Here is a 57,671-nt window from a genome sequence, read left to right on the forward strand (position 1 = left end):
AGAGACACGGCTGCGCAATATCGTCACGGTGGTGGTGATCCACGATATCAACATTGCCCTGCGTCACGCCGAATATGCCGTGATGCTGAAAAATGGTGCGCTGGTAGCAAGCGGCGTACCGGATGAGGTAGTGATTCCACAAAATCTGGCGACCGTTTATGGCGTGCGTGGCCGGGTCGAACATTGTTCACAAGGGCTACCGCACGTGGTGGTCGATGGATTAACGACATAACAATAATCGTAAGACGGGGAAATCATGACGATGAAGAAGGCACTATTAGGCGCAGCGCTGCTGCTTTCACCGCTGCTGGCGATGGCGGGTAACTGGCCGGTAACGGTCAAGGATATGGACAACCGGACGGTCACGGTCACGCAGGAGCCGCAGCGCATTATTCTGCAGGACGGCCGCGATATTCTGACGCTGGCGGTGCTGGAGCGCGACAATCCGTTCGCCAAAGTGGTGGCGTGGAACAACCTGCCGAAAAAACAGGATACCGAAACCTGGAACGTGCTAAAGCGTAAATGGCCCGAGGCGGATAAAATCCTCGATATGAAATTCTCCGACCAGGGCAACGTTGACCTGGAGACGGTAATCTCTCGCCACCCGGATCTGATGATTGCCCAGCTGCGCGCTAAGCCATCGCTGGTGCAAAGCGGCGTGCTGGCGAAGCTCGAGGCGCTCCACGTGCCGGTCGTTTTCGTTGACTACGAACTGCATCCGGTTGAGAACACCATGCCAAGCATCGCAATGCTCGGCAAAGTACTCGGTCAGAGCGACCGCGCACAGGCCTATATCAACTTCTATCAGCAGCGCCTGGACACCATTCATCAGCGTCTGGCTAAGGTTGAGAAGAAGCCATTAGTGTTTATCGAGCCGATTGCCGGGGTTGCCGGGCTGGATAACGGCTGCTGCTTCACCCATGCGCGCAACGGCTGGGGCGGTCTGGTCGAAGCCGCAGGCGGCGTGAACATTGGTTCGCAGCTGCTGCCGGGCGCCACCGGCAATATCTCGGTGGAGAAAATCATCTCCATGAATCCGGACTACTACCTGATGACCGGCTCTAAACGCCCGGGCAAAGGCACGGCGATTATTCCGTTCGGCTACAACGTGCCGGAAAGCGATGTGGTCAGCGCCTTTAACGCGCTGCTGGCGCGTCAGGGTGTGAGCAGCATTCCGGCGGTTGTCGCAGGGCATACCGGGGCGCTGTATCACCACTTCTATAACAACCCGTACAACATTATCGCCATCGAGACGCTGAGTAAGATTTTCTATCCAACGCAGTTTAAAGATGTCGATCCCCTGGCGGATTACCATCAGCTGATTACCCAATTCACCCATATTCCGGATGATAAGGTGATTCTGAGCTATACGCCTGAGAAGTAAAAAAACGTGTGGCGTCAGTGGAATTTTTCACTGGCGCCTTTTTTATTCTATTTTACCGATCAACGATCGCTATTCTGAAATCGCTATTAACGTTGGTTATATTCAGCTAAAATAATAATAAAGGCAGTGACTATCATTCGATAAACAGTAGTACTAAACCCTATACCAAATAGGTAACAAAATTAAAATGCCGTTAAAAATAAAACACTAGCCCTCCTCACTTTATCTTTATATATCATAGTGATTTGCGGGTTTTAATATTTTCAAAACAAACGCAAATTCACAAAATATCGTGTAAATTGATATATATCAGTTTCAAATTAATTCCCTGTAGAAACCATCAATCTTGATTTTAGTCAACGCCCGGTCAGGTTATAAAATGCATTTTATAGCGCTCTTATATTGACTGGGTGAATGATTAATTGGTTTTAAGACTTGAACAGATGTTTAGCAGGCCATCAAGCCTGTGGGGTTGGTTGATGTGTAATGCCCTGAACGGCATTGCTATCGTTATCTGCTTTGCCTCCATTAGCGCCGTTATCGGCATCAGAGAAGGTGTCTGGCATATTGTCATCACCGTCGCCATTATTATTTCAGCATTTTATAGCGCTAACTATTTCGCCGCCCTGGAATCACGTAATGATTCCCGCCGTTATTATTTACTGGTGTGGGTGATTATCACTATCGCAACTAACTTTATTCGCGTCTGGGGTTAATCCCTACGCGGCATAAAATACACAACGCACAACAATAAGGATTCACGCCTTGACACTGGCAATGATTTTTATCCTCATCAATAACCATAAAGGGCTGTCGGCACTGCTGCTGCTGATAATTCTGGCGCTGTTCTGGATACTTGGCCCACGGGTAAGAAAGCTGCTGGACGGCATTAAAGACCCGTCCTGATGGCTTGATGGGTTACCGATGCGCCCGCATCGGTAACCCATCACGATAATTAGCCCATCTCACTGCACTGGCAGCCAATCTTAACGCTCGCAAACTTATATGCCGCCACGAGATAAAATAGCGCAATCGCAAAACCGACAATCGGATAGAACAGCAGGCTAAATACCGCCACCACCAGAATATGCCCCACGCCCGCCATTAAAAAACCACGACGCTTTAAGCGCAGCCGGCCATAAGAAAAGACAAACGCCAGATAGGCGATGATAAACAGCACAATCACCAGCTTGAACGATAAAAACTGCACCGAGAAATTCATCCCAGCGACGCCCAGATGCGGCAGCGCAAGAAGCACAAACAGGGTGAAAAAAAGCAGCGAGGCGAGCTTGACCCACGCCATTACGCCCTTCCAGAAAGAGATACGCGTCATCATGAAATCCTTAATTCGAAGATAAACGGCGTTGAGGCATGTCGAATAACCTCAACGCCGGGAAAGTATTGCTACACCGGAATATTGCCCGGCGAGTAGCCCGGCAGTCGGCGAGCCGGGAGAATCGCCAGTGCGGAGATCAGCGCCATGATCAGGATCCCGAGCTTCAGCGCCTTCAGCCTGGACGTCTCGTTGATGTCCATCGCTTCCTGCACCTGCGCAGGCGTCGCCGAGGTATTTTCCAGCACCGTCGCCAGACGCTCGTTGCTGACAAAGTTAATGTTATCCAGATTCACCTCCGCCTGAAGTTCGGCGGTCACCACCGGCGAGGCCACCACGCTTTTCATCACGCTGGCGCTGAGCAGGCCAACCAGCAGCGCGCCCGCAACCGCCGTACCAATGGCGTTTGCCAGATTACTGGTGGTGCCGCGAAGCGCGCCTACGTCGCTTGCCAGCGATTTAGGTGAGGAGCTGACCAGCACGTTGAACACCAGCGTGACCAGCGCACCCTGCCCCATGCCGAAGACAATCAGCCCCACCATCACCGGCCATTCACTCCAGTTATTGGTGACAACCCAGGAGAGCCAGACCAGCGCCGCGCAGCAGACGATGAACCCCGAGGTGGCAATCTGTTTCGGCGTGAATTTGTCGTACAGCTTAATCACCAACAGCGCGGAGAAGAACACCGACAGGTTGAACGGCAGCATCGCCACGGTGGTCGCCATCGGCGTACGTCCTTGCACAATCTGGATATACAGCGGCACGGTGAAGTTCAGCATCGCCTCCAGCGCCACCACGGCGAACATCACGGTGACGGCGGCTTTCTCAGACGGCGAGTCCATCACTTCCAGCGCAATCAACGGCGTGCGGCCGCGCTGTTTGATATGACGGTTCCACATCACAAACCCTTGCAGCAGGATAAAGCCCACCACAATCATCACCGGCGCGGGTGACAGGCCGTTCAGAGTGAACGGCGCGGCGGGTTTCGCCATCAGGCCCCCCCAGCCGTTCAGGTTATTGAATCCCAGCGAGAGCAGCACAATGGCGCTGGCAGCCAGCAACAGGCCAATCACGTCTATCTGCACGCTCGGGTCACCCTCGTCTTTACGTAGACGGAAGCTCAGGGCAAAGGTGATAAGCGCCAGGACAATCATCACGGCAAACACCGGGCGCCAGCCGATCCAGGTACCAAAGACGCCGCCAATCAGAAATGCCGCTACGCCCGCACCCGCACGGGCGGATCCAAGTGAGCCGAGTGCCGTCGCCTGCTGTTTACCCTTGTAGTTTTCCGCAATCAGCGCCACCAGCGATGGCACCAGCGCGGCGGCAGTAAGCCCGCAAAGCGCCTGCGCGGCAATCATGGTTTGCACGTTCTGGCTGATAACCATGAAAATCTGCGCGCCGCCAAAGACCAGCACCGACACGCGAAAGACGATGACCGGGCCAAAGCGCTGGCTGAGTTTCGAACCCGCCATCACAAACGCGGCGACGGAGAGCGAGTACATAATAATACCGGTGGCAATATCGGTTGGCGGCACGTTAAAGCTGTTGACCATGCCACTAAGCGCGACCGGCAGCGAAGCGACGTTAAATGACATCAGCACCTGGGCCAGCGCGATGGCGATCATTGGTGCCCAGGAGCGCTGCTGTTGTTCTGCGGTTATTGTGCTCATTGGTTACTCCTGCGCCGTTAGGCTACGGTTATCGGTATAGGGTTTAGCAACCAGCAGATCCATCCCCAGACAGCGCGATAATGATCGAATGGCTTTCTGCGCTTTAACGCTATTTCCGGCCCCGTCGAGCAGCGGAGAGAAAGCGCTTAACGCACATTTTCCCGGTGAGACGGCAACAATGCCGCCACCGATACCGCTTTTGGCAGGCAGCCCGGTTTCATATAGCCATTCACCGGAGGTTTCATACATTCCCGACGTCAGCATCACGGCGAGGGTATAATGACAGATGGCATTATTAATAATTTTATCTCCGGTTACCGGGTTAATTCCGCCGTCGGCAAGGGTTGCTCCCATTACAGCTAAATCACGGGAATTAATATTCAGGCAGCATTGACGGGTATAGAGTTCGGTGGCCATTTCCGGGTCACATCCGAGGCGTCCGTAGCTATAAAGCAGATGGGCAATTCCGCGATTGCGATAATTACTCTGGCAGGCGGATTGATATATTTCTTCGTTTAATGTCAGCTTACGCCCGGCAAATCCACAGAGGCCGTTGTAGATATAGTGCCATTTCTCTTCTTTGGTTTTTCCTGGCGTAAAACTGGTGGTGGCAATGGCACCGGAGTTAACCATCGGGTTCGTCAGTTTTGTGGTCGACTGCTCAATGGCCGATACCGAGTTAAACGGCATCCCGGTACCGTTGACGCCAAGCCGTTCGCGCGCCGCCTGCGGCCCAATGGCCTGGCACACCAGCGCAAAGATAAAGGGCTTGGAGATGCTCATGATGGTGAACTCGGTCTCCACGTCACCGATGGAGAACTCGTAGCCGTCCACGCCTTTGAGGTAGATGCCAAACAGGTTCGGGTCGACGCGGGTTAACGCCGGATAGACCGTCGAAACGGCACCCTCTTGCTCGGAGCACAGGGCCGAATAAACGTCCGTAATCAGGCGTTCAATGTGTTCGCCGCTGGGCAGCGATATATTTTGGTTATGGTGGTCCCTGGAATGATATTCCATAAAGACGTTCCTTTATTTTGGCGCACAGCAGAATAACAAAATTTATGATTTAAATTTTGCTGTACGAATAAGCGTATTGAAAGACGCAGCGTGACCTATACGCTAGACAGGGAAAATAACCGTCGAGCGGTAAGGAGAAAAAATAGTAGATGCTGTGAGAAACAGCGGGGGCAATTATGGCGTAGAAGGGGGTTTGGTCTGCAGATAGCGTTGACTTCGGGTGATGATATACATTTGCTTATCCATAGCATATGACTCATTGGTAATGAATGATTGATGTTTTTCCTTAGAGCGGCGGCATTATAGCGTTATTCCTGTTAAAGATTCGCCAGCTGAATGTAAATAAGTGTCATTTGAGATACCAGTTAAACAATATAACCACAAAGTAGTATATCTGAAATAATTAAATAATCTGACAGGGGTAATTTTGGTAAATTACCTGCTTTTATTAGCGCTTAATTGTAGCTATTTTTCCCTGTTCCCTGGTTCTGCGCATTACCCTCACCCCGGCCCTCTCCCTGGAAGGGAGAGGGTTAGGGTGAGGGGGCTACGCGTCATATCAGGGTTTCGGGCCAAACATCGCCTCAAGCTGTTTCTCATCAGGCATCCCCACCACCTGCTGCAGCTCGTTCTTGTCGTTCATATAGTAAATCGCCGGCGTGGCGTTCGCGCCTAAGTCATCCATCATCTTCTGATGCTGTTGCAGCAGATTGAAGGTTTCGCGCGGCGTGACGCCGTCAAAACGCGGCAATTTCTTACCGTTAGACAATTCGTAGTCTCGCCAGGCCGCTACCGGATCCGCCGCGTTAAGAATGGCCGTCGCGTTGCGCCCGCTTTTCGGGTTCAGGAAGGCCACCAGCAGCGTATTGAGCTGGACGTGACCCGCCTCAACCCACGGCTGCGCCGCCGCCCAGAAAGTTTTGCAGTAAGGGCAGAAAGGATCGGCAAACACAAACACCTTTCTCGGCGCGGTATCGGCCCCCTCCTTCAGCGCGTGGGCGCTATTGAGCGTTTTCCACATCTCCTGGCCCATCGGTACGTAAATCGCTTCGGTAAAGTAGCCTTCACTCAGGTTTTTACCTTTGTCGTCATAAAGGTACCCCGATACCACGTGCTTGCCGTCAGGGGTCAGGAACAGGTTCACCCCCATATCCTGATACTTCCCGACCCAGCTTTTCAGCCCGCCGGGGGCCTCCACCTCTTTAATGATGGTGATGTTCTGCTGTTCGCTAAAGCGCTTCACGATATCGGGAAGCGGCGCGCTGGCGTAGGCGAACGCCGGGAGCAGCGCCAGTGACGTTAGAATAATCGATTTCATCATCGTCTCTCTCTGAACGGGGGATCGCTCCCCCGAAAGTGAATTTACTGTTTTTTCAGCGCGTCGCTGACCATAGCATCAAACTGCTCATAAGGAACCCAGCCGGAGAGCATTTCATCGCCAATTAGCGTGGCGGGCGTGCCCTGAATACCCAACTGCTGCGCCAGCGCGAGGCTTTTCTTCACCGTTTCAAAGCTCTCGCTGTCCGGTTCATTCACCACCACGCCCGCTTTCTGCTTGGCCTGGGCGATGCTGGCATCGTCGTGATAACCCTTTTTCGCCATCAGCAGGTCGTTAAACTTCATAAATTGCTCCGGGTGAGCGCGCCAGACGGTGAGCGCATCCCGGGCCGACGTCACCGAGCTTTCCGAGCGGTAAGGCAGGAATTTGAACACCACGGCAACGTCCGGGTATTTCGCCACGATCTTCTCCAGATAAGGATCAAATTTCTTGCAGTATGGGCAGTTATAGTCGGTAAAGACCACCAGCGTCAGACGCGGTTTCGCCGCCCCGATACGCGGGGAGTTGGGGTCGCGGTAGAGAAAATCGCTGTTCTGCGCGATGACCGATTTCATCTGCTGCTGGCTGGCCTCGGCGCTTTGCTGATCCAGCTTTTCTGCCGCAGCGGCCAGAATTTCCGGGTGTTTAAGCAGCGTCTCCTGCACTAATTCCTGGACGCGAGCCTCCTGGGCTGGCGTAAGCGCTGGCGCGGCAACGGCTTGCAGTGAAGCGGTCATTAAAAGCGTAAACAGAAGCGTGTATTTCATGATTCATTAACCTTTGGCATGTTTCAGGGCGGCGAGCAGCGTTTGTTGGTCCAGCAGCGGCGAGAGGATCTCGCCCTCGGGCTGGCCCGGCCCGTAGATTTCATTGAAGGGGATGGCGTAGCGGTTGCGCTTTTGCAGGAAGGCGGCGATCGATGCGGAAGGCTTGCTCCAGTCACCGCGCAGCGCCACCACATCAGGGGCATTCAGCGCCGCGACGATCTCCGGCTGGTTCAGCACGCGCATTTCATTCACCTTGCAGGTCACGCACCAGTCGGCGGAGATATCCACGAAAACGCGTTTCCCCTGTGCCAGCGCCTGATCAATCGCCGCTTCGCTGAGCGGCTGCCAGCGAATGTCCGCGCTGGCCTCGGTGGACGAGGCTGACGGCGACTGAATCAGCCCACGCAGCTGATAGCCGCCAAGGCCGGTGAGCAAAATCACCGCCAGATAGAACGACGCACCGCTGCGCGGGCCGGTGAACAGAACGGCCACCAGCGCCACGATGGCCAGCAGCAGAATCACCATATCGCTGACCCGGTCACCCAAATGCAGGCTCAGCAGCGACGCCAGCCACAGGCTTGAAGCCAGCATCATCAGCGCCAGAATGGTTTTCAGCATCGCCATCCAGCGCCCTGGACGTGGTAATAGCGCAGCGGTTTTTGGCAGCAGCGCCACCAACAGCCAGGGAATCGCCATCCCGATACCAAGCGCGATAAAAATAAGCCAGAGATCCTGAAGCGGAGCCCCCAGCGCAAAGGCCACGGCGGTGCCGAGGAACGGCGCCGAACACGGTGTGGCCAGCAGCGTGGCAAACATCCCCTCGAAGAAACTGCCCAGCATTCCGTTGCCACCGGCGGTGGCCATCCTGCCGACCATGGATGACGGCAGCAGCACGGCAAAGGTGCCGAACAGGTTCAGCGCGAAGATAAAGGTGACGGCGACCATCAGGCCAATAAACCACGGGTTCTGGAACTGAATCCCCCAGCCCAGCGCCGCGCCGGTCAGCTTCAGCGCCGTGACCATCGTCGCCAGCAGCGCAAAGGAGACAAGGATCCCGGCGCTGGTCGCGAGGAATCGCAGACGGATACTGCGCGTATCCGACCCGGCGTGGAGCACCGCGCTCAGCTTCATCCCCATTACCGGCAGGACGCAGGGCATCAGGTTGAGGATAAACCCGCCGAGCAGCGCGAACAGCAACATCTGCATGATACTGACGCTGGCTGCATCGGGCGCATTGGCGGTTTGATCGGCCCCTACTGTCAGGGTGGTTTGCTGGGCTTTTCCGTCGCTGGTGAGGACAAAGGAGAGCGTTTTCCCCGCGAGCGTTGCCGGTTTTTCGCCCCACTCGTCCGTCACCGGCGCACTCACAACCAGCTCCGCACCGTGCATTTTGATACTCGGGTCGCCGGGAATAATGCCGCCGTCCATCGGGTCAAAATAGATTTCCGGGGAACGCCACGTTCCCGCAGTGGTGCCGGTGATCACCAGACGATCGCCCTCAAGGTGCGCCGCAAGATCCTCCGAAATACCCTTTTCCGCCGGGATGGTGCGCATTGCCTGCTCGAACGCGTCCTGGAACTGGCCGTCGACCGGCTGGTTAAAATCAAGATGCAGCGGGTAGTCCGTTAATAGACAGACGTTGCTGCAGGTTGAGAGCGTCAGCGTGCCGTCCAGCACATCCCCCGGATTCCCGGTGATGATCATCGGAATCACCACCCGGTTATGGTAGCCCTGGGTGGTCAGCCCCGAAATATCAAAGCGGGACGGCACCGGCCAGTACCACTGCGCCTTTTCACCGTTTTTCCAGTGTATTTCGGGCGCCACGCCCCCTTCTCCCGGCGATCGCCAGTAGGTTTTCCAGCCGGACTGTAGCTCAACGGTCAGCAAGCCATACAGGCGGTCCTGCCCTCTTTCCGCCTGGAAACGAATCTTAGCGTGGTCATTTTGCGGGGACGTAAGCCACCCGGTATCGGCTGCGTGAGCGGTACCCACGCAGGCCAGCAACAGGAGGAGTAATCCCCTGAAGATATTCAACATGTTTTTTCTCCGTGAATTAAATAATCAATCGTCGTCAGGACGATGATTTATTCACGGAACACGCAGTTTTTGAGGTGTATGCGAAGCGTGGGCGGCCGTCTGGGCACGTCGCGGAAGACAAACGTACGCACTTCAGCGAATAGCTGAATCAGGGCCAGGAAGATGATAACGGCAGGCAGCGCGCCGTCGAAGAAAATGGGCTGCGCGCACAACAGCGAGTTGGCGCTAAGCTGGCACGGCGAAGGCCCAACCTGGGATTCGTCCGTTGCCGGCGTGGAGAGAGTCTGAACCGGGTTGCCGACCTGCTCAAGAAAATGGTGCAGATAGACCGCCCGCTGCACCAGGCAAAGCGCCATAGCGAGGCAGGTCACTATCAAGAACCCTTTAGCAAGAAGCCGACGATTACGCATAAATTACCAGACGTTTCAGAACAGCCGAATCATAAACAATCCTCAACAATGCGCAAGGCCGCGAGTGTAAGGTTTTGTCTTACTGCGGCAAGATCCTGCTCTATAGTTAATCCATCATCACCCGATTGAGGCTTCACCGACCATGATCGCGGCATTTCCCAGCATGTTCATGCTTCTGCTGACTTCGCTGACCTTCAGCACCGCGCTGCAAGCGGCGGACGGTCAGCGCATTAAGCAGCGGGCCGATGCGGTGCTGACGCTGATGAGCTACATGATTGTGCCGGATATTACCGCCAGCGACCTCAATATCGGCTCGGGCTCCGACGATAAAACCGAGCTGTCGATCACCCAGTTTGGCGGCGGCGCAACGATGGGCGACACGTTTCCGCTTTATCTCGAAGGGGCGATGGGCTACAGCCGCTACGACCCGCAGTTCGTCATCAGCGATGGCGACCAAAGTCGACGTATTCCGACCAAATGGAACAGCCTGACGGCCACCGGCGGTATCGGCTGGGATTTCAGCCTGCACCGCGACCGCTGGGGCGGCAATCTGGTGCTGCGTCCGATTGCCAACGTGATGCTCGGCACGATGGCGAGCGATCTGCGGGTCGGAAAATGGGCGCTGGAACGGCATCGCAACGCCGAGTATGACTTTCTCGACGGCGGCCGGCTCAACGCCTATGGCCTGGGCGGTTCGTTAATGCTCGACTATGAGCTGGTCTCCCCGGCGCAGGATATTGACGTTGAGTTGCGCTACACGGGCATGAATCTGCAAACCTTCGGCAACACCTCCAGCGCCGTTGAGGGCAGTGCCACGGCACAAAACCTCGGGCTTTATCTACGCCGCCGCGCCCCGCTTTTCGACTGGACGCTGCTGAAGAGCCCGGTGCGCTATGTGCTGGAAGGGGCGCATACCGAGTACCTCGGCGAACAGCGCGGCACGTTAGGGTTTGATAGTTTGAGCTCGGTGGGGATTGGGATTGAGATGGACAGCAGTAAGTACCCGGTCTTTATTACCCGCACGCGTCTGGTGGCGCGCTATATGTTTGGCAACGGCACCAGCGGCTATGGCGTGGGGTTAGCCATGAGCTTTTAGCTGCCAGGAAAAAGGCCTGACAACGTCAGGCCTTATCGTAGATTACGGTGCGGTGCTGTGAATTTCCGCTACACGCTTACGAACCCCGAACCATCCGGCCACCAGCAGAATAGCAATCAGCGGCAGCGAGGCGATGGTGTAGGTGCCGTTCGGATAATCGAACGCCATCAGTACCAGCACGCTCAGCAGGAACAGCAGCGTCAACCAGGAGGTAAACGGCGCGCCCGGCAGCTTGAAGTTCACGTCCGCGGCCTTGCCTTCTTTGATGGCCTTACGCAGGCGCAGCTGGCACACCATGATAAACGCCCACGAAGCGATAATGCCCAGCGAAGCGAAGTTCAGCACGATTTCAAAGACCTGAGACGGCACCAGATAGTTCAGGAACACGCCCACCACGTAGACTACCAGCGTCGCCATAATGCCTGCGTACGGCACGTGCTGGCGGCTCATTTTGCTCATAAACTTCGGTGCGGAACCGCCCATCGCCATCGAGCGTAAGATACGCCCGGTGCAGTAGAGGCCCGAGTTAAGGCTTGAGAGCGCCGCCGTCAGTACCACGATGTTCATGATGCTACCGATGTAAGGCACGCCGAGCTTAGAGAAGAAGGTCACAAACGGACTCTGCCCCGCCTGATAAGCCGTCCACGGCAGCAGCAACACCAGCAGCACCACCGAACCCACGTAGAACAGGCCGATACGCCAGATAACGCTGTTGATGGCGCGCGGCACCATGGTCTGCGGGTCTTTACACTCGCCCGCTGCGGTACCGACCAGTTCAATGGAGGCAAAGGCAAATACCACGCCCTGCACCAGCACCAGCGCAGGCAGCAGGCCATGCGGGAAGAAGCCGCCGTTGTCGGTTATCAGATGGAAGCCGGTGGCATTGCCGTCCAGCGGTTTGCCGCTGCCCAGATACACGGTCCCGACGACGAGGAACACCACAATCGCCAGCACTTTCACCAGCGCAAACCAGAACTCCATCTCGGCGAACCACTTCACGCCAATCATGTTCATGGTGCCGACAATCGCCAGCGCGCCCAGCGCAAACACCCACTGCGGCACGTCACCAAACGCGCCCCAGTAGTGCATATAGAGCGCCACTGCGGTGATATCAACAATGCCGGTCATCGCCCAGTTGACGAAGTACATCCAGCCCGCCACATAGGCGGCCTTTTCGCCGAGAAACTCACGGGCATAGGAGACGAAGCTGCCGCTCGACGGGCGGTGTAATACCAGTTCACCCAGCGCGCGAAGAATAAAGAACGAGAAGATGCCGCAAACCAGGTAAACCAGCGCCAGCGCCGGACCTGCCATTTGCAAACGCGCACCTGCGCCGAGGAACAAACCGGTACCGATAGCGCCGCCGATGGCGATCATCTGTACCTGTCGGTTGCCCATCGCCTTGTGATAACCCTCTTCGTGGGCGTTCAGCCAGCGTCGTTTTGCCGCGCGTTGCTCCGCGGCCTGTGAGTGTTGTGTTTCCATTATTACCCTGTACCTGTCTGATGTATGGAATGCATAAGGTTATCGAATGAATACGGAACGCCTATCCACGACAACCCGCGCGGTTTTTCCCGTCATTCTGCGTAGGGATAAAACTGCCGCGAAGCATCCTACCTGCAATTATTAAGCGGCGCAAAACATACGCTTACTCTTCAGACCTCTTTCGCGCATAAAACGGTGCCCTCTGCGAAAACGCCGGTCACTTGCTCTGGGGTCGTGCTTTCGCCCGGCGACGGGTACGAAAAAGGCCTCCCATAGGAGGCCCGTAAACGCGATGATTTATTGGGTGGAAAATTTAACGGTGGCCTGCTTTCTGCCGACGAAATATTTCTACCGAAGCCGCCAGGCAGAGAATATAGCCAAAGAGTTCCGTCCCCTCTTCCACCATATTTTTCACCTCCCGAACGTAGCCATCCTGCAGCAGGGAGTGCCAGAGCAACGACATACCAAACAGGCGAGAAAACACCAGGGTGGCTAATAATCCCGCGAGCATCATCCCGAAGGCGGGTTTTGCTGTATACAGAGTGAGTTGATGTAATACCCGCTGAGGCTGTCGAAACGCGTAGATAAGCGCCGTAATACTGACCGCCAGTGCAAACCTTACCCAACTGCCGTGGTGGATCAGGTCAAAAATGCCGTCGAGTTCGCGGATCAGCATGGCCATAAAGAAGCCAGCAATCAGGGTATTACATTGACGCATATCGGGTTGCTTACGTGCCGCCACGAGGTGGATCAGGACGATAAGCAAGAGGATAGTCTCCTGAACAATCTCGGTGAGCGAGACCTCAGACAGGGTATTTTTGAGAATATTGACATCGATATGCAGGCATAAAATAGCCGCGCCGGTCGCCAGCGATAAAAAGAAGCAGCGTAAAAACAAATTAACTAAAATCATAATAGTCACGGTCTTTTAATAAACAAACAGTTTACATTACTGACCGTAACAGAACTTATCCTTATGTGCCTCAGCGACCATGAAATTTAACAATTGTTGCGTTATTCCAGATCAGTAATTAATACCACTTTAGCGCAGTGAATATATTTTAGTATGAGAAACGCCTGACAAACATATTAATATCGATATAAAAATATCGGTGTCAGGGCATATTTTTCGCACATTCAGCGCGGCCCGCCTCGGCGACAGCCGCGCATCAACGCTCCAGCCTCAGGCTGCTAGCCAGCGCTGCCCTTCTGCTTTCATTTTCGCTTCCAGCTCGCTGCCGCGTGTGGCGAATACTCGACCAAGCGGGAACCCGCTTTTCTCCAGCAGATAGGCCAACGGGGCAGAGACGGGACGAGTGCGGGTGGGCTTTGCCGGCAACGCGATTTTTAGCGGCAAGATGACGACCGACCTGCGCGAGTTTCATCATGCTTACCCGGACGTTGAACTGGTGATTGAAGAGATGGCCCCTCAGTTGCAGGTAGATGCCATTCTGGCAGGAGAGCTTGATGTTGGTTACGCCCCCGATAACAGCAAAACCGCATCGCCGGGCATTATCGCACAGCCCATTGGGCGCTGGGCGTTTCTGGTGGCCTTTGCCGACGCTCACCCATTGGCCGCTCACGCGAGCATTTTCCCTGAACAGCTCGCCGGGGAAGCGCTTATTCTTTATGAAGCGCACGATATTCATGAACGGCTTTGCCTGCTGCTGCAAGAAAGGCTGGGCGACCAGTTACATATTGCACAGCGCTCCAGCAGTACGCTAAGCGTACTTGCCATCGCTGCGGCCGGGCTGGGGGTAGCGTTAATTCCGGCCCCACTACAGCAGGTGCACATTCCTGGCCTGACCTATCGTCCCCTGGATGATATTGAACTGAACGCCAATTTGATGCTGGTGTCTCGCGCGCAGGAGTCGAGTGCTGCGGTAAAGGCGTTTATTCGAGGGGTCACGGGCTAGCGAGAAGCGGAGCCTCAAATGTCATGGGGAGTCCCCTCCCCAGGCTCGTTAGCTTACATACTCTTCGCTGTACCGGTCGAACTGAGTGCAGCGATAAGCTTCGTTTTTTCTGCCGGTGAGTTAATTGTCTTGAAACACTCCGCGATGATTTTTTTAGCGACGGTTTGCGTTAACTCATAATTATTTTTTTCCCAGTCGCTGATAGGTCTTGTGCGCTCAGCAGAGAGTAGATCGCTGCTCGAACACGTATGATAATAATCACCGCTCTTTATTGTCGCTGAATAGAAGAAAGTATAATCACTGGTATCTAAGCCTTCGTACAAGAGCTTATATTTATACGGCTGGATGATAATTTCTTTATTTACATTAGAAGGGATATCCGCACTTGTCAGAAGCTTGTCCAGCTCTGGATTAACGTACTCCATCGTTCTGTTTTGAACGCTACCAACATAGGTGCCTTTGAGTTGGTCTTTACTAAATGTATTAACCTGAGAGCTCCCCCCGCCCAACAGCACCGCTGCAAACTGCAGCGTTTTCAACGCGACAACCTTTGCATTATCAGATTTAGCGACAAGATTAAGCGAATTATTCGTGTCTTCGATGACATCGCCATTGATCGCATTTTGCGTCAGAACGTCAATTTTCGAACCATTGCTGAGTTTAACTACTCTGGTATCCACAATCTTTGTTTTCGGCGGTTGGGTAGTTGAACAGGCACTCAGCGCAAGGCCCCCAAAGGCCAACAAGGTCATTTTATATTTATTATCCATCGACAGCACATCCCATAAAAGTCGTTAGCATGATATTAAGATCAGATTATTCTTATCACATTTTGAAATTGCCAGCGGCTTAAACACTTATATTTGGTAGGGGTACAACCAACATTTTTTAATAAAATCAGAACGTCACAAGGAATGAGCCTGAATTAAACTCAAATACGGTTAATAAATTTTAGTTAAGGATGATTTAATAATTCGCGGGGAGTTGCGATGAGGCGAAGTGGGGTACACAAGGTGATAAAACTGTGTTTAAGTAGACGACACATAGCAAAAAGGGCTTGTCTTTCGACAAGCCCTTTTCTAATTTGGCGGAAGCGTAGAGATTCGAACTCTAGAACCCTTTCGGGTCGCCGGTTTTCAAGACCGGTGCCTTCAACCACTCGGCCACGCTTCCAATGAGGCGCACTATAAACATCCCGAACGGACCTGTAAAGCACCAAAACGTTCGTTTGCCTGAAAAACAGCCAAAATGTTGTTATTCGTCTGAAAAAACAACAAAATGGCTATTTTTACGACGCTTTATTCCTCGAATTTCCGCTTAATGCTTTTTGATGTAGATATCTTTGGTGGAGAAATTCCCCAGGCGATCCGGCGCAAAACCGCCAACCCACGGTTTCACCAGGTGCGTACGCACATAGTGATAAACCGGAATGGCTGGTACATCGCGCGCCAGCAAATCTTCGGCTTTCTGGTAGTCACGTGCGCGCTGAGCGACATCTTGCGTTCTGGCCGCATCGCGCAGTGCCTCGTCGTAGTCCGGGTTGCTGTACTTTGCCGTATTCTCGCTGTCGCCGGTACGGAAGGTATTGAGGAACGTCGACGCATCATCGTAGTCCGCAATCCAGGCGTAGCGTACGACGTCAAAATTACCGGTATGCATCGCATCCAGCATGGTTTTCCATTCCTGATTTTGCAGCTTGGCTTCAACGCCGAGATTTTTCTTCCACATCGAGGCGGCGGCAATGGCTATACGCTGATGCGATTCCGAGGTGTTGTACAGCAGATTGAATGACAGCGGGTGCGCTTCATTAAACCCGGCTTCCGCCAGCAGCTTTTTCGCCTCGGCCAGACGCTTATCGCGCGGCCAGGAGGCGTATTCAGGCCCGTGCAGCTTCACGCCGCCAATATCTGGCTGGCTAATCACCCACGCCGGGCTCTGCCCCTGCCCCAATACCTTGTCGGCGATAATGTCTTTATCCAGCGCCATATTCAGCGCACGACGCACGCGGGCATCGTTAAACGGCGGTTTCGTGGTGTTGAACTCATAGTAATAGGTGGCCAGCTGCGGTTTAACGTCCACCTGATCGCCGAGCGTCTTTTTCAACTGGCTGAACTGGTTAATCGGTAAGGTATAAACGATATCGACTTCACCCGCCTTGTAGCGGTTTACATCAGAAGCTTCAGAGCGGATAGGCAGATAGGTCACCTTATTGACCACCGTCTTCGTATTATCCCAGTAACGAGGATTGCGCTCGGCCACAATGCGCTCATTAACGACCCACTGTGAGAGCGTATAGGCTCCGCTGCCCACAAAGTGCTCTGGCTTCACCCATTTATCACCAAAGCGGCCGATCAGGACTTTATCCAGCGGGACCATCGACGGGTGCGCGAGCATGGCGAGAAAAGCCGAGTTAGGCTGCGTCAGGGTCACTTCGATTGTGGTGTCGTTAAGCGCCTGCACACCGAGGGTATCCGGGGCTTTCTTGCCTAAGGCAATATCCGCCGCGTTCACAATATGCATATTGCCAGGATAGCTGGCGTAAGGGGATGCGGTGGCCGGGGTAACCAGACGTTGCCAACTCCAGACGACATCCTGCGCGGTAATTGCAGAGCCGTCGGACCAGGTAATCCCGGGGCGCAGGTGGAACGTCCAGACGGTGTTGTCTTTATTGTCCCAGGACTCCGCCAGCCTTGGCTCAATGCTGCCATCGGGTTTCACCGCCACCAGCCCGTCAAACAGATCGTTGAGGATGTTAAACTCAACGTCGCTTTCCACTTTATGTGGGTCAAGCGAAGCTGGCTCATTGCCGTTGCCACGCACCAACTCCTGTTTGTCCGCCAATGCAGTACCTTCCGGTACGTTTGCAGCCTGTGCAGCACCGCTTAAACCTAGCGCCAGTAGCGCGATCGTGATGTTGTTATTGTGTTTTAATTTCATTTCCATTGCCTTGTCGTTATAACCCTCTTCACTCTTGGCATGAAGCGGTGATAACGCAAGGGCTTTCAACAACCTATAAGAGATTGATCTCGCTCTTTCTGGCTTTATTGATAGAATCTGTGACCGACCAGTAATACCCTGATTCGGCAGAGTAAAGATGGGTAAAATCATTTGGGAATAAAAGAGAGATTTCTTATTCTATGCCACTAATAACATCTGTCATAAGAGAGTGACTCATGGATCGCATAATTACTTCATCGCGTGACCGCTCATCGCTGCTGAGCACACACAAAGTCCTGCGTAATACTTATTTCCTGCTGAGCCTGACGCTGGCGTTTTCCGCCATTACCGCCACGGCCAGCACCGTGCTGATGCTGCCATCTCCGGGCCTGATCCTGACGCTGGTTGGCATGTACGGGTTAATGTTCCTGACCTATAAAACGGCCGATAAGCCGGTAGGCATTCTGTCCGCTTTCGCCTTCACCGGTTTCCTGGGCTATATTCTGGGGCCGATTCTGAACGCCTACCTGTCTGCGGGCATGGGTGACGTTATCGGGATGGCGCTGGGCGGTACGGCGCTGGTGTTCTTTAGCTGCTCGGCCTACGTGCTGACCACCCGTAAGGACATGTCCTTCCTCGGCGGTATGCTGATGGCCGGTATCGTGGTGGTGCTGATTGGTATGGTGGCGAACATCTTCCTGCAGCTGCCTGCCCTGCACCTGGCGATTAGCGCGGTGTTTATCCTGATCTCTTCCGGTGCCATCCTGTATGAGACCAGCAACATCATCCGCGGCGGTGAGACCAACTACATCCGTGCTACCGTTAGCCTGTACGTCTCGCTGTACAACATCTTCGTCAGCCTGCTGAGCATTCTGGGCTTCGCAAGCCGCGATTAACCCCGACTCAACGGACTCAAGGCCTCGCTTATGCGGGGCCTTTTTATTTGCTACACTTCCCGCCATCTGTTTGTTGCGTGAAATATTATGCTTATCTACGAAAACACCGAAATTGAGACCGATAGCGAAGGCTATCTTAAAGACACTACGCTGTGGAGCGAAGGGCTGGCGGCGGCGATTGCCGCCAACGAAGGTATTGAACTGAGCCCTGAGCACTGGGAAGTGGTGCGTTTTGTGCGTGCGTTTTACCTGGAATTCAACACTTCCCCGGCCATTCGTATGCTGGTCAAAGCGATGGCGAACACCTTCGGCGAAGAGAAAGGCAACAGCCGCTACCTGTATCGCCTGTTCCCGAAAGGCCCGGCTAAACAGGCCACCAAAATCGCGGGCCTGCCTAAGCCTGTGAAGTGCATTTAATAGCGAATGCTGAAGTTGTTCCACGCTTTTTCGGGTTGATGAGGTTCGGCCAGAACTTTATCAACCCGGGCGCTGCGCGGCCCGCCCGCTTTTAACCATGCCAGTAGCTTCTCAACCTGTTCATCATTGCCGCAGGCCACAACCTCCACGCTGCCATCATCCAGGTTCAACGCATAGCCGCGCAGACCAAGGCGCACGGCCTCCTGCTGGGTAAAAAAGCGAAAACCGACGCCCTGCACCTGGCCGTAAACCCAACAAATCACGCATTTATCCATGCGGTTCTCCTCCGGTATGGTTCAGACGATTAACACCACTCTACCGCCAATTGTCCTGACATTCTTCCGCTGTTCGTTGCATTTGTGCAGCGAAGTCGGGAAAATGCAGCCTGATCCCTTCCTATATAGTCAGATAAAAAACTATGAGTGTACGTTTAGTGTTAGCCAAAGGGCGCGAAAAATCATTGCTGCGCCGTCATCCCTGGGTCTTTTCCGGTGCGGTTGCTCGCATGGAAGGCAAAGCCAGCCTCGGTGAGACCATTGATATTGTTGATCATCAGGGTAAATGGTTAGCCCGTGGCGCATATTCTCCGGCTTCGCAGATCCGCGCTCGCGTGTGGACCTTCGATGCCAACGAAACCATCGATATCGACTTCTTCGTGCGTCGCCTGCAGCAAGCGCAAACCTGGCGTGACTGGCTGGCGCAGAAAGACGGGTTGGACAGCTACCGTCTGATCGCCGGCGAGTCTGACGGCCTGCCGGGCGTGACTATCGACCGCTTCGGTTCCTTCCTGGTGCTGCAGTTGCTGAGCGCCGGTGCCGAATACCAACGTGCAGCGCTGATTAGCGCCCTGCAAACGCTGTATCCGCAATGTGCGATTTACGATCGTAGCGACGTTGCGGTACGTAAAAAAGAAGGCATGGAGCTGACCCAAGGGCCAGTGACCGGCGAGCTGCCACCTGCCCTGCTGCCGATTGAAGAGCACGGCATGAAGCTGCTGGTCGATATCCAGGGTGGCCATAAAACCGGTTATTACCTCGACCAACGCGACAGCCGTCTGGCAACGCGTCGCTATGTGGCGGATAAACGCGTTCTGAACTGTTTCTCCTACACCGGCGGCTTTGCGGTTTCCGCGCTGATGGGCGGCTGCAGCCAGGTGACTAGCGTGGACACCTCTCAGGAAGCGCTGGACGTTGCACGTCAAAACGTCGAGCTGAACAAGCTGGACCTGAGCAAAGCCGAGTTCGTTCGCGACGATGTCTTTAAGCTGCTGCGTAAATACCGCGACCAGGGTGAGAAGTTCGATGTGATCGTGATGGATCCACCGAAATTCGTGGAAAACAAAAGCCAGCTGATGGGTGCCTGCCGTGGCTATAAAGACATTAATATGCTGGCGATCCAACTGCTGAATCCAGGCGGCGTGCTGCTGACCTTCTCCTGCTCCGGCCTGATGACGACGGATTTATTCCAGAAAATCATCGCCGACGCCGCAATTGATGCCGGTCGTGATGTACAATTTATAGAGCAGTTCCGTCAGGCAGCCGATCACCCGGTGATTGCAACCTACCCGGAAGGACTGTACCTGAAAGGATTTGCCTGCCGCGTCATGTAACTTGAAAAGCGAAATGGTGTCTATATATGTAGAGATACAGAGATAACGCCATTTCCCGGGAGGTGAGTATGATGATTACCAGCAAATTCGGTATTGGCCAGCAGGTGCGTCACTCCCTGCTGGGCTACCTGGGCGTGGTGGTAGATATCGACCCGGTTTACTCACTTGACGATCCTGACCCCGACGATCTGGCGGCAAGCGACGAGCTTCGTGCTTTGCCGTGGTATCACGTGGTGATGGAAGATGACGAAGGCCAGCCGGTGCATACCTATCTGGCCGAAGCCCAGTTAAGCAGTGAAACGAGAGAAGATCACCCAGAGCAACCTACGATGGATGAACTGGCGCGTACCATCCGCCGACAGCTACAGGCACCGCGGCTACGTAACTAGTTGCCGCATTAATGACAAAACCCCGCATTGCGGGGTTTTTTGTTATGAAGCGACGGTGAACTTCTTTATTTTGCGAGGCCCAAACGAGGGATCTCAATCGCCGGGCAACGGTCCATCACCACCTGCAGACCCGCGTTACGCGCCAGCACGGCCGCCTGTTCGTTAATCACCCCAAGCTGCATCCACAGCGTTTTGGCGCCAATCGCAATCGCCTCCTGTGCCACGCCCCATGCGGCTTCGGAATTGCGGAACACATCCACCATATCGACTTTCTCTGGCACATCGGCAAGCGTGGCGTAGCCCTTCTGCCCCAGCAGCGTACCGCCCGCCACCTTCGGTGACACCGGGATCACGCGATAGCCTTGATCCAGCAGGTATTTCATCACCCGATAGCTCGGGCGATCAGGTTTGTCGCTCGCCCCTACCAGCGCAATGGTGTGGGTGTTGGTCAAAATGTTGGCAATATCATTTTCTGTCATCATTATCCTCCTGGCTAATAGATTAAGTGTACGCGAGCGCGCTGATGTCGCGCGTCAAATTTTTGCGATTCAGAGCTTGCAGGCTGATTTGCTTGCAGTAATCTGTCTGGATTACACACTTAGGGAATGGCTTTATGGAACTGACGACCCGCACCTTACCGGCGCGTAAACACATTGCTCTGGTGGCACACGACCACTGCAAAGATATGCTGATGAAATGGGTGCAGCGCCACCGGGATTGCCTGGCGCAGCATACGCTGTCCGCCACCGGCACCACCGGTAACCTGGTGCAACGCGCCACCGGTCTGGAAGTGAAAGCCATGCTGAGCGGCCCGATGGGCGGCGATCAGCAGGTTGGCGCACTGATTTCTGAAGGTAAAATCGACGTGCTGATTTTCTTCTGGGATCCGCTAAACGCCGTACCGCACGACCCGGACGTTAAGGCGCTGCTGCGTCTGGCAACCGTCTGGAACATCCCGGTTGCCACCAATGCGTCCACCGCCGACTTTATTATCCAGTCACCGAACTTCAGCGAGCCGGTCGATATTCTTATCCCCGACTATCAGCGCTACCTCTCCGAACGCCTGAAATAAGCGTCCGCCAGGCCCGGAGTCGCAACAGCGGCTCCGGCTTATCTTACGGTTTACGTGCCACTGGCACCGATAGCTGCTTCAAAATATCGACGAACGGTGACGGCTGTTTAGCATTAAACAGTAGCCAGACGCGCAGACGCGCGCGGGTGATAGCCACGTATAGCAAACGACGTTCTTCGGCATCCGGGAAATCTTCCGGTGCAGGCAGCAGCGCCTGTTCCATAATCGACTCCCGCTCGGGGGCCGGGAAACCATCAAACCCTTCCTGTAATCCCAGCACGATAACGTAATCGGCCTGCTGGCCCTTGCTGGCGTGAACGGTCATAAAGTCGATATTCAGCTTCGGCCAGCGGGTCACCGCTTTTTCCAGTGCAGCCGGTTTCAGATGGTGATAGCGCGCCAGCACCAGAATCCGCTGCTCCTCGGTGGCATAGCCGCTGAGCTTATCAAACAGCGCATCAAGCTTATCGTCCTCCAGCAACGTCACCGCATTTTTGTCACCCGCCGTCAGGCTGTTGAGCGGTTTACTCAACTGATGCGGGTTCTGCTGAATAAAGCGATTGGCAATCTCACCAATACGGCCGTTGAAACGGTAGGTAGTGTCGAGCGCGCAGTTATCGCCTTCGCCAAAATAGTGGTTAAAGGCGGTCGTCAGAGACAGTTGCGCGCCGCTAAAGCGATAGATTGCCTGCCAGTCATCGCCCACCGCATAGAGCGAGGTATGCGAATTCTGTTTGCGCAGCGCTGCCAGCAGAGCGGCACGCTGAGGGGAGATATCCTGAAACTCATCAACCAGAATATGCTTCCACGGGCTGACAAAACGCCCTTTTTCCAGAATATTAATAGCCTGATGGATAAGCCCGGAGAAGTCGACGGCGTTTTCTTCTTTCAGCGCCGTTTTCCACGCTTTCAGCAGCGGAGCCATTAGCTTGATGCGTTTGCCAAACAGATCACGTACCTCTTCCGGCGCGCCAGCAATCATCTCCGCCTGAGACCCGCCGTGCATACGCATCAGGCTTACCCAGCGATCAAGGCGGCTTCCCATGCGCTTGATGATCTTCTCATCTTCCCAGAAATTACCCTCGGCGACATCCCAGCCCAGTTCATCCTGGAGCCACAGCCGCCAGCCCTTGGCCTGGGCTTTTTTCTCCCGACACTGCTGCTGCCAGCACTGGGTAAACAGCGCATAACGGGCAGTCGCGTCATTCTCCAGTTTGCTGACCACGGGAACTTTTTTGCTGCCCTGCTGAATAATATGCAGCGCCAGCGCGTGGAAGGTTCGCGCTGTAATAGCATCGGTATGCAGGCGCGTTTGTAGGCGCTCATCCATCTCCTGCGCCGCTTTGCGGCCAAAGGCCAGCAGCAGAATTTGTTCTGCTGAAGCTTCACCACGCGCCAGCAGCCAGCCCGCACGTGCCACCAGCACGGACGTTTTACCGCTACCGGCCCCCGCTAGCACCAGCAGCGAGCGTTCGCCGTTAACCACCGCTCTGGCCTGGGAGGCATTCAGCGGCGATGACTCTATCTGTTCGAAAAACTCATGGTACTGCTCAAGCATCGCATCGGTATAACGTTGATTATGCTGTGCGCGGCCGTTCTCTTTATCCGCGAGCCATGCCTGGCACTGCCGCCACAGCTCACGGCAATTATCAAACGCCTCAAGGCGATCGGTCGGCAGCGGTAAACCTTCCAGTGCCAGTACAATCTGCTCGCGTATCTTTTTCGCCTGTTGACGCGTGAGCCACTGCGTTTCCACACTGCTGCCAGCGATAATCGCCAACTGCTTTTCGAGCAGTTCAGCAGCAATGTCGCTCATCTCCACGCCCCACTGCTGCCAGAGGCCGCTTAAATGACGGTGAAAGCGCTGCGTCTCCCCCCATTCGGTTCCATGCAGGCGCACAACTTTGTCCTCAGGCAACACAAACTCCAGCTCTCCCCACACCAGGCCGCGCTTGCAGTTAATCGCAAGAAGCTGGTTGAAAGGAATGAGATATTCATGTTGAGGGCCGGAAACTCTGACGCCCGCATTGAGGATCTCAACCCGGTCGTAAGGGTGCTGCGCCATGCGCTTGCCCAGCGTCGTTGCTTTTAATTCCATGTTGTGTCGAATCCTGACTTTTTCGATACCTCACAGTGTAACCGCCAGAGAATAGGTGCTCCAGCGCAAAAAAACGTTACAATCATCAGGTCTTATTATTCACAACGCAGCACAGGGGATTTATGCGTACAGTTCTGAATATTTTGAATTTTGTGTTAGGTGGATTTCTGACAACGCTGGGCTGGCTGTTTGCGACGCTGGCCAGCATCATTCTGGTTATCACGCTGCCGCTGACCCGCTCCTGCTGGGAGATAACCAAACTGTCGTTATTGCCTTTTGGCAACGAAGCCGTTCATGTTGACGAACTGGACCCTACCGCCAAAAACGGTGTGATGAACGCGGGCGGAACCGTGCTGAATATCGTCTGGTTCGTGCTGTTTGGCTGGTGGCTGTGCCTGACACATATCGTCGCCGGGATAGCCCAGTGCGTGACCATTATTGGTATCCCCGTCGGTATCGCTAACTTTAAAATTGCCGCCATCGCCCTTTGGCCGGTTGGCCGACGCGTGGTGCCAGTGGAAGTAGCACGCGCGGCGCGTGAAGCCAATGCGCGCCGCCGTTTTCAGTAATCAGGACGATTAATCGCTATGCTAAGCCCGTTGCTTCGCCGCTATACATGGAACAGTACCTGGCTCTACAACGCCAGAATCTTTATCGCGCTCGTCGGCACGACCGCGCTACCCTGGTGGCTGGGCGATGCCAAACTCACCATCCCGCTCACCCTGGGGGTGGTTGCCGCGGCGCTGACCGACCTTGATGACAGACTCACCGGGCGACTGCGAAATCTGGTCATCACCCTTATCTGCTTCTTTATCGCTTCCGCATCGGTCGAACTGCTGTTTCCGTGGCCGTGGATGTTTGCGCTGGGTTTAACCATTTCGACCATCGGTTTTATTCTGCTCGGCGGCCTGGGGCAGCGCTATGCGACCATCGCCTTTGGCGCGCTGCTGATTGCCATTTATACCATGCTTGGTGTGTCACTTTACGCGCATTGGTATCAACAACCGGTGCTGCTGATTGCCGGTGCCGTCTGGTATAACGTGCTGACGCTAACCGGCCACCTGATTTTTCCTATCCGTCCGTTGCAGGATAATCTCGCCCGCAGCTATGAACAGCTTTCACGCTATCTTGAGCTGAAGTCGCGCCTGTTTGACCCGGACCTGGATGATAAAGACCAGGCGCCGCTGTATGAACTGGCGCTAGCGAATGGTCAGCTAATGGCAACGCTCAATCAAACCAAAGCGTCTTTATTAACGCGCCTGCGCGGTGACCGCGGGCAGCGCAGCACGCGTCGAACGCTGCACTACTATTTTGTTGCTCAGGATATTCATGAACGCGCCAGTTCATCGCATATCCAGTATCAGGCACTGCGCGATACCTTCCGCTACAGCGACGTGATGTTCCGCTTCCAACGGCTGCTCTCCATGCAATCGATGGCCTGTCAGGATCTGGCAAAAGCCATTTTGCTGCGTACGCCCTACCAGCACGATGCCCGGTTTGAGCGCGCATTTTCCCACCTCGATGCTGCATTAGATCGCGTTCGCGCCAGCGGCGCCGCGCCAGAACAGATGAAAGCGCTCGGTTTTTTACTCAACAACCTGCGCGCCATTGATGCGCAGTTGGCGACCATCGAGTCTGAACAACTGCAGTCGCAGGCGAAAAACGAAACGGAAACCCTGTTGGCGGACGACAGCCTGCACGGTTTTGCCGACATTCGCTCGCGCCTGAGCCGCAATATGTCGCCGGAGTCGGCGCTATTTCGTCACGCGGTGCGTATGTCGCTGGTGCTATGTGCGGGTTATGCGTTTATTCAGTTCACTGGCTTGCAGCATGGCTACTGGATCCTGCTCACCAGCCTGTTTGTCTGCCAGCCCAACTATAACGCCACCCGTCACCGCCTGGCGCTACGTATCATCGGTACGCTGGTCGGCGTGGCGCTTGGGCTACCAATTCTATGGCTGGTGCCTTCGCTTGAGGGCCAACTGGCGCTGATTGTTGTCACCGGCGTTCTGTTTTTTGCGTTTCGCAACGTTCAGTATGCTCACGCGACGATGTTTATCACGTTATTGGTACTGCTGTGCTTTAATCTGCTCGGCGAGGGCTTCGAAGTAGCGCTGCCGCGCGTGGTGGATACGTTAATTGGCTGCGGTATAGCCTGGGCCGCCGTCAGCTTTATCTGGCCTGACTGGAAGTTCCGCAACCTTCCTCGCGTGCTGGAGCGCGCGGTGGATGCCAACTGCCGCTATCTGGATGCGATTCTTGAACAATACCACCAGGGGCGCGATAACCGGCTGGCCTATCGAATCGCACGACGAGATGCCCATAATCGCGACGCAGAGTTAGCTTCCGTGGTCTCTAATATGTCGAGCGAACCGAGAGTGACCGCAGAAATGCGGGAGACGGCGTTTCGTCTGCTGTGTCTGAACCATACCCTCACCAGCTATATTTCCGCCCTGGGAGCCCATAGGGAAAAACTGGCTACGGCGGAAATACTGGCTCTTCTGGACGATGCGGTATGCTACGTCGACGATGCCCTGCACCACCAGCCTTCCGATGAAGAGCGGGTGCAGCAGGCATTAAGCGGCTTAGCCGCGCGAATCCAACATCTCGATCCTCGCCCGGACAGCAAAGAGCCATTAGTGTTGCAACAAATCGGCCTGATGATTTCGTTGTTACCTGAAATCTGCCGCCTGCAAAAGCAGGTTATGGCATAACATCAGTTGTACGGGCATTGGCTAATGCCCATTCCAGCAACTCCTGGCGCCGCGGCGCCGGGAGCGTTGCGGCATGAATCCCAACAATCGCCCCTTCCAATGAATACAGCACATTAATACTGATCTGTTTGCGAATGCGACGAAGCGCGAGCCATGCCTCTTCCGCACCTATCTGCTGTAGCATTCGAACATCCTTAATGCCCGCTTCACTCAGCAACAGCTCCATATGAAAAGAAAGATTGGGAAGATCTTTAATCCTCTGCGGCCCCTGCCGGATTTTCTCCCGCCGTGCGTCTGCCAGCGAGAACTGTCCAAGCTGTAATAACGTCGGCTGATCGGACCAAAGCATATTGTCGACATGGAAATATTTTAACTGCTGTGAACATCCTCTTTTGCGTAATGTTAATAATGGAGGCGAATGCTTAGCCTGGTATGGCGCACTCTCCTCGCACATTCTCAGGTACAGCTCCCCTTCAGAAACCATTGCAAACACCGCATTGTTGACGGCAAGGCTGTAGCCGCCGAACAGCGCCCGTGACTTGATTTTGCCCAACAGCGAAAAGTACTTCTGGGACTGATAAATCCGTTTATACGATATTTTCTTCATGATTAATCCTTAATAATCATGGACATGGATGCATTAAATTAATTAATGGAAGGCATAATAAGCAACATAGGCGCGTTCTTTCGGCGCGGCAAGGTGAATTTACCATCGGGGGCATTTAGAGTGCATTTTTGCGAGTTGCTTTCAGAAAATGAGGTTGATCTTTAATCTTCAGGGTAGTACTGTATATTCATACAGTAACCCACAGGGCTGGATTAACTATGTATACTTCTGGTGTTGTAAATCGTTCTTCTGCTGCGGCAACCACTACCGCTTCCCATACTTTTACCTCTGTAAAAGCGCCGTCTGCTGCGTTAATCAGCGAAGTGCTTTATCGGGAAGATCAGCCAATGATGGCGCAACTATTACTCTTACCGTTGCTGCAGCAGCTCGGTCAGCAGTCCCGTTGGCAGCTTTGGCTAACGCCGCAACAAAAGTTAAGCCGCGAGTGGGTACAGTCATCCGGTCTGCCGCTAACGAAAGTCATGCAACTGCGCCAGATGTCCTCATATGACATGCTTGATTCTATGGTTCGGGCATCCCAGACTGGAAATTATAGTGTGGTTATCGGCTGGCTGACGGATGAATTATCAGCAGAAGAACATGCCCGATTACAACGTGCTGCGGAGGAAGGTAACGCGATGGTGCTCATTATGCGACCAGTTCAGTCCGCATCTCATTCAACAGGACAATTTAATGGGCTAAAAATTCACTCAAATTTGTATCATTGAGTGAAATTAGGATTATTCCTGGGATTTTTTTTGCGGTTTTTTTATCTCCACGATTTTTCGGCTGATTTTAGACAGAATGCTTGTCTGGTGCGGTTCGCGGTATTTTATATCGATTAATTTTTCGACATATTTGTTAAATATTGCATATACAACTCTTTTTTTTTCATAAGCCTGACGGAGTTCACACTTGTAAGTTTCGAGCGACGTTGTAGACTTTACATCGCCAGGGGTGCTCAAGCTTAACCGCAGTTATCTGCTGAGTATTTTATTAAGCCACGCCCCCGGTGGAAGGATTTAACCGTGAGTCTATTTAGAACTTCATGGCAAATTTTGGATGATAACGAGGCGCAAAAAATGAAAAAGACAGCTATCGCGATTGCAGTGGCACTGGCAGGCTTCGCTTCTGTAGCGCAGGCCGCTCCGCAAGACAACACCTGGTACGCAGGTGGTAAACTGGGTTGGTCCCAGTTCCATGACACCGGCTGGTACAACAGCTCCCTGAACAACAACGGTTCTACCCATGAAAGCCAGCTGGGCGCAGGCGCGTTCGGTGGCTACCAGGTTAACCCGTACGTTGGCTTCGAAATGGGCTACGACTGGCTGGGCCGTATGAAATATACCGGCAGCGAAAACAATGGCGCACTGAAAGCTCAGGGCGTACAGCTGACCGCTAAACTGGGCTACCCAGTAACCGACGACCTGGACATCTACACCCGTCTGGGCGGCATGGTATGGCGTGCTGACTCCAGCAACAAAAATGGTGGTGACAACCACGACACCGGCGTTTCCCCAGTATTCGCTGGCGGCGTTGAGTGGGCTGTTACTCGTGACATCGCTACCCGTCTGGAATACCAGTGGGTTAACAACATCGGCGACGCAAACAGCGTTGGCGTACGTCCTGACAACGGCATGCTGAGCGTAGGCGTTTCCTACCGCTTCGGCCAGCAGGATGCAGCAGCTCCAGTAATCGCTCCAGCTCCGGCTCCAGCTCCAGAAGTACAGACCAAACACTTCACTCTGAAGTCTGACGTTCTGTTCAACTTCAACAAAGCTACTCTGAAACCAGAAGGTAAGCAGGCTCTGGATCAGATGTACTCCCAGCTGAGCAACCTGGATCCTAAAGAAGGTTCCGTAGTGGTTCTGGGCTTCACCGACCGTATCGGTTCTGACGCTTACAACCAGGGTCTGTCCGAAAAACGTGCACAGTCCGTTGTTGATTACCTGGTATCTAAAGGTATCCCAGCTGACAAAATCTCCGCACGTGGCATGGGCAAATCTAACCCAGTTACTGGCAACACCTGTGACAGCGTGAAAGCGAAAGCTGCGCTGATCGACTGCCTGGCACCAGATCGTCGCGTAGAGATCGAAGTTAAAGGTAGCAAAGACGTTGTAACTCAGCCTCAGGCTTAAGTTCTCGTCTAATAAAAAACCCCGCTCTGCGGGGTTTTTTTTGGTCTGAATCTAAAGCAACCGACATTATAGCAGCGGTATCGCCTACTTCTCTTTGCCCAGCATTGCTTCCAGATCCTGCTTCAGGCTGGACATCTTCGTCGCATACTTCTCTTTATTCTCGGCATCTTCAATCAGCTGAACAACCGTTTCAGACAAGGTTTTACCCCGGCGCTGTGCAAGCCCTGCCAGGCGCTGCCAGACGACGAACTCCAGATCGATCGACTTCTTACGGGTATGCTGATGTTCGGCGTTAAAATGACGTTTACGGCGTGCGCGAATCGTCTGCTTCATACGGTTCACCAGCTGCGGGTTCATGTGCTGGGTAATCCAGTCATTCACCAGAACCGGTTCATTTTCCAGTTTCAGCAAAACATCGACAGCCTCTTGCGCGGCGCTGGCTTCAATGTAACGGGTAATGGGCTCACCTTCCCGGTGCTTTTTCACCAGGTATTTCCATTTCCAGCCGCTTTCAAGATTTTCCAGTTGTTGATATTTCATTGCGATCTCAGTGTGACCGTGTAACTCTTTTCAGGATAACAGTTTTTCCTCAATGTGCTGAGAAGAAATCTGCAACTGTGATACGGATAAGGCTGACGTCCGAAGATACTTCCCTATTCTCCGTGAGCTTCCCAACGGCATCAGGTATAATCACGCACTTTACATCTGACTAAAAATAGCGACATTGACTATAAATACTCTTTCCCGGCGCTTTCTCGCCCCCGCGACTGAAGCATACCAGGCGCTATTTGCCCAGCCTGATTTAGCCTCAGAAAACGACGCATTATTCAGCGAACTCCAGGCCCGTTTACACTACGCGCTGGAGCAGTTTCTGCATCCACAGGGGATCTCCCCATTCTTGCTGGTCAAAGCACCAGAAGAAAAAGAGTACCTGCAGCTGCTCTCGCAAACGGCCCTCTCTCTGCGCAATAGCGATGAATCCGCTCTGACGGGCGTCGATTATCAGGTTGTTGGTGGCAAAGTCACCGTACAGCCTGCCCGTAGCGCAGAGGACAACTTCGCAAGCCGCGGCCCCATCATTTTTGCTGACTGGGTCGAAGCGGAACAACTTTTTGGCTGTGTTCGTCAGTTTAATGGCGAAATCAGCCTGCAGCCTGGTCTGGTTCATCAGGCCAACGGCGGCATTCTGATCCTCTCTTTACGCACGCTGATGTCGCAGCCCATTCTGTGGATGCGCTTAAAAAACATCGTCACTCAACAGCGCTTCGACTGGCTGACCTTTGACGATGCGCGCCCGCTGCCGGTAAGTATCCCTTCTATGCCGTTAACGCTAAAGGTCATGCTTGTCGGTGAGCGTGAATCGCTGGCGGACTTCCAGGAGATGGAGCCTGAACTGGCCGAATCCTCGCTGTACAGCGAGTTTGAAGATAGCCTGCAGCTGACGGACGAAGAAGCCCTCAGACAATGGTGTCAGTGGGTCTCCGGGGTGGCACGTGAGAAATCGCTGCCAGGGCTTACTGCCGACGCCTGGCCACTTCTGATGCAGGAAGGTGCCCGTTACACCGGCGACCAGGAAGTGATGCCGCTCTGCCCGCTGTGGATTAACCGTCAGCTGCGTGAAGCCGCACCGTTTACCACAGACAGTACTATCAATGCCGAACAGCTGAAAACGATGCTGGTACAGCGCCAGTGGCGTGAAGGGTTCCTGGCCGAGCGTATGCAGGACGAAATCCTGCTTGAGCAGATCCTGATTGAAACCGAAGGCGAATGCATCGGTCAGATCAACGCCCTGTCGGTCATTGATTTTCCTGGTCACCCTCGCCCGTTCGGTGAACCCTCACGCATTAGCTGCGTAGTGCACATCGGCGACGGCGAGTTTACCGACGTCGAACGTAAAGCCGAACTCGGTGGCAATATTCACGCCAAAGGGATGATGTTAATGCAGGCCTTCTTAATGGCCGAGCTGGATCTGGAACAGCAGCTGCCGTTCTCTGCCTCCATCACCTTTGAACAATCTTACAGTGAAGTCGACGGCGACAGCGCCTCTATGGCCGAGCTTTGTGCGCTCATCAGCGCCCTGGCGAACGTGCCGATTAACCAAAGCATTGCCATGACCGGCTCTGTCGATCAGTTTGGTCGCGCCCAGCCAGTTGGCGGCCTGAATGAAAAAATCGAAGGTTTCTTTGCTATCTGCGCTCAACGCGGCCTGAGCGGCAAGCAGGGGGTGATTATTCCTTCCGCTAACGTTCGCCACCTGAGCCTCGCAACCGAGGTTCAGGAAGCGGTAGAGGCCGGAGAATTCTCCATCTGGGCTATTGATGATGTGACCGATGCACTGCCGCTTCTCATGCAATTGAACTGGGACGGTGAAGGACAGACGCTGTTGCAAACTATTCAGGAACGCATTGCACAAGCTACGCAGCAGGAGCCTCGCTACCACTATCCGTGGCCGTTACGCTGGTTAAATCGTTCAGCTTCCAACTGATCGGACTTGTTCAGCGTACACGTGTTAGCTATCCTGCGTCCCGAACTCAAAATAAGGCTTACTGAAAACATGGTAGATAAACGCGAATCCTATACAAAAGAAGACCTTCTTGCCTCTGGTCGCGGTGAACTGTTTGGCGCTAAAGGCCCGCAGTTGCCAGCTCCGAGCATGCTGATGATGGATCGTGTCATTTCAATGACCGAAACCGGCGGCAACTTTGACAAGGGTTATGTTGAAGCTGAGCTCGATATCAATCCTGACCTGTGGTTCTTTGGTTGCCACTTTATCGGTGATCCAGTCATGCCAGGCTGCCTGGGTCTGGACGCAATGTGGCAGTTAGTTGGTTTCTACCTCGGCTGGCTGGGCGGCGAAGGCAAAGGCCGTGCGCTCGGCGTGGGTGAAGTTAAATTCACCGGCCAGGTTCTGCCAACCGCGAAGAAAGTGACCTACCGTATTCACTTCAAGCGTATTGTTAACCGTCGTCTGATCATGGGTCTGGCGGATGGTGAAGTGCTGGTTGATGGTCGTCTGATCTATACCGCTAACGATCTGAAAGTGGGCCTGTTCCAGGACACTTCTGCATTCTGATGCTGTTTGTCGTCAGAAGGAACTGACGACAGAGTAGCGTTGTGAATCTAAAGGCGAAACCTCCGCACTGCGGAGGTTTCTTTTTAAAGAGACAGTGTCAGGCGACTACCGCCCTGTCCTCCATGGCTTCTCGCCAGCCTCCCAGCCAGTAAGACCTCTGGTTAATGGTCTGGTATGGACACATTTCTTTTGGTCGTCCGGTGATCCCGGCCTGATACCCACGCTGATGTGCCCGCTCCAGGCGATCTCGTTTTTGTCTCTTCATGCCTCGTTTCCCTCATATCTTGGTCTGGTGGAAAAGAAAACAGTGGTTACAAAGTGTGCAGCCACATAATACGAATACCGCTAAACCATTCCCCCGTCAATGCGCAGAATTCATACCAATGTCATATTTGTGAGCTACTCAGAAGAACATTTGTACAAAAAATGTGAAGTGGGTTAAGTAAGCAATTGAGCGTAGGGATAAAAAAAACCGCCGAGGTGTTGCACCGTCGGCGGTCTTTAGAACAATTAATTCTACTTATGGTTACCGATTGATGGTTTGCGCTATCGCGGTCGCTTCCTGGCTCCAGGCCTGCGCCAGCACTTTCACCATGGCGTCATAGCCGTCCTGCTGCTGCGCCAGTTCAATATGGAACGGGCGCTTCGTCAGCTGTCCCTGATGATTGAGCAGCCACTCCCCGCTCACGATAACTTTGCCATCGTAACGACCGTGGAAGCCATTTACCGAGACGTTAAGCGTATCCTGGTCACTGCCTAGTGGCTGCGAGGAGACCACCCAGCCCGGCAGCTGGTTACTGAGATTCGCCACCAGCGTTGTCCGTAGCTGCTGGTCCAGCGGGCTCGCCCACAGGTTATTGCTGGCAATCACATACTGCACATCGCTGGTCTGGTAGACCACGCCGCTGCCGGCGAGGAAGTCAGGGATATTGACCTGTTCCACCCACAGCAGGCGCTGATTTGCGCTAGCGCTATTCTGTACCGTACCCGTAGCCTGCGGCAGTTGGTAGTAGGTTTTATTTTCCGTGCTGCTGCAGGCTGCCAACAGGCAGGCTGCAACCAGTACTAACCACTTTTTCATTATTTCGCCCTCTTAGGCTCTGGATCTTTTTTATCCTTCGCTTCGAACACCAGCGCGTTGCTCTTCTCATTCAGCGTTTTCAGCACCGGCTGCAGCTCACGCAGAACCTGATCCAGACGCTGCATGTCGCCCACCATCTTGTTGTAGGCGGCGGAACCCGGCTGGAAGCCCTGCATACTGCGGTTTAGCTCACGCAGCGTTTTCTGCATATCGGCAGGCAACTGCTGCGCGGACTGGCTGGCGGTTATCTTGTTCAGATTATCCAGCGTCGTCTGCAGGCGGCGCATCGTGTTCTGGCTTTCACTCAGCGTGTTCGTGGCCTGTTCAACCATCGGCGTTAGCGGCAGATTGTTGATCTTATCGAGCGTATCCATCAGGCGCTGCTGGATCTGCGCCAGGCCACCGCTGACGGTTGGGATAATCTGATGACCACCAAACTCAGGCATCTCTTTAACCGGTTTCTCTTTTGGATAGAAATCAAGATCCACGTAAAGTGCACCCGTTACCAGGTTACCCGTTTTTAACGCACCACGCAGGCCACGTTGAATAAGGCCGGTTAAATGGGCCCCTACGTCAGGTTTTTCTCCGAGTTCGCTCGCCAGACGCTCTGGTTCAATGCGGATCATCACAGGGATACGATAGTCATCGTTCAATGCCTGACGTAAACCCGGCACAAAATATGGCACCTGTGCCACAGTACCCAGGCGAATGCCGCGGAATTCGACCGGCGCACCGGGCTGCAGCCCACGTACAGAATCTTTGAAGAACATCAGGTAGTCGATGTGCTGGGTATAGAGCGAATCCTGAATGCTCTTTTGATCGTCATACAGCTTAAATTCGGTTTTCTCAGCTATTGGCTGCCCCAGTTCCACACCTTCCGGAACGTCAAAGCTGACGCCACCGCTAAAGAGTGTCGATAGCGAGCCCATTTCTACACGCATCCCAGCGGAGGTCAGATCGACCGCTACGCCGCTGTCCTTCCAGAAACGTACGTTGCTGGTCACCAGTCGATCGTTTGGCGCGCTGATAAACAACTGGTAGCTGATAGTGCGGCTCTGCGGGTCAAAAGTACTCGTCTCAACGGAGCCCACACGGTAGCCACGGAACAGCACCGGATCGCCCGGACTGAGCTGCCCTGCTTTTTTACTATCAAGCAGCACACGAATGCCCTTCGCATCAGGCGGTGCCAGCGGCGGTGAATCCAGTAACTGATAGCTGTTCAGCTCAGAACCTTTAGAACCCGGCTGAAGTTCGATATAGGCCCCCGACAGCAGCGTACCCAACCCGCTGATGCCTTCACGGCCAATCTGCGGCTTCACGACCCAGAATACCGAATCTTTGTGCAGCAGCTTTTCCATGCCGGAATTCAGTCGCGCTTTAATTTCCACGTGCGTTAGATCGTCGGTCAACGTCGTGCTTTCGACAATACCAACGTCAACGCTGCGGCTTTTGATCGTCGTTTTACCACCTTCAATACCTTCAGCGTTGGTGGTGATAAGCGTCACCTCCGGCCCCTGATGGCTGTAGTGGTAAAATAAGATCCAGGCACCAATCAGCGCCGTTACGATCGGGAAGATCCAAACGGGAGACCAGTTTTTCACTTTCTGCACCTTCGCCTCCCCACTCTTGGTTTCCATGCTTTTACGACTCCTCATGGCTTGATTCAGGTTCCCGATCCCACGAAAGTCGCGGATCAAACGTCATTGCCGAGAACATGGTCATTATGACGACCAGCGCAAACATCAGCGCGCCAATCGCCGGATAGATATTCATTAGGCCCCCGATACGCACCAGGGCCGAAAGCACTGCAATAACAAAGACGTCGATCATCGACCAGCGGCCAACAAACTCCACCACTTCGTAGATCAGGTGCATACGTTCGCTGTCCCGGTGCTTACGCTTCATACCGTTGGCATCCAGGCACAGCCAGGCGATGGCGATCATCTTCAGCGTCGGCACCATAATACTGGCGAGGAAAATGACCATCGCCACTGGATACGATCCTTCGCTCCAGAGCAGTACCACCCCGGCCAGGATGGTCGACGGCATTTTGTCGCCCAGCAGGTCGGTTATCATGATAGGCAAAATGTTGGCCGGGAGATAAAGCATGATTGACGTCACCAACAGCGCCATTGTCCACTGCAGACTGTTTTTACGTCGGACGTGTCCTTTGCTGTGGCAACGCGGGCACTCAAGCTGGTCAGCAGGTAAAATCGCCGTACAGCAGGCGCAGGAGCGCAACCCCTGAAGAATACCGGTGACGCCGGGTTTCAGCGGCTGTTCAAGCTTGGGCATCGGGGCGATATCGTCCCATAGCCAGCGACGGTCCACGCACTGGAAGGTTCGCAGTTGCAAGAGACAGAAAAGACACCAGGGCAGGAAGCTGCTGCCAACGCCGATATCGCCGTACGCCATCAGCTTCACAAAGCTCACCAGCACCCCGGCAAGGAAGATTTCCGCCATGCCCCAGGTTTTCAGGGTAAACAGGATACGCGCCAGAATCGCCTTAAGCCGGTGCGGCATGCGCACCCGGTTAACCAACAGCAGAATGGTAATCAAACAGAACGCGGGCACCAACTGTACAAACAGCAGGAAGAAGGTGCCGAGGCTGGCGTAGTTTTCAGAAAACATGACGCTCGGGATTTCCAGCAGCTCAATCTCACTGTTAACCCCCGCGACGTTCATGCTGATAAACGGAAACAGGTTGGCCAGCAGCAGCATAAAGAGCGCAACCAGCACATAGGCCGTCGGACGCCGCCGAGGCTCGTCCCACGCGGTGGTCAGCGTTGTACCACAGCGTGGGCAGGTGGCCTTATGTCGGTGCTCCAGGTGCGGCAACGCCACCAGCATGTCACATTGTGGACATAGGATATGCTGCGCAGCATGATGTTGTTCGCACATGAAAACTCCTCAATCAGGCGCCGTTTTTTAACGCTTCCAGATATTCCCACCGTTCAAACGCTTCTTCCAGTGCCTGCTCAGCCTGAGCCAAATCGGCCAGCACCTTTTGCGTATGGTCGTGGGGCTGGCTGAAGAACGATGCATCGGCGACCTGAGCCTGCAACGTTTCCAGATTCGCCTCCAGCGTTTCGAGCTTCTGCGGTAACTGCTCCAATTCGCGCTGCAGGTTATAGCTTAGTTTGGCGCTTGCTCGTTTGACCGTTTCTGCTTTTGGCTGCACTACTTCTGGGCTTTTTTTCTCGTTTGACTGTTTTTGCGCCCGTGACTGCGATTGTTGGCCGCGCGCGTCGTGATAACCGCCGACATATTGACCAATGCGCCCTTCGCCTTCGAAGATCCAACATTCGGTGACGGTGTTATCAACAAACTGACGATCGTGGCTGACCAGCATCACGGTGCCCTGATAGCCGTCGATGAGCTCTTCAAGCAACTCGAGCGTTTCGACATCCAGGTCGTTGGTTGGTTCATCGAGAATCAACAGGTTACTTGGTTTCAGGAACAGTCTTGCCAGCAGCAGACGGTTACGTTCACCGCCGGACAGCGCCCGGACCGGAGTCATCGCGCGCTTCGGATGGAACAGGAAGTCCTGCAGATAGCCCAGCACGTGGCGCGGCTTACCGTTAACCATCACTTCCTGCTTGCCTTCGGCGAGGTTGTCCATCACCGTTTTATCCGGGTCCAGCTCCGCGCGGTGCTGATCGAAGTAGGCCACTTCCAGCTTAGTGCCGACGTGAATACGGCCACTGTCCGCCTCCAGTTGACCTAACATCAACTTCAGCAGCGTGGTTTTGCCACAACCGTTAGCGCCGATCAGCGCAATTTTGTCACCGCGCTGAACCTGTGCGGAGAAGTCTTTCACCAACACTTTGCCGTTAACCTGATAGTTAACGTCTTCCATCTCAAAGACGATTTTGCCGGAGCGGGATGCTTCTTCTACCTGCATCTTCGCGCTACCCATCACTTCACGACGAGCGCTACGTTCGTTACGCATCGCTTTCAGGGCGCGAACGCGGCCTTCGTTACGGGTACGACGCGCTTTGATGCCCTGACGGATCCAGACTTCTTCCTGCGCCAGCTTGCGGTCGAATTCGGCGTTTTGCAGATCTTCTACGCGCAGCGCCTCTTCTTTCTCCAGCAGATACTGGTCGTAGTTACCCGGATAGGTCACCAGCTTGCCGCGGTCGAGGTCAACAATACGGGTCGCCATATTGCGGATGAAGGAACGGTCGTGGGAGATAAAGATAATCGTGCCTTTGAAGGTTTTCAGGAAACCTTCCAGCCAGTCGATCGTTTCAATATCGAGGTGGTTCGTCGGTTCGTCGAGCAGCAACACGCGCGGCGCGCTCACCAGCGCACGGCCCAGCGCCGCTTTACGCAACCAGCCGCCGGACAGCGCCGCCAGCTCCATATCCGGCTCCAGACCCAGCTGTGCCAGTACTTCGTTGATGCGGTTTTCCAACTGCCACAGGCCGTGGTGATCCAGCTGTTCCTGAACCTTCGCCAGCTCCTGCAGATTTTTATCGCTTGGGTCGGTCATCACCAGATGCGAGATATCGTGGTAGCGCTTAAGGTACACCGCCTGCTCTTCGATACCCTCGGCCACGAAATCGTAGACGCTGCCCTGAACGTTGCGCGGCGGATCCTGCTGCAGACGCGCCACAACCAGATCCTGTTCGTAAATGATACGACCGTCGTCGAGACCCTGCTCACGGTTGAGGATCTTCATCAGCGTCGATTTGCCCGCGCCGTTACGGCCAACCAGACAGACGCGCTCGTTATCTTCAATATGCAATTCTGCATTATCAAGAAGCGGCGCATCGCTGAACGACAGCCAGGCACCGTGCATACTAATTAATGACATTCTTTATTCCTTTCAGGCTGCGGTAATCAGCCAGCAGTTGTGGATCTGACGGTTACGGGCAAAATCCTGAGACTGTGTTTTTTGGGTAATATCTTGTGCTTTCAGTCCCAGTTCAGCCAGGCCGTCGTGGTCCATACGGAAACCGCGTTTGTTGTTGGAGAACATGATGGTGCCGCCTTTACGCAGCAGACGTTTCAGATCTTTCATCAGACGCAGGTGATCGCGCTGAACGTCAAACGCATCTTCCATACGTTTGGAGTTCGAGAAGGTTGGCGGATCGATAAAGATCACATCGAACTGTTCGTCGGTATCGCGCAGCCATGCCAGCACGTCCGCCTGCATCAGGCGATGAGCGCGGCCGGTTAAGCCGTTAAGGCGCAGGTTACGTTCCGCCCACTCCAGATAGGTACGCGACATATCCACGGTGGTGGTCGAACGCGCGCCGCCCAGACCGGCGTGCACGCTGGCACTCCCGGTGTAGGAGAACAGGTTCAGGAAGTCTTTGCCCTTGCTCATCTCACCCAGCATACGGCGGGCGATACGGTGGTCGAGGAACAGACCAGTATCGAGGTAATCGGTCAGGTTGACCCACAGGCGCGCGTTGTATTCGCTTACCTCCATGAAGTCGCCCTTCTCGTTCATCTTCTGATACTGGTTTTTACCCTTCTGACGCTCACGGGTTTTCAGCACCAGCTTGTTCGGTGTAATACCGAGCACGGCAATAGTCGCGGCAATAATGTCGAACAGACGCTGGCGCGCTTTGTTGGCATCAACGGTTTTCGGCGGCGCATACTCCTGCACCACCACCCAATCGGCGTAGCGGTCAACGGCCACGTTATATTCCGGCAGGTCGGCGTCATACAGGCGGTAGCATTCGATCCCTTCCTGTTTCGCCCACTTCTCATATTTCTTCAGATTCTTACGCAGACGGTTAGCGTAATCTTCCGCCAGCGAGGCAGGTTTCTCACCGGTGGTTTCAGCCAGGTGATAGTTTTTCTGTACGCAGTCCAGCGGGCCATTTTTCGCTTTAAACTGACGCTCGGCGCGCAGCTGCAGGCAGCTTAACAGCTCCGGAGAGGCGCTAAACAGCGACAAGTTCCAGCCACCAAACTGGTTTTTCATATTGCGGCCGAGCAGGCTGTGCATTGCTATCAACGCCGGTTCGCTTTCCAGACGCTCGCCGTACGGCGGGTTACTGATAACGGTACCGTAAGGCCCTTTCGGCAGCGGGTTGATCAGCTGCGCCACGTCTTTCACCTCAAAGGTGATAAGTTCGCCAATACCGGCACGACGGGCGTTGCTGCGCGCCAGCTCAACCACGCGGCTGTCGACGTCAGAGCCAAAGAAGCGGGATTCATAGGCGGCAAGACCGGCACGAGCGCGGGTCTGCGCGTCGGCTTTCACTTCTTTCCACACGGCATCGTCATGCTGCGCCCAGCCGCTGAAGCCCCAGTGGCCGCGGTGCAGCCCCGGCGCACGGTCGGTAGCCCACATCGCCGCTTCAATCAGCAGCGTGCCGGAACCACACATAGGGTCGAGCAGCGGCGTACCCGGCACCCAGCCGGAACGCATGACGATAGCCGCCGCCAGGTTCTCTTTGATTGGCGCCATACCGGTACGATCGCGATAGCCGCGCAGGTGCAGGCCTTCGCCGCTCAGATCGAGAGAAATATAGGCGGTCTCTTTGTTGAGACGGACGTTAATACGCAGATCCGGGTTTTCACGATCGACGTTAGGACGCGGCAGATTTTTACGCGTAAAGGCATCGACGATCGCATCTTTTACCTTCAACGCACCGTACTGGCTGTTACGGATGCTATCGTTCAGGCCGCCGAAGCTCACCGCAAAGGTGGCATCCGGGGTGAAGATCGAGGTCCAGTCGATAGCCTGCACGCCGAGATAAAGATCGAGATCGCTCCAGACGCTACATTCTCCCAGCGGCATCATGATGCGCGAAGCCAGACGACTCCACATCAGGCTTTTGTACAGAAGCTGCGTGTCGCCCTGGAAATGGACGCCGCCCTGGGCAATCTGGCACTCTTGGGCGCCCAGGCCTTCCAGTTCAGTTTTTAACAGCTCTTCCAGCCCACGGGCCGTACTGGCAAACAGAGAATTCATATCGTCACTTTTACTCGCAGAAAATTGTTGCGCATTATAGCCAATCTGCGCCCCATGTCATAAAGTTAAAGGCTTATTTTCGACTCAGGGACAGCGTTGTGGCTACATTATCGCGGCTTTTTATACATCCGGTGAAATCCATGCGCGGCATCGGGCTTACGCACGCCTTTGCCGATATTAGCGGGATGGCATTTGACCGCATTTTCATGATCACCGAGCCTGATGGCACCTTTATTACCGCCCGGCAGTTCCCGGCAATGGTGCGTTTTACCCCTGCGGTCCTTCACGATGGTTTACACCTCACTGCGCCCGACGGCAGCAGTGCGTTAGTCCGTTTTGTGGATTTCGTCGGTCAGCCGTCACCAACCGAAGTATGGGGCAACCATTTTACCTCGCGTATCGCACCCGACGCTATCAATCAGTGGCTGACGCCGTTCTTTAAGCGCGATGTCCAGCTTCGCTGGCTGGGTGATGATCTTACCCGACGTGTTAAGCGTCACGACGCGGTGCCGCTCTCATTCGCCGATGGTTTTCCGTTCTTGCTGACCAACGAAGCCTCGCTGCGCGACCTACAGCAACACTGCCGCGCCAGCGTTCGCATGGAGCAGTTCCGCCCTAACCTAGTGGTGACCGGGGCACAAGCCTGGGAAGAAGATAGCTGGAAAACGCTGCGCATTGGCGACGTGGTCTTCGATGTCGTGAAGCCTTGCAGCCGCTGCATCTTTACGACCATCAGCCCGGAAAAAGGGCAAAAGCATCCGGCGGCTGAACCGCTGAGCACGCTACAGTCGTTTCGCACCAACCCTGCCAACGGCGACGTGGATTTCGGTCAGAACCTGATTGCCCGCAATAGCGGCGTGGTTCGCGTGGGTGATGAAGTGGAAATTCTTACCACCGGCCCGGCCATCGTGTACGGTGCGGGGAAAGCTGACGAAGCGCTGGCTCCGCAAACACAGCAGGATGCACTCGTAGAAATTGACTGGGAAGGCAGTCGTTTTACCGGGAATAATCAGCAGATTTTATTGGAACAGCTGGAGCAGCAGGGCATTCGTGTCCCCTACTCCTGCCGCGCAGGTATCTGCGGCAGCTGCCGCGTGACGCTGTTGGACGGTGAAGTCAATCCGCTGAAAAAGAGTGCGATAGCCAACGATGGTACGATTCTCAGCTGTAGCTGCGTACCGAAAACAGCGCTAAAGCTGAAGCTTTAAACCGCCTGCTCCAGGCTGTAACCGTCCAGCCCCGGCTGAGGTTGCAGCCTGTCGTTCATCACCTTGATAGGGTCGCCAAGCTGCATAGTGCGCCCAGCCAATACCAGACCCGGCTGGGCCAGCAGGCACAGGGCTGCATTATCGCCCGGCTCTACCACCAGCAAATTCACCTGGCTGTCATCGTCGCTCAACCACACGGCCGCTGCATCGCCGGTTACCGGAGACCAGCTCTCTTCGTGAGCGCGGAAGTGCCAGCTTTTCGGCATTTGCGGTTTCAGGAAGCGGATAGCCACCAGCGCATTAAGAATGAGCTCAGCGCGATGCTCTTTTGACAGTACAAGATCGCGGCATTTCTCTTCAAAAGAGAAATAAAGCGCAGCATCGTCAACGCAGAACCCGGTAGGCGCAAAAGCATCGGGGGTTAACATCCGGCGAGCAAAACGCGAACGAAACAACATACCATTGGCTAAATCGAGCATCATACGATCGTGCTCTTCATCGTAATACCAACGCCAGTTATCATCAGGTTTAATTCGCATTTTACTCCCCCGTCATATTCGCATCCAATGCATTGCCCTTTCTTCCGTTGCGTTACTTAGCCTTAAATAATAAAAGACCAATATGTTTAAATAAGCAACAATACGGGAATATAATGCAACCAGGGCCGGAAATAAAGCCCTGGATCACATTATCAGGAAAAATACTAGATGTGGGTAACGATTTCTTTAATCAGCGGCGGGCCTTTAAAAATAAACCCGGAATAGATCTGCACCAGAGACGCGCCAGCTGCCATCTTTTCACGCGCCGCAATCACCGAGTCGATACCGCCAACGCCAATTATCGGTAATTGACCTTTTAATTCGGCTGACAGCATACGAATAATTTCGGTGCTTTTTAATTGTAATGGACGACCGCTTAAGCCTCCCATTTCATCGCAATTTTTCATCCCCTGAACCAGAGAACGATCCAATGTGGTATTGGTAGCAATCACCCCATCAATATTATGGCGGACTAAACTGTCGGCCACCTGGATCAACTCTTCATGAGAAAGATCCGGAGCGATCTTCACCGCCACTGGAACATATTTATGGTGCTTTTGTTCGAGTTCAGATTGCTTATTTTTAATACCGGAAAGGAGATCGTCTAACGCATCGCCATATTGCAGCGTACGCAGCCCAGGGGTATTTGGCGAGGAGATATTAATCGCAATATAACCGGCATAGGCATAGATTTTTTCCATACAAATCAGATAGTCATCTTTGCCCTGCTCAACCGGGGTATCTTTATTTTTGCCGATATTAATCCCCAGAATTCCGTCGAAATGCGCTTTTTTTACGTTCTCGACCAGGTTATCAACGCCATGGTTATTGAAGCCCATACGGTTGATCAACCCTTCGGCATCGACCAGACGGAACAAGCGCGGCTTGTCGTTACCCGGCTGCGGACGCGGCGTGACGGTACCAATCTCAATGGAGCCGAATCCCATCGCTCCTAAGGCGTCGATACATTCGCCGTCTTTATCCAGACCGGCGGCCAGACCCAGTGGATTTTTAAACGTCAGCCCCATGCAGGTGACCGGTTTTTCCGGCACTTTTTGACGCACGAGTGCTTCCAGCGGGGTGCCGGTGACGCGACGTAATTGTTGAAACGTTAATTCATGAGCGCGCTCTGGATCGAGCTGAAAAAGTGCTTTACGAACGAAGGGATAGTACATGAACTCTCCTGGATTCCCGGTGTGCAAACCGGGGGCATATTATGTGCGATAACGCTCAGAAATGGAATTGACCTACGGCAAAAAAAGCGCAATCGTTTTCCTTCCATTCAACCTCTCCTGCACTCCGCATATGCATTTTCTGGTAATCCATCATCAGAAAAAGTATTTCGCCCGCAGTTTCCTCTCTGACACACTGATGCAAATGTTATCAATTTTAGATTAATGTTTGTTTTTAGTTATAAGGAGAGACCATGCGCGTCATTACTTTAGCAGGCAGCCCTCGTTTTCCTTCTCGCTCCAGCTCCCTGCTGGAGTACGCCCGGGAGAAACTCTCTGCCGCCGACGTTGAAGTTTTCCATTGGCATCTACAGAACTTCGACCCCGAAGATCTGTTTCACGCCCGTTTTGACAGCCCGGCGCTGCAAACCTTGACCGAGCAGTTAGCTCACGCCGACGGCCTGATTATCGCCACCCCGGTCTACAAGGCATCATTCGCTGGTGCATTAAAAGCGCTGCTGGATCTGTTGCCCGAGCGTGCGCTGGAAGGCAAAGTGGTGCTGCCACTGGCAACCGGCGGTACGGTGGCGCATATGCTGGCGGTGGATTACGCCTTAAAGCCGGTGTTGAATGCGTTGAAGGCCCAGGAGATCCTGCAGGGTGTGTTTGCCGACGATAGCCAGGTGACCGATTATCAGCATAAGCCGCAGTTCAGCCCAAATCTGCACACCCGACTGGACAGCGCGCTGGAAACTTTCTGGCAGGCGCTGCATCGGCGGGACATTCAGGTTCCCACGTTAAGTTCCGTGCGACTCACCGAACATGTTTGATAAAAAAAAACGCCGTAGGGAAAAACCTACGGCGTTTTTGCTTATATATAATGTAGCCCGGCCGAGCAATGCGACGCCGGGATTGTCACCAAGCCCCCCGGAGTCGGCTCGCGCCTCGTCCGGGCTACTGGTTAAGCTAAGGCTTTAGCAATCTTCTCGTACAAGTCGCCAGAAAGATTTTCCAGCCCTTTCAGCTGCTCCAGCGCGGCACGCATCAACGCCTGACGCTTCGCATCGTAGCGTTTCAGGCGGATCAGCGGCTCAATCAGACGAGAAGCCACCTGCGGGTTTTTGCTGTTCAGTATGGTGAGCATTTCCACCAGGAACTGATAGCCGCTGCCGTCTGCCGCATGGAACGCCGCCGGGTTGCTGCCGGCAAAGGCGCCAATCAGCGAGCGAATACGGTTCGGGTTATTCATGCTGAATGAACGGTGGTTCAGCAGCTTACGTACCGTTGCCAGCACGTCGTCCGCCGGGCTGGTCGCCTGTAGAATCAGCCATTTATCCATCACCAGACCGTCATGATGCCATTTGTCATCATATTCCTGCATCAGCGCGTCACGGCACGGCAGTTCAGCCGCTACGGCAGCAGACAGTGCCGCCAGCGCATCGGTCATGTTATCGGCATGATGGTACTGATCGCTCACCAGCTTATCGCCAAGCTCACGATCACCAAATGCCAGATAGCGCAGACAGGTATTACGCAGCGAGCGTTTACCGATGTCGGCATGTTCTACGCGGTAGCTGTCAAGTTTGTTGGCGTTATAAATCGCCAGACATTCATCGGCCAGTTCCGTCGCCAGCGTACGGGTCAGCGCTTCACGCACCGCCGCAATGGCAATAGGATCGATAATCTCGAACAGCTCAGCAATTTCACTAGCTGATGGCAACGTCAGGATTTCAGCCGCCAGCGCCGGGTCGATGTGCTCATCCAGCAGGATCGCGCGGAATGCATCAGCCACGTGGACCGGCAGCGACAGCGGTTGACCCTGCTGATGACGCGCAACGTTCAGCTTGATATAGGTTGCCAGCAGGCTTTGCGCCGCATCCCAGCGGGAGAAGTCATTGCGCGCGTGACGCATCAGGAACGTCAGTTGCTGATCGCTCCATTTATATTCCAGCTTCACCGGCGCCGAGAACTCGCGCAGCAGGGACGGAACCGGCTGGAAGTAGACGTTATCGAAAACAAAGGTCTGCTCTGCCTGGGTCACGTTCAGCACATGATGCACCGGATGCCCGTCTTTCTGCAGCGGGATCACCTTACCTTCGTTATCGTAAAGCTCGATGTCGAATGGAATGTGCAGCGGGAATTTTTCATCCTGCTCGGCGGTCGCCGGCGTACGCTGACGAATGGTCAGGGTGTACTGCTCGGTTTCCGGGTTATAGTCGTCGTGTACGCTGACGATTGGCGTACCGGCCTGGCTATACCAGCGACGGAAATGGGACAGGTCAACGTTGGACGCATCTTCCATCGCCTGCACAAAATCATCGCAGGTCGCGGCGCTGCCGTCATGACGTTCGAAGTACAACTGCATCCCTTTCTGGAAGTTGGTTTCACCCAGCAGAGTGTGCAGCATGCGGATAACCTCCGCCCCTTTCTCGTACACCGTCAGGGTATAGAAGTTATTCATTTCAATAACTTTATCCGGGCGGATCGGGTGCGCCATCGGACTGGCGTCTTCGGCAAACTGCAGGCCGCGCATGGTGCGTACGTTGCTGATGCGGTTGACGGCGCGCGAGCCTAAATCAGAGCTGAATTCCTGGTCACGGAAAACGGTTAAGCCCTCTTTCAGGCTCAGCTGGAACCAGTCACGGCAGGTAACGCGGTTACCGGTCCAGTTATGGAAGTATTCGTGGCCAATCACGCGCTCGATATCGAGATAGTCTTTATCCGTCGCGGTATCGGTACGGGCCAGCACGTATTTGGAGTTAAAGACGTTCAGCCCTTTGTTCTCCATCGCGCCCATATTGAAGAAGTCGACGGCAACAATCATATAAATGTCGAGGTCGTACTCCAGGCCGAAACGATCTTCGTCCCACTTCATGGAGTTTTTCAGCGAGGTCATCGCCCACGGCGCGCGGTCCAGGTTGCCGCGGTCAACGAACAGCTCCAGCGCGACTTCACGGCCGGAGCGAGTTTTGAAGGTATCACGCAGTACGTCGAAATCACCGGCGACCAGCGCAAACAGGTAGCAAGGTTTCGGGAATGGATCCTGCCACTGCACCCAGTGGCGACCATTCTCCAGTTCGCCCTCGGCAATGCGGTTGCCGTTAGAAAGCAGGAACGGGTATTTGGTTTTATCAGCGGTAATTTTAGTGGTGAAGCGGGCCAGCACATCCGGGCGATCAAGATACCAGGTAATGTGGCGGAAGCCTTCAGCTTCACACTGGGTGCAGAGCGCTTCGCCAGACTGATACAGCCCCTCTAACGCGGTATTCGCCGCTGGGCTGATTTCATTCACAATCTTCAGGGTGAAACGTTCTGGCAGACCCGCGATAACCAGATAGTTCTCTTCTTCTTTATAGTTGTCCCACGGCTCGCCGTTAACGTGAAGAGAGATCAGGGTTAAATCTTCACCGTTCAGACGTAGCGGTACATCAGACGCTGCGTGGCGGGAAACCTGGCTTTCCGCGGTCACGATGGTTTTTGCGGCATCCAGGTCAAAGGCCAGGTCAATATCACTAATCAGGTAGTCCGGCGCACGATAGTCGTGGCGGTACTTGGCTTGGGGCTGTTGTGTCATAAAAAACCTTTAGCATCTTTTGTAAATGTCACCTCCAGTCTATTCCTGTTGTGTTAAACGCGCTACGCAGAATCTTCATCTTTTCCAGTCAAATAGGGAAAAATGATACATTTACTTAACATAACGCACAAAACGCCATGGTGACTCTTCGTGCCTTATGGTGTGATCGGGGTTCAATAAATCGATAAACAAGGTATACTCCAGCGATTCTCCCCTGTTGTTTATTGTACTAAACGCTCCTGTGAGAGGATGCTACTGCGCACCATGACACAATTCGCTTCTCCTGTGCTGCACTCGCTGCTAGACACAGATGCCTACAAACTGCATATGCAGCAGGCCGTGTTTCACCACTACTATGACGTAAACGTAGCGGCTGAATTCCGCTGCCGTGGGGACGATCTGCTGGGCATTTATGCTGACGCTATTCGCGAACAAGTCGAAGCCATGCGTTCACTCACCCTGCAGGATGACGAGTACCACTGGCTATCCGGCCTTCCTTTCTTTAAACAAGATTACCTGAACTGGCTGCGTGATTTTCGCTACGACCCGCAGCAGGTCACCGTCACCAACGATAACGGCAAGCTCAATATTCGCCTTGAAGGCCCGTGGCGCGAAGTCATCATGTGGGAAGTTCCACTGCTGGCGGTAATTAGCGAGCTGGTTCATCGCTACCGTTCGCCGGAAAACGGTGTGCCGCAGGCGCTGGACATGCTGGAGCGTAAGCTGGTCGACTTTAATCAGTTGACCGCCGACATTGACATGTCCGCCTTCAGGCTGATGGATTTTGGTACCCGCCGCCGTTTTTCCCGCGAAGTACAGGAGGCGATTGTTAGCCGCCTGCAGCAGGAATCCTGGTTTACCGGCACCAGCAATTACGATCTGGCGCGCCGTCTATCGTTAACCCCAATGGGAACGCAGGCGCACGAATGGTTCCAGGCACATCAGCAAATTAGCCCTGACCTTGCCACCAGCCAACGTGCCGCGTTGGCCGCCTGGCTCGAAGAATATCCAGAACAGCTCGGCATTGCGTTGACCGACTGCATCACCATGGATGCCTTCCTGCGTGATTTTGGTTCGGAATTTGCTACCCGCTACCAGGGATTGCGCCATGACTCGGGCGACCCGTTTGAATGGGGCGAGAAAGCCATCAACCACTATAAAAAGCTGGGCATCGACCCGCTGAGTAAAGTGCTGGTGTTCTCCGATAATCTCGACTTAACCAAAGCCGTTGAGCTATATCGTCACTTCTCATCGCGCATTAATTTGAGCTTCGGTATCGGTACGCGTTTAACCTGCGATATTCCACAGGTGAAGCCGCTGAATATCGTTATCAAACTGGTTGAGTGTAACGGTAAGCCGGTGGCAAAACTCTCCGACAGCCCGGGTAAAACTATCTGTCACGATAAAGCGTTTGTTCGCGCTTTACGTAAAGCATTTGATCTTCCGCAGATCAAAAAGGCGAGTTAATCACCAAAGGGAGCCGTTATGGCTCCCTTCTGATTTAATTATTTCTGAAAACACCCCTTCTCCATGCTAATTCTACTTGTCTGATAGAAGATGACAGGTAACATAGATATCCCCCGCCGTTCCGGGGAAAACGATTTTTTTATTGGACTACGAATAGAGAGACTATTATGAGCGTTGTGCCTGTAGCCGACGTACTCCAGGGCCGCGTAGCCGTTGACAGCGAAGTCACCGTGCGCGGCTGGGTACGTACCCGCCGAGATTCAAAAGCTGGCTTTTCCTTCCTCGCCGTCTATGACGGTTCCTGCTTTGATCCTGTACAGGCCGTTATTAATAATTCTCTGCCCAATTACAATCAGGAAGTGCTGCGTCTGACCACCGGCTGCTCCGTGATTGTCACCGGCAAGATCGTCGCCTCTCAGGGTCAGGGCCAGAGTTTTGAAATTCAGGCTTCCAGCATTGAAGTGACCGGCTGGGTTGAAGATCCCGACACCTACCCGATGGCGGCAAAACGCCACAGCATCGAGTATCTGCGTGAAGTGGCGCACATGCGTCCACGTACCAATCTGATTGGTGCGGTTGCACGCGTACGTCATACGCTGGCACAGGCGCTGCATCGTTTCTTCGACGAGCAGGGTTTCTTCTGGGTTTCTACCCCGCTGATTACTGCTTCCGATACCGAAGGTGCTGGTGAAATGTTCCGCGTTTCCACGCTGGATATGGAAAACCTGCCGCGCAACGATCAGGGCAAAGTCGATTACGACAAAGATTTCTTCGGCAAAGAAGCCTTCCTGACCGTTTCCGGCCAGCTGAACGGCGAAACCTACGCCTGTGCGCTGTCGAAAATCTACACCTTCGGCCCAACCTTCCGCGCTGAAAACTCCAACACCAGCCGCCACCTGGCGGAGTTCTGGATGCTGGAACCAGAAGTAGCGTTTGCCGATCTGGAAGATAACGCCCGTCTGGCAGAAGCGATGCTGAAGTACGTCTTCAAAGCCGTGCTGACCGAACGTGCGGACGACATGAAGTTCTTCGCTGAGCGCGTAGATAAAGATGCTATCGATCGTCTGGAACGTTTCGTGACCGCTGATTTCGCACAGGTCGATTACACCGATGCCGTTACCATCCTGGAAAACTGCGGCAAGCAGTTCGAAAACCCAGTTTACTGGGGCGTGGATCTCTCTTCTGAACACGAACGCTACCTGGCCGAAGAACACTTCAAAGCGCCGGTCGTTGTGAAAAACTATCCGAAAGAGATCAAGGCGTTCTATATGCGTCTTAACGAAGACGGTAAAACCGTTGCCGCAATGGACGTTCTGGCGCCGGGCATTGGTGAAATCATCGGCGGCTCTCAGCGTGAAGAGCGTCTGGACGTTCTGGATGCGCGTATGGCGGAAATGGGTCTTAATAAAGAAGACTACTGGTGGTATCGCGATCTGCGTCGTTACGGCACCGTGCCACATTCCGGTTTTGGTCTGGGCTTCGAACGTCTGATCGCTTACGTTACCGGCGTGCAAAACGTCCGTGACGTGATCCCGTTCCCAAGAACACCACGTAACGCTACCTTCTAAGTTTATCGCTTCTTCAAGGCCAGCCTCAGCGCTGGCCTTTTTTTGGCCGCCAGCGTAAAGAAATCTTTATTTAATTTAACAAACTTAAACATCAACCCCCTCCCCTCCGACCTTTGTTACAGCACATTTCGCCGCAATAATTAAGTACAAAAAATAAGCACAATATGTTTACGGATCAGATTTCACTACTGCCTTAGCATATTTTTTGAACAAACACACGGCTATCCGGATGGCTGAAAAAGGTCATAGATAAAAGTTTGTCTCTTGGACATTAGCGATAAGAAAAGGCGTTATACAAATAAAAGATAAGAAATTCATATTGATAGATAAGTGGTCGTTCAATTAACCCGCACCTATCTCAGAATTTTGAGATAGTTCACAAAGTTCCTTAAAATTAACACAATGTTACACATTATTTCTTTTGGTTACGCATTCTTGATGTTTGTAGCATTTTCAGAGTGGCTAAAGCGCGTTTGGAATGGAAAGATGCCTCTCAGACACATAAAGACACCAAACTATCATCAATAGTTCCGTAAATTTTTATTGACGGAGGTAATTGGCGGCAGTGGCGAGTGTCTATAAAAAAAACCTAATGAGGGTAATAAATAATGATGAAGCGTAATATCCTGGCAGTGGTAATCCCTGCCCTGCTGGTAGCTGGCGCAGCAAACGCGGCCGAAATCTATAACAAAGACGGCAACAAGCTGGATCTGTACGGTAAAGTGAACGCAGAGCGTGACTTCACCACCAGCGGTGACACCAGCAACTCTGATGGCACCTATGCTCAGCTGGGCTTCAAAGGTGAAACTCAGATCAACGACCAACTGGTTGGTTTTGGTCAGTGGGAATACCGCTTCATGGCGGACAACGCTGAAAGCACCCCAGCTTCCAACAAAAACCGTCTGGCCTTCGCTGGTCTGAAAGCAGGCGACGCTGGCAGCATCAGCTATGGCCGTAACTACGGTATCGTGTACGACGTAGCGTCTTAAACCGATATGGCACCATCCTTCTCCGGTATGACCTGGGGCGGCGGCCACGTTGACAACTACATGACCAGCCGTGGTACCGGTCTGCTGACCTACCGCAACAGCGATTTCTTCGGTCTGGTTGACGGCCTGAGCATGGGTATTCAGTACCAGGGCAAAAACGACCGTACCGACGTTGAGACTTCTAACGGTGAAGGCGTTGGTTACTCTCTGGGCTATGATTTCGGCGAAGGTTTCGGCCTGATCGGTTCTTACAGCAACTCTGGCCGTACTGGTCACCAGAAACTGCAGGACGATGTGGGCGACAAAGCTGAAGCATGGGGTATCGGTGCTAAATACGACGCAAACAACGTCTACCTGGCAACCACCTATGCTGAAACCCGCAACATGACCCGTACCGGTCCTAAAGGTCTGGACGGCGCGGCTAACAAAACTCAGAACTTCGAAATCGTTGCTCAGTACCAGTTCGACTTCGGCCTGCGTCCAGCAATCTCCTACGTTCAGACCAAAGGTAAAGACCTGGCGCCTGAAGGCACCTTCGCTGGTGGCGATGCAGACCTGGCTAAGTTCATCCAGTTGGGTGCAACTTACTACTTCAACAAAAACTTCAACGTAGCCGTCGACTACTACTTCAACCTGTTGAACAAAAACGACGCTTACACCAAAGAAGTTGGCGGTATCAACGGCAACGACGACATGATGGCACTGATGGCAACTTATCAGTTCTAATCAGCATACCCTCCTCGTTATATGCCTATAAAGCAGGACTTCGGTCCTGCTTTTTTACGTTCCTAAGATGAAGATCGTAACTTTTGAAAACCTTCGCGCTTTTAGTCTCTAACGGTTGGCATTTTGTAAATCTGCCGTTAACCTGATAGCGGATTTCCCCCGAACTAATAAATGGAACCTCGTCATGTTTGAGAACATTACAGCCGCCCCTGCCGACCCAATTCTGGGCCTGGCCGATCTGTTTCGCGCCGACGACCGCCCGGGTAAAATCAATCTCGGGATTGGTGTATATAAAGATGAAACCGGTAAGACTCCGGTTCTGACCAGCGTAAAAAAAGCTGAACAGTATCTGCTGGAAAATGAGACCACCAAAAACTATCTCGGCATTGATGGTATTCCTGAATTCGGTCGCTGCACGCAGGAACTGCTGTTTGGCAAAGGTAGCCCTATCGTTAGCGATAAGCGTGCTCGCACCGCGCAAACTCCTGGCGGCACCGGCGCTCTGCGCGTCGCGGCGGACTTCCTTGCTAAAAACACCGACGTGAAGCGCGTTTGGGTCAGCAATCCAAGCTGGCCGAACCACAAAAGCGTCTTTGGTGCTGCGGGCCTCGAAGTACGTGAATACAACTACTACAGCGCTGAAAAGCACGCGCTGGACTTCGACGCGCTGCTGGCGAGCCTGAACGACGCCCAGTCGGGTGACGTGGTGCTGTTCCACGGCTGCTGCCATAACCCAACCGGCATTGACCCTACGCTTGAGCAGTGGCAACAGCTGGCACAGCTTTCCGTTGAGAAAGGCTGGCTGCCGCTGTTTGACTTCGCGTACCAGGGCTTCGCCCGCGGTCTGGAAGAAGATGCGGAAGGCCTGCGTGCCTTTGCTGCGCTGCACAAAGAGCTGATTGTGGCGAGCTCCTTCTCCAAAAACTTTGGCCTCTACAACGAGCGTGTGGGTGCCTGTACGCTGGTGACCGCCGACGCCGATACCGCCGACCGCGCCTTCAGCCAGATGAAAGCCGTTATCCGCGCCAACTACTCTAACCCACCGGCACACGGTGCATCTGTCGTAGCAACTATCCTTAGCAACGACGCTCTGCGTGCTATCTGGGAACAAGAGCTGACCGATATGCGTCAGCGCATCCAGCGCATGCGTCTGCTGTTTGTGAATACGCTACAGGAAAAAGGGGCTAACCGTGACTTCAGCTTTATCACCAAACAGAACGGTATGTTCTCCTTCAGCGGCCTGACCAAAGAACAGGTTCTACGTCTGCGTGAAGAGTTTGGCGTTTATGCCGTGGCCTCCGGTCGCATTAACGTTGCCGGGATGACCCCAGACAACATGGCGCCGCTGTGCGAAGCTATCGTCGCCGTGCTGTAATATGCGAGTGGCCCGGACGAGGTGTGTAGCGCCGACTCCGGGTGGACATAAAAAAGGCCGCATCAGCGGCCTTTTTTGTTTTTACCAGACGGGAAGTTCATCCTGCAGGAACGGGTTATGCTGACGTTCATAGCCAATCGTCGACATCGGCCCATGCCCGGCAATAAACTTCACGTCGTCACCCAGCGGCAGCAGCTTGCGCTTGATAGCGTCAATCAGCTGCGCGTGGTCACCGCGCGGGAAATCACTGCGCCCTACGCCGCCTTTAAACAGCACGTCGCCGGAAATCAGCAACCGCGCATCATTATCAAAGAAAACCACATGACCCGGCGTGTGCCCTGGGCAGTGCAGCACCTGCAGCTTCACGTTGCCCACGCTGACGGTATCGCCTTCATTTAGCCAGCGATCCGGCGTCAGCGGCTGGCAGTCATCCAGACCAAACATCCGGCTTTGTGCCGGCAGGCCCTGCAACCAGAACTCGTCTTCTTTTTCCGGCCCAATCACCGGCACACCGTAGTGCTGTGCCAGTTCCGCCGCCGCACCCACATGATCAAGATGACCATGGGTCAGCAAAATTTGCTGCAACGTCACGCCAGCCTCGGCAACCTTCTGTTTAATGGTCTCAGCATCACCACCTGGATCGACCAGCGCCGCCAGTTTAGTTTGCTCACACCAGATCAACGAACAGTTCTGCGCGAACGCAGTGACCGGAATAATACGATAATTCATGCTGCTCCTGTTTATACTCAGCACCGTTCAGATACATCAGCGCATCTGAACTGTCGGGCGTAGAGTTACCAGTGCCGAACCGGACCGGTATCAATATGCACAAAGTTGCTACGTGGGTAATATCCTACACCACCTGCGCGCATAGATAACGCTGCTTTGCGTATATTACTTAGTGAAATACCTTCAATATGGAAATCCATTGCCTGACCTTTCGTGTGATAGCTCTTTTTCGCTACCCCACTGCTGTGCGCTCGCAGCTCATTATTGGTATCGAGGGAACGATACCCGGAGATTAATTGCACAGGCTTATTTGTTCCTAATAATCCCTGAAGGCGATAGAGCTGATCAAACAAAGAAGGATCGATGCTCTTTATTTTATTCGCGCGATAGTCACGGAAAAAATGGTTTAGTTTTGCTAATTCATCCTGAATATAGCCTCGGCCGTCAAAAAACTCGGCTTTTAGCAACTCGCCCGTATGTAGATTACTCAACGTTAAAATACGTGGACGAGGGGTCGAGAGGGTCGCAAGTGCAGGCGTGGGTAAGATGGCGGCAGCGCCAAGCGCAACCCCACCTAACGCCAGCAGTTTGCGGCGATTAGCGTCAAATTTGTCCATGATAATCAGGTCTACAGTCAGTAAATGTGATCGAAATATATGCACTTCTGGCGCACGTATTGCACCTTACCGGGCATCAAAGCCAGCGTCAAGGCGGCCTGTAGCGCAGAATCACCAGCCCCAGGCGTTCGGGACTGGTATCTACGCTTTTTATTCGACCACTACATTACCTGAACTACTTCATTTATCTGATTAATTGTTCCGCTTTTGGCAGAATTTGTGCGCCGGATCGCGCCGTGACATCGTAATTGTAAATATCTGTTCGATATTGTGTCTGACCATCAGCGCCAACAAAGGCGGTCAGATAATAGAGATTAACCGGAATATTCTGCCGGATATTAACGTATCTCGTATTACCTTCCTTCAGCGCATCAGATATACGCGCGTCATTCCAGCCTGCATCCTGTAACAGCATATTTGCTAAATCAGAGGCTTTATTTACCCGCACGCATCCCGAACTTAATGCCCGCGCATCTTTCTGGAACAGATTATGGTTAGGCGTATCATGCAGATAAATTGCGTCTGAGCTTGGCATATTAAACTTATAGCGGCCCAATGAGTTATGGTCGCCCGGCGCCTGCTGGAAACGGAACGGCAAATTCGACGGCGTGATCGTTGACCAGTCCACGCGCCACGGATCGATGGTTTCTTTACTGTTCCACCCACGCAGCACGGTATAATTGTGGCGCTCCAGATACCCTGGATCATTACGCAGTTTTGGCAGAATATCGTTGCGCGCCAGCGTCGGCGGTACGTTCCACGGCGGGTTAACCACCACGTTATTCAGCGCGCTGCTCATCATCGGCGTTTTACGATCCGGACGCCCCACAATTACGCGTGAGGCCAGCGCTTCGCTGCCATTGAGGTAGTAGACCAGCGAATACGCCGGAATGTTGACCATAATTCCGGTCGAGACTTTCCCCGGCAGCAGGCGCAGTCGTTGAATATTCAGCGCCAGCACGCCCGCACGTTCTGCGGAAGAGACATTCAGCCAATCGCGCGTTGAAGCACCGATCACCCCATCAGCCCCTAAGCCCTGCGCCGCCTGGAAACGCTTAACTGCATCGACCAATTGACGATCGTAGGCCGCAGGCGCGCTTTTCGCTGCTTTTTTTGTTTTGCCGACGTTATCCCCCGGTAGCGGGATCGCCGGACTGGTATCCAGCACGCCGTTACGCTGCAGAATTTCACGCAGCGCGGGCACGTCGCTACTCCATTGTCCCGGTCGTAGCGCCGTCGTGGAGGTCAGTTTCGGCCACGGGCGGGTATCCCCCACCAGCGCCAGCAGCGCCTGATGCATCGCCGCATACTGCGGATGCTTCGGCGCCAGCGCAGTAATAAACGGCACCAGAGAGCCGTTATCCAACGCCATTTGCCATTTATTCATCACCGACAGCGGTGGCGTCGCCAGGGTATAAGGTTTATCGCTGTACAGCCAACGGTTGCCCTGAACCGGAATACCGCTAATAAAGTGCAGATAGCCCATCAGCGCATCGGAGAGCACAACGTCGCGAGCCATGCCGCTGACGTTAGGATTCGTGAGCAGTTCAACCCATTGGGTAAACTGCGGCTGGAAACCGGCAATGGCCACTTCCGCCAGTTGCTGCTGGAAGGCGCGAACCGCCTCGCGGTTCTCCCACATCGGTTTCATCTCGCGGGCAGCGTAGAGCGTCACCAGCGGGTTCATATAGACGGGTTGATAACCGGCAGGCAGTAGCGACTGGATCTCAGTACGGCTTTTCGCCGCCGCGCCATCTGCTAGTGGCTTAGTGCCGACAAGGTTTGCCATCACGGGCGATTGCGCGCCCGGCTGGAGCAGCACCGGAGAAGGTTCTGCAGGCAGTGCGCTACTGTCAGACGGCACCAGTTCTGGCTCGCCCGCAGCAGCGGTAAACAGTGGAGCAAACGTCATTGCCAGACACAAACTTACCGCTGACAACCGACGACCATTTTCTTTTTTCAGCAACATCCCTTGCCCCCTGTTAAATATACAAAGACCCGTAACGTGGCCTCACCTTCAGTATATAAAGACAAAAACTATTTTGCCCGGTGAAATGTAAAGAAGTCTAAAGATAATAACGCGCTATAGGCTAAATACGGATAACAAAAAAGGCGACATAAATGTCGCCTCAGGTTCTGTTTTTCGGATTAAACGCCATTTACCGGGCGCGCTGTGCTCACCCGGGCGACATGCTACGACGCGTCGGCGGTGCCTGGCAGCGTTTCCGGCAGCTGGGCGGCAAAGCCGCGCAGGCCCACCACGTGAACGTGTTCGTGGTTATTCACCACTTTACGTACCAGCTTGTAGGTGGTGCCTTTCTCTGGGCTGATATTTTCCGGTGCCGCGATAATCAGCTGCATCTCCAGACGTTCGCAGAGCTCGAACAGCGTGGCGATAGAGCGGGCATCCAGACGCGCCGCTTCATCGAGGAACAGCAGACGGCACGGAGACAGGTCTTTACCACGCAGACGCCGCGCTTCATCTTCCCAGCTCTGTACCACCATCACCAGAATCGACATCCCGGTACCGATAGCCTCACCGGTCGACAGCGCACCGGATTCCGCACGCAGCCAGCCGTCGGAACCACGGTTAACCTCAACTTCCATCTCCAGATAGCTGCGGTAGTCGAGCAGCTCTTCACCGATGGTCTGCGGCGTACGCTGACCCATGTCGATTTGCGGATTCAGGCGCTGATACAGCTTCGCCAGCGCTTCCGAGAAGGTGAGGCGATTGCTGTTGAACAGATCCTGATGCTGTTCGTGCTGTTCAGAGAGCACGTCCAGCAGCGTCGAGTGGGTCTCGCGCACGTTGACGTTCAGACGCACGCTGTTGACCTGACCAAACGACACGCTCTGCAGGCCCTGGTTCAGCTGGCGAATACGGTTCTGCTCGCGCTGAATGGTCTTGCGGATAATGTTCGCGACGCTTCGGGAGCTGATCGCCAGCTTCTGTTCGCGGTTGGTCAGTTCTTCCGTCAGGCGGCTCAGTTCGATTTCCATCTGTTCGATGGCTTCAACCGGGTCGTCGGTGCGGATGATATCCTGGCGAATACGCTCGCGCAGGTGCTGATAAACGGCGACGAAGAACTGGATCTTACGTTCCGGACGTTTCGGGTCTTCCGACATGCGCAGCACATCGCGCAGGTGTTCGTTATCCGCGACGGCCAGACGCAGCGCACCCAGCGCCTTATCCGACATGGAGCGCAGATCGTCGGCGGAGAGATAGGCCAGCTCGCGGCGGTGCAGACGACGTTCAACGTTGTTGTCTTTCACCAGACGCATCACCGCACACCAGCCCGC

General features: G+C 54.0%; 51 protein-coding genes, 1 tRNA gene and 2 pseudogenes (2 of these 54 cut by a window edge). 23 read left to right on the top strand and 31 right to left on the bottom strand.

Annotated elements, in window-relative coordinates; genetic code table 11:
* The 4 genes from HII27_RS03165 to HII27_RS03180 form a co-directional block, all read left to right on the top strand.
* Nucleotides 1-232 carry the final stretch of an ABC transporter ATP-binding protein gene (locus HII27_RS03165; protein ID WP_185666513.1) on the top strand. 539 nt of this gene lie to the left of the window's left edge, so the window shows 232 of its 771 coding nt (coding positions 540-771); its start codon lies off the left edge, out of view; the stop codon is at nt 230-232.
* Between the two features lie 24 nt (nt 233-256).
* Nucleotides 257-1,384, top strand: a complete 1,128-nt coding sequence (locus HII27_RS03170; RefSeq protein ID WP_185666514.1) for an ABC transporter substrate-binding protein — start codon at nt 257-259, stop codon at nt 1,382-1,384.
* Nucleotides 1,385-1,863: 479 nt separating this feature from the next.
* Complete coding sequence (locus HII27_RS03175) at nt 1,864-2,100, top strand: hypothetical protein (protein ID WP_185666515.1); 237 nt, start codon at nt 1,864-1,866, stop codon at nt 2,098-2,100.
* Between the two features lie 49 nt (nt 2,101-2,149).
* Entirely contained in the window at nt 2,150-2,290 is a 141-nt protein-coding gene (locus HII27_RS03180; RefSeq protein ID WP_185666516.1) for a hypothetical protein, read from the top strand.
* A gap of 49 nt (nt 2,291-2,339) precedes the next feature.
* Here the strand turns inward: HII27_RS03180 and HII27_RS03185 are convergent, their stop codons facing one another.
* From HII27_RS03185 to HII27_RS03215, 7 genes are all read right to left on the bottom strand, one after another.
* The gene (locus tag HII27_RS03185; RefSeq protein WP_185666517.1) at nt 2,340-2,720 is read right to left on the bottom strand and encodes a hypothetical protein; all 381 of its coding nucleotides are present in this window, start codon (nt 2,718-2,720) and stop codon (nt 2,340-2,342) included.
* Nucleotides 2,721-2,788: 68 nt separating this feature from the next.
* Complete coding sequence (locus HII27_RS03190; protein ID WP_223883138.1) at nt 2,789-4,390, bottom strand: MFS transporter; 1,602 nt, start codon at nt 4,388-4,390, stop codon at nt 2,789-2,791.
* Between the two features lie 3 nt (nt 4,391-4,393).
* Nucleotides 4,394-5,407, bottom strand: coding sequence for a glutaminase A (glsA, locus tag HII27_RS03195; protein WP_185666518.1), 1,014 nt, complete (start codon nt 5,405-5,407; stop codon nt 4,394-4,396).
* A 559-nt stretch (nt 5,408-5,966) separates the two neighbouring features.
* On the bottom strand, nt 5,967-6,725 hold the full coding sequence (gene dsbG, locus HII27_RS03200; protein WP_185666753.1) for a thiol:disulfide interchange protein DsbG: 759 nt from the start codon (nt 6,723-6,725) through the stop codon (nt 5,967-5,969).
* 44 nt (nt 6,726-6,769) lie between these two features.
* On the bottom strand, nt 6,770-7,492 hold the full coding sequence (locus HII27_RS03205; RefSeq protein ID WP_185666519.1) for a DsbA family protein: 723 nt from the start codon (nt 7,490-7,492) through the stop codon (nt 6,770-6,772).
* Between the two features lie 6 nt (nt 7,493-7,498).
* Entirely contained in the window at nt 7,499-9,529 is a 2,031-nt protein-coding gene (locus HII27_RS03210; protein WP_185666520.1) for a protein-disulfide reductase DsbD family protein, read from the bottom strand.
* Between the two features lie 47 nt (nt 9,530-9,576).
* Nucleotides 9,577-9,939 (bottom strand): hypothetical protein, encoded by a 363-nt coding sequence (locus HII27_RS03215; protein WP_185666521.1) that lies wholly within the window; start codon nt 9,937-9,939, stop codon nt 9,577-9,579.
* Between the two features lie 163 nt (nt 9,940-10,102).
* Between HII27_RS03215 and HII27_RS03220 the strand changes: the two genes are divergently transcribed.
* A complete protein-coding gene (locus tag HII27_RS03220; RefSeq protein WP_185666522.1) occupies nt 10,103-11,035 on the top strand; it encodes a hypothetical protein in 933 nt (310 codons plus the stop codon).
* Nucleotides 11,036-11,077: 42 nt separating this feature from the next.
* On the opposite strand, the gene ansP is transcribed toward HII27_RS03220, so the two are convergent.
* From ansP to HII27_RS03235, 3 genes and pseudogenes are all read right to left on the bottom strand, one after another.
* Nucleotides 11,078-12,520, bottom strand: coding sequence for an L-asparagine permease (ansP, locus tag HII27_RS03225; RefSeq protein WP_185666523.1), 1,443 nt, complete (start codon nt 12,518-12,520; stop codon nt 11,078-11,080).
* Nucleotides 12,521-12,833: 313 nt separating this feature from the next.
* Nucleotides 12,834-13,433 carry a transporter gene (locus HII27_RS03230; RefSeq protein WP_185666524.1) on the bottom strand — a complete coding sequence of 200 codons (600 nt, stop codon included), beginning with the start codon at nt 13,431-13,433 and terminating at the stop codon, nt 12,834-12,836.
* Between the two features lie 270 nt (nt 13,434-13,703).
* Nucleotides 13,704-13,823: pseudogene (locus HII27_RS03235) on the bottom strand (nuclear transport factor 2 family protein); the annotation flags it as partial.
* A gap of 55 nt (nt 13,824-13,878) precedes the next feature.
* On the opposite strand from HII27_RS03235, the gene HII27_RS03240 reads away from it, so the two are divergent.
* On the top strand, nt 13,879-14,436 hold the full coding sequence (locus HII27_RS03240; RefSeq protein ID WP_223883140.1) for a LysR family substrate-binding domain-containing protein: 558 nt from the start codon (nt 13,879-13,881) through the stop codon (nt 14,434-14,436).
* 53 nt (nt 14,437-14,489) lie between these two features.
* Here HII27_RS03240 and HII27_RS03245 read toward each other — a convergent pair whose 3' ends face one another.
* From HII27_RS03245 to HII27_RS03255, 3 genes are all read right to left on the bottom strand, one after another.
* Nucleotides 14,490-15,206 carry a hypothetical protein gene (locus tag HII27_RS03245; protein WP_185666526.1) on the bottom strand — a complete coding sequence of 239 codons (717 nt, stop codon included), beginning with the start codon at nt 15,204-15,206 and terminating at the stop codon, nt 14,490-14,492.
* A gap of 315 nt (nt 15,207-15,521) precedes the next feature.
* A tRNA-Ser gene (locus HII27_RS03250) sits at nt 15,522-15,609 on the bottom strand.
* A gap of 144 nt (nt 15,610-15,753) precedes the next feature.
* Nucleotides 15,754-17,373, bottom strand: a complete 1,620-nt coding sequence (locus HII27_RS03255) for an ABC transporter substrate-binding protein (RefSeq protein ID WP_185666527.1) — start codon at nt 17,371-17,373, stop codon at nt 15,754-15,756.
* A gap of 236 nt (nt 17,374-17,609) precedes the next feature.
* Between HII27_RS03255 and yccA the strand changes: the two genes are divergently transcribed.
* Complete coding sequence (gene yccA / locus HII27_RS03260) at nt 17,610-18,269, top strand: FtsH protease modulator YccA (RefSeq protein WP_052284078.1); 660 nt, start codon at nt 17,610-17,612, stop codon at nt 18,267-18,269.
* Nucleotides 18,270-18,356: 87 nt separating this feature from the next.
* Nucleotides 18,357-18,686 (top strand): sulfurtransferase TusE, encoded by a 330-nt coding sequence (tusE, locus tag HII27_RS03265; RefSeq protein WP_185666528.1) that lies wholly within the window; start codon nt 18,357-18,359, stop codon nt 18,684-18,686.
* On the opposite strand, the gene yccX is transcribed toward tusE, so the two are convergent.
* Nucleotides 18,683-18,961: an acylphosphatase gene (gene yccX, locus HII27_RS03270; RefSeq protein ID WP_185666529.1), complete on the bottom strand. Its 279-nt coding sequence runs from the start codon at nt 18,959-18,961 to the stop codon at nt 18,683-18,685. The two genes, tusE and yccX, sit on opposite strands and share 4 nt — an antisense overlap.
* A 143-nt stretch (nt 18,962-19,104) precedes the next feature.
* On the opposite strand from yccX, the gene rlmI reads away from it, so the two are divergent.
* Complete coding sequence (gene rlmI, locus HII27_RS03275; protein WP_185666530.1) at nt 19,105-20,295, top strand: 23S rRNA (cytosine(1962)-C(5))-methyltransferase RlmI; 1,191 nt, start codon at nt 19,105-19,107, stop codon at nt 20,293-20,295.
* Nucleotides 20,296-20,366: 71 nt separating this feature from the next.
* Complete coding sequence (gene hspQ, locus HII27_RS03280; RefSeq protein ID WP_185666754.1) at nt 20,367-20,684, top strand: heat shock protein HspQ; 318 nt, start codon at nt 20,367-20,369, stop codon at nt 20,682-20,684.
* 65 nt (nt 20,685-20,749) lie between these two features.
* On the opposite strand, the gene HII27_RS03285 is transcribed toward hspQ, so the two are convergent.
* Nucleotides 20,750-21,163: a CoA-binding protein gene (locus HII27_RS03285; RefSeq protein WP_185666755.1), complete on the bottom strand. Its 414-nt coding sequence runs from the start codon at nt 21,161-21,163 to the stop codon at nt 20,750-20,752.
* A 134-nt stretch (nt 21,164-21,297) separates the two neighbouring features.
* Between HII27_RS03285 and mgsA the strand changes: the two genes are divergently transcribed.
* Entirely contained in the window at nt 21,298-21,756 is a 459-nt protein-coding gene (gene mgsA, locus HII27_RS03290; protein WP_185666531.1) for a methylglyoxal synthase, read from the top strand.
* 43 nt (nt 21,757-21,799) lie between these two features.
* Here the strand turns inward: mgsA and helD are convergent, their stop codons facing one another.
* Nucleotides 21,800-23,854, bottom strand: a complete 2,055-nt coding sequence (gene helD, locus HII27_RS03295; RefSeq protein ID WP_185666532.1) for a DNA helicase IV — start codon at nt 23,852-23,854, stop codon at nt 21,800-21,802.
* A gap of 122 nt (nt 23,855-23,976) precedes the next feature.
* Here helD and HII27_RS03300 point away from each other — a divergent pair, with 122 nt between their 5' ends.
* Together HII27_RS03300 and yccS are read left to right on the top strand one after the other, a co-directional pair.
* On the top strand, nt 23,977-24,423 hold the full coding sequence (locus tag HII27_RS03300) for a YccF domain-containing protein (protein ID WP_185666533.1): 447 nt from the start codon (nt 23,977-23,979) through the stop codon (nt 24,421-24,423).
* A gap of 18 nt (nt 24,424-24,441) precedes the next feature.
* Entirely contained in the window at nt 24,442-26,568 is a 2,127-nt protein-coding gene (gene yccS / locus HII27_RS03305) for a YccS family putative transporter (RefSeq protein WP_185666534.1), read from the top strand.
* Here the strand turns inward: yccS and HII27_RS03310 are convergent.
* Nucleotides 26,558-27,175, bottom strand: coding sequence for a TfoX/Sxy family DNA transformation protein (locus HII27_RS03310; protein ID WP_185666535.1), 618 nt, complete (start codon nt 27,173-27,175; stop codon nt 26,558-26,560). The genes yccS and HII27_RS03310 overlap by 11 nt on opposite strands.
* 218 nt (nt 27,176-27,393) lie before the next feature.
* On the opposite strand from HII27_RS03310, the gene sulA reads away from it, so the two are divergent.
* Together sulA and ompA are read left to right on the top strand one after the other, a co-directional pair.
* Nucleotides 27,394-27,903 carry an SOS-induced cell division inhibitor SulA gene (gene sulA, locus HII27_RS03315; protein ID WP_185666536.1) on the top strand — a complete coding sequence of 170 codons (510 nt, stop codon included), beginning with the start codon at nt 27,394-27,396 and terminating at the stop codon, nt 27,901-27,903.
* Between the two features lie 354 nt (nt 27,904-28,257).
* Nucleotides 28,258-29,313 carry a porin OmpA gene (gene ompA, locus HII27_RS03320; RefSeq protein ID WP_185666537.1) on the top strand — a complete coding sequence of 352 codons (1,056 nt, stop codon included), beginning with the start codon at nt 28,258-28,260 and terminating at the stop codon, nt 29,311-29,313.
* Between the two features lie 84 nt (nt 29,314-29,397).
* Here the strand turns inward: ompA and matP are convergent, their stop codons facing one another.
* Nucleotides 29,398-29,853 (bottom strand): macrodomain Ter protein MatP, encoded by a 456-nt coding sequence (gene matP / locus HII27_RS03325; protein WP_185666538.1) that lies wholly within the window; start codon nt 29,851-29,853, stop codon nt 29,398-29,400.
* Between the two features lie 184 nt (nt 29,854-30,037).
* Between matP and HII27_RS03330 the strand changes: the two genes are divergently transcribed.
* Entirely contained in the window at nt 30,038-31,798 is a 1,761-nt protein-coding gene (locus tag HII27_RS03330) for an AAA family ATPase (protein WP_185666539.1), read from the top strand.
* 69 nt (nt 31,799-31,867) lie between these two features.
* On the top strand, nt 31,868-32,386 hold the full coding sequence (gene fabA / locus HII27_RS03335; protein ID WP_185666540.1) for a bifunctional 3-hydroxydecanoyl-ACP dehydratase/trans-2-decenoyl-ACP isomerase: 519 nt from the start codon (nt 31,868-31,870) through the stop codon (nt 32,384-32,386).
* Nucleotides 32,387-32,483: 97 nt separating this feature from the next.
* Here the strand turns inward: fabA and rmf are convergent, their stop codons facing one another.
* The 6 genes from rmf to rlmKL form a co-directional block, all read right to left on the bottom strand.
* A complete protein-coding gene (gene rmf, locus HII27_RS03340) occupies nt 32,484-32,651 on the bottom strand; it encodes a ribosome modulation factor (protein WP_035892402.1) in 168 nt (55 codons plus the stop codon).
* A 261-nt stretch (nt 32,652-32,912) separates the two neighbouring features.
* Nucleotides 32,913-33,467 carry a membrane integrity-associated transporter subunit PqiC gene (pqiC, locus tag HII27_RS03345; RefSeq protein ID WP_185666541.1) on the bottom strand — a complete coding sequence of 185 codons (555 nt, stop codon included), beginning with the start codon at nt 33,465-33,467 and terminating at the stop codon, nt 32,913-32,915.
* Nucleotides 33,467-35,104: an intermembrane transport protein PqiB gene (gene pqiB / locus HII27_RS03350; protein ID WP_185666542.1), complete on the bottom strand. Its 1,638-nt coding sequence runs from the start codon at nt 35,102-35,104 to the stop codon at nt 33,467-33,469. Before pqiB ends, pqiC begins: the two co-directional genes overlap by 1 nt.
* A gap of 4 nt (nt 35,105-35,108) precedes the next feature.
* On the bottom strand, nt 35,109-36,368 hold the full coding sequence (pqiA, locus tag HII27_RS03355; RefSeq protein WP_185666543.1) for a membrane integrity-associated transporter subunit PqiA: 1,260 nt from the start codon (nt 36,366-36,368) through the stop codon (nt 35,109-35,111).
* A gap of 13 nt (nt 36,369-36,381) precedes the next feature.
* Nucleotides 36,382-38,289: an ABC transporter ATP-binding protein gene (locus HII27_RS03360; protein ID WP_185666544.1), complete on the bottom strand. Its 1,908-nt coding sequence runs from the start codon at nt 38,287-38,289 to the stop codon at nt 36,382-36,384.
* A 12-nt stretch (nt 38,290-38,301) separates the two neighbouring features.
* On the bottom strand, nt 38,302-40,407 hold the full coding sequence (rlmKL, locus tag HII27_RS03365; RefSeq protein WP_185666545.1) for a bifunctional 23S rRNA (guanine(2069)-N(7))-methyltransferase RlmK/23S rRNA (guanine(2445)-N(2))-methyltransferase RlmL: 2,106 nt from the start codon (nt 40,405-40,407) through the stop codon (nt 38,302-38,304).
* 98 nt (nt 40,408-40,505) lie between these two features.
* Here rlmKL and HII27_RS03370 point away from each other — a divergent pair, with 98 nt between their 5' ends.
* A complete protein-coding gene (locus HII27_RS03370) occupies nt 40,506-41,615 on the top strand; it encodes a YcbX family protein (protein WP_185666546.1) in 1,110 nt (369 codons plus the stop codon).
* On the opposite strand, the gene zapC is transcribed toward HII27_RS03370, so the two are convergent.
* Nucleotides 41,612-42,154, bottom strand: coding sequence for a cell division protein ZapC (zapC, locus tag HII27_RS03375; protein WP_185666547.1), 543 nt, complete (start codon nt 42,152-42,154; stop codon nt 41,612-41,614). The two genes, HII27_RS03370 and zapC, sit on opposite strands and share 4 nt — an antisense overlap.
* A gap of 164 nt (nt 42,155-42,318) precedes the next feature.
* Nucleotides 42,319-43,329, bottom strand: a complete 1,011-nt coding sequence (pyrD, locus tag HII27_RS03380) for a quinone-dependent dihydroorotate dehydrogenase (protein ID WP_035892411.1) — start codon at nt 43,327-43,329, stop codon at nt 42,319-42,321.
* A 251-nt stretch (nt 43,330-43,580) separates the two neighbouring features.
* Between pyrD and ssuE the strand changes: the two genes are divergently transcribed.
* Nucleotides 43,581-44,156, top strand: coding sequence for an NADPH-dependent FMN reductase (ssuE, locus tag HII27_RS03385; RefSeq protein WP_185666548.1), 576 nt, complete (start codon nt 43,581-43,583; stop codon nt 44,154-44,156).
* 131 nt (nt 44,157-44,287) lie between these two features.
* On the opposite strand, the gene pepN is transcribed toward ssuE, so the two are convergent.
* Complete coding sequence (gene pepN / locus HII27_RS03390; RefSeq protein WP_185666549.1) at nt 44,288-46,900, bottom strand: aminopeptidase N; 2,613 nt, start codon at nt 46,898-46,900, stop codon at nt 44,288-44,290.
* Between the two features lie 264 nt (nt 46,901-47,164).
* Between pepN and pncB the strand changes: the two genes are divergently transcribed.
* From pncB to HII27_RS03410, 4 genes and pseudogenes are all read left to right on the top strand, one after another.
* Nucleotides 47,165-48,367 carry a nicotinate phosphoribosyltransferase gene (gene pncB / locus HII27_RS03395; RefSeq protein WP_185666550.1) on the top strand — a complete coding sequence of 401 codons (1,203 nt, stop codon included), beginning with the start codon at nt 47,165-47,167 and terminating at the stop codon, nt 48,365-48,367.
* Between the two features lie 167 nt (nt 48,368-48,534).
* Complete coding sequence (gene asnS, locus HII27_RS03400; protein ID WP_185666551.1) at nt 48,535-49,935, top strand: asparagine--tRNA ligase; 1,401 nt, start codon at nt 48,535-48,537, stop codon at nt 49,933-49,935.
* 608 nt (nt 49,936-50,543) lie between these two features.
* Nucleotides 50,544-51,650 (top strand): annotated as a pseudogene (locus tag HII27_RS03405) (porin).
* A gap of 184 nt (nt 51,651-51,834) precedes the next feature.
* Entirely contained in the window at nt 51,835-53,025 is a 1,191-nt protein-coding gene (locus HII27_RS03410) for an amino acid aminotransferase (RefSeq protein ID WP_185666552.1), read from the top strand.
* Between the two features lie 81 nt (nt 53,026-53,106).
* Here the strand turns inward: HII27_RS03410 and HII27_RS03415 are convergent, their stop codons facing one another.
* The 4 genes from HII27_RS03415 to mukB form a co-directional block, all read right to left on the bottom strand.
* A complete protein-coding gene (locus HII27_RS03415) occupies nt 53,107-53,754 on the bottom strand; it encodes an MBL fold metallo-hydrolase (RefSeq protein WP_123651307.1) in 648 nt (215 codons plus the stop codon).
* 65 nt (nt 53,755-53,819) lie between these two features.
* Complete coding sequence (locus HII27_RS03420) at nt 53,820-54,371, bottom strand: YcbK family protein (protein WP_185666553.1); 552 nt, start codon at nt 54,369-54,371, stop codon at nt 53,820-53,822.
* Between the two features lie 184 nt (nt 54,372-54,555).
* Nucleotides 54,556-56,340 (bottom strand): L,D-transpeptidase, encoded by a 1,785-nt coding sequence (ldtD, locus tag HII27_RS03425; RefSeq protein ID WP_185666554.1) that lies wholly within the window; start codon nt 56,338-56,340, stop codon nt 54,556-54,558.
* 224 nt (nt 56,341-56,564) lie between these two features.
* Nucleotides 56,565-57,671 carry the 3' end of a chromosome partition protein MukB gene (mukB, locus tag HII27_RS03430; protein ID WP_185666555.1) on the bottom strand. 3,342 nt of this gene lie beyond the right edge of the window, so the window shows 1,107 of its 4,449 coding nt (coding positions 3,343-4,449); its start codon lies off the right edge, out of view; the stop codon is at nt 56,565-56,567.

The organism is Kluyvera sichuanensis, from assembly GCF_014218705.1.
In the GTDB taxonomy this organism is placed as follows: Bacteria; Pseudomonadota; Gammaproteobacteria; order Enterobacterales; family Enterobacteriaceae; genus Kluyvera; species Kluyvera sichuanensis.

Excerpts from the sequence above, each read along its gene's own strand:
- HII27_RS03415 (WP_123651307.1), bottom strand. The coding sequence starts at position 53,754 with ATGAATTATCGTATTATTCCGGTCACTGCGTTCGCGCAGAACTGTTCG.
- ansP (WP_185666523.1), bottom strand. The coding sequence starts at position 12,520 with ATGGAAACACAACACTCACAGGCCGCGGAGCAACGCGCGGCAAAACGA.
- helD (WP_185666532.1), bottom strand. The coding sequence starts at position 23,854 with ATGGAATTAAAAGCAACGACGCTGGGCAAGCGCATGGCGCAGCACCCT.
- pqiC (WP_185666541.1), bottom strand. The coding sequence starts at position 33,467 with ATGAAAAAGTGGTTAGTACTGGTTGCAGCCTGCCTGTTGGCAGCCTGC.
- HII27_RS03220 (WP_185666522.1), top strand. The coding sequence starts at position 10,103 with ATGTTCATGCTTCTGCTGACTTCGCTGACCTTCAGCACCGCGCTGCAA.
- ompA (WP_185666537.1), top strand. The coding sequence starts at position 28,258 with ATGAAAAAGACAGCTATCGCGATTGCAGTGGCACTGGCAGGCTTCGCT.
- HII27_RS03420 (WP_185666553.1), bottom strand. The coding sequence starts at position 54,371 with ATGGACAAATTTGACGCTAATCGCCGCAAACTGCTGGCGTTAGGTGGG.
- HII27_RS03245 (WP_185666526.1), bottom strand. The coding sequence starts at position 15,206 with ATGGATAATAAATATAAAATGACCTTGTTGGCCTTTGGGGGCCTTGCG.
- HII27_RS03360 (WP_185666544.1), bottom strand. The coding sequence starts at position 38,289 with ATGTCATTAATTAGTATGCACGGTGCCTGGCTGTCGTTCAGCGATGCG.
- HII27_RS03170 (WP_185666514.1), top strand. The coding sequence starts at position 257 with ATGACGATGAAGAAGGCACTATTAGGCGCAGCGCTGCTGCTTTCACCG.
- pepN (WP_185666549.1), bottom strand. The coding sequence starts at position 46,900 with ATGACACAACAGCCCCAAGCCAAGTACCGCCACGACTATCGTGCGCCG.
- dsbG (WP_185666753.1), bottom strand. The coding sequence starts at position 6,725 with ATGAAATCGATTATTCTAACGTCACTGGCGCTGCTCCCGGCGTTCGCC.
- sulA (WP_185666536.1), top strand. The coding sequence starts at position 27,394 with ATGTATACTTCTGGTGTTGTAAATCGTTCTTCTGCTGCGGCAACCACT.
- HII27_RS03205 (WP_185666519.1), bottom strand. The coding sequence starts at position 7,492 with ATGAAATACACGCTTCTGTTTACGCTTTTAATGACCGCTTCACTGCAA.
- hspQ (WP_185666754.1), top strand. The coding sequence starts at position 20,367 with ATGATTACCAGCAAATTCGGTATTGGCCAGCAGGTGCGTCACTCCCTG.
- ssuE (WP_185666548.1), top strand. The coding sequence starts at position 43,581 with ATGCGCGTCATTACTTTAGCAGGCAGCCCTCGTTTTCCTTCTCGCTCC.
- asnS (WP_185666551.1), top strand. The coding sequence starts at position 48,535 with ATGAGCGTTGTGCCTGTAGCCGACGTACTCCAGGGCCGCGTAGCCGTT.
- zapC (WP_185666547.1), bottom strand. The coding sequence starts at position 42,154 with ATGCGAATTAAACCTGATGATAACTGGCGTTGGTATTACGATGAAGAG.
- HII27_RS03175 (WP_185666515.1), top strand. The coding sequence starts at position 1,864 with ATGTGTAATGCCCTGAACGGCATTGCTATCGTTATCTGCTTTGCCTCC.
- HII27_RS03185 (WP_185666517.1), bottom strand. The coding sequence starts at position 2,720 with ATGATGACGCGTATCTCTTTCTGGAAGGGCGTAATGGCGTGGGTCAAG.
- HII27_RS03215 (WP_185666521.1), bottom strand. The coding sequence starts at position 9,939 with ATGCGTAATCGTCGGCTTCTTGCTAAAGGGTTCTTGATAGTGACCTGC.
- mgsA (WP_185666531.1), top strand. The coding sequence starts at position 21,298 with ATGGAACTGACGACCCGCACCTTACCGGCGCGTAAACACATTGCTCTG.
- ldtD (WP_185666554.1), bottom strand. The coding sequence starts at position 56,340 with ATGTTGCTGAAAAAAGAAAATGGTCGTCGGTTGTCAGCGGTAAGTTTG.
- pyrD (WP_035892411.1), bottom strand. The coding sequence starts at position 43,329 with ATGTACTATCCCTTCGTTCGTAAAGCACTTTTTCAGCTCGATCCAGAG.
- fabA (WP_185666540.1), top strand. The coding sequence starts at position 31,868 with ATGGTAGATAAACGCGAATCCTATACAAAAGAAGACCTTCTTGCCTCT.
- rmf (WP_035892402.1), bottom strand. The coding sequence starts at position 32,651 with ATGAAGAGACAAAAACGAGATCGCCTGGAGCGGGCACATCAGCGTGGG.
- HII27_RS03190 (WP_223883138.1), bottom strand. The coding sequence starts at position 4,390 with ATGAGCACAATAACCGCAGAACAACAGCAGCGCTCCTGGGCACCAATG.
- pqiA (WP_185666543.1), bottom strand. The coding sequence starts at position 36,368 with ATGTGCGAACAACATCATGCTGCGCAGCATATCCTATGTCCACAATGT.
- HII27_RS03210 (WP_185666520.1), bottom strand. The coding sequence starts at position 9,529 with ATGTTGAATATCTTCAGGGGATTACTCCTCCTGTTGCTGGCCTGCGTG.
- HII27_RS03410 (WP_185666552.1), top strand. The coding sequence starts at position 51,835 with ATGTTTGAGAACATTACAGCCGCCCCTGCCGACCCAATTCTGGGCCTG.
- HII27_RS03230 (WP_185666524.1), bottom strand. The coding sequence starts at position 13,433 with ATGATTTTAGTTAATTTGTTTTTACGCTGCTTCTTTTTATCGCTGGCG.
- rlmKL (WP_185666545.1), bottom strand. The coding sequence starts at position 40,407 with ATGAATTCTCTGTTTGCCAGTACGGCCCGTGGGCTGGAAGAGCTGTTA.
- matP (WP_185666538.1), bottom strand. The coding sequence starts at position 29,853 with ATGAAATATCAACAACTGGAAAATCTTGAAAGCGGCTGGAAATGGAAA.
- HII27_RS03310 (WP_185666535.1), bottom strand. The coding sequence starts at position 27,175 with ATGAAGAAAATATCGTATAAACGGATTTATCAGTCCCAGAAGTACTTT.
- glsA (WP_185666518.1), bottom strand. The coding sequence starts at position 5,407 with ATGGAATATCATTCCAGGGACCACCATAACCAAAATATATCGCTGCCC.
- rlmI (WP_185666530.1), top strand. The coding sequence starts at position 19,105 with ATGAGTGTACGTTTAGTGTTAGCCAAAGGGCGCGAAAAATCATTGCTG.
- HII27_RS03300 (WP_185666533.1), top strand. The coding sequence starts at position 23,977 with ATGCGTACAGTTCTGAATATTTTGAATTTTGTGTTAGGTGGATTTCTG.
- HII27_RS03285 (WP_185666755.1), bottom strand. The coding sequence starts at position 21,163 with ATGACAGAAAATGATATTGCCAACATTTTGACCAACACCCACACCATT.
- HII27_RS03240 (WP_223883140.1), top strand. The coding sequence starts at position 13,879 with ATGACGACCGACCTGCGCGAGTTTCATCATGCTTACCCGGACGTTGAA.
- pqiB (WP_185666542.1), bottom strand. The coding sequence starts at position 35,104 with ATGGAAACCAAGAGTGGGGAGGCGAAGGTGCAGAAAGTGAAAAACTGG.
- tusE (WP_185666528.1), top strand. The coding sequence starts at position 18,357 with ATGCTTATCTACGAAAACACCGAAATTGAGACCGATAGCGAAGGCTAT.
- HII27_RS03255 (WP_185666527.1), bottom strand. The coding sequence starts at position 17,373 with ATGAAATTAAAACACAATAACAACATCACGATCGCGCTACTGGCGCTA.
- yccA (WP_052284078.1), top strand. The coding sequence starts at position 17,610 with ATGGATCGCATAATTACTTCATCGCGTGACCGCTCATCGCTGCTGAGC.
- yccX (WP_185666529.1), bottom strand. The coding sequence starts at position 18,961 with ATGGATAAATGCGTGATTTGTTGGGTTTACGGCCAGGTGCAGGGCGTC.
- yccS (WP_185666534.1), top strand. The coding sequence starts at position 24,442 with ATGCTAAGCCCGTTGCTTCGCCGCTATACATGGAACAGTACCTGGCTC.
- pncB (WP_185666550.1), top strand. The coding sequence starts at position 47,165 with ATGACACAATTCGCTTCTCCTGTGCTGCACTCGCTGCTAGACACAGAT.